The organism is Ulvibacter antarcticus (genome assembly GCF_003688405.1).
Lineage (GTDB): Bacteria > Bacteroidota > Bacteroidia > Flavobacteriales > Flavobacteriaceae > Ulvibacter > Ulvibacter antarcticus.
The window spans coordinates 230,687-288,357 of the sequence record NZ_REFC01000015.1 but is presented as its reverse complement, the minus strand read 5'-3'; the positions used below and the strand labels follow the sequence as shown (position 1 = coordinate 288,357).

Sequence of the window (57,671 nt, the reverse complement as noted above, 5' to 3'; positions counted from 1 at the left end):
GAATAAAATATTGAAGGGGATAAAAGTTACAGAATATTTCAAACAATTAAAACTTTTGAGTTATTTGAGTTTGCTATTAATCGTAAAAGACATTGTTTAATCATTGAACAATATAAAGACAAAAAACCCTACTATTTTTTCTGTTATTCTAAAACTTTTTTCTGTCAATTTTCCTAGTAATATTCTTTATCGTGGCCTCTCTCTTTCCGGAGCGTTTATTTTATCTATAAAACCCTTATAAAAGCATAATTTGAAAATCCGTTCTTGAACTGAAGCGGGATTCATTACTAAAATCGAAGAAAGACAGTAAATTTTTAGTTCAGAATTTACCAACTTAACTACATTCCATATCTTCGCAAAAAAAACAAATGCTCAAAGCAGTTTTATTCGATATGGACGGGGTAATTGTCGATACTGAGCCTCTACACAAAAAAGCTTATTTTAATATGTTCGACGAGGCTCGTATTGATGTTTCTGAAAGTATGTATGATGCATTCACCGGCCAATCTACGCTGAACATCTGTAAGATACTGTGCGATCGTTTTGAAGTTGCACATACTCCTGAAACATTGGTAGCTATAAAGCGAAAGTATTTTAAACATCTGTTCGAACATGATGACGAACTGGATCTCCTGCAAGGGGTACGGGAGTTGATTCATGAGTATCACGATAACGGACTTACACTCGTACTAGCTTCTTCAGCGTCTATGCCGAATATAGACCGCATCTTCGACAGATTCGATCTAAATAAATACTTTGTTGCCAAGTTAAGTGGTGCCGATTTAAAAGCTTCCAAACCACATCCTGAAATTTTTATAAAAGCTGCAGCCGCCTCAGGGCATTCACGAAAATCTTGTGTCGTGATAGAGGACTCTACCAATGGCATTGCTGCTGCTAAAGCCGCGAATATCTATTGTGTGGGCTATAACAGTGTTCACTCTAAGAATCAGGATTATTCAAAAGCCGATAAAGTGATCAATCATTTTAATGAGATCACTTATCGGGAACTAAAACGTCTGATTTAGATTATTTTCTTTATTAGTCAACGCTGCTGTAAGCCTCATCTTCCGAAGTCATAGAATTGAACGCTTTATTATACCTATTTACCTTATATACAATCTCAAAGGATTGTCCAATAACATCTCCTTCTTTCAACTCATTGCGATTAATAGGTAATTTATCGTCTTCCGTTAAAGAGATTGCTTTCTGTGTTTTTTCATCTGTGAAATAATAGAATCCGCCTTCATAGCCATCAAAGGTAGCTACAGTATATACATTATCTTTGGTGCCGGTATAAATGTTCGTGTCATCTGCCAAAGTTCCAAAGATGAGTATAAGTCCGAAAGTAATTAACATGAAGAAAGTTTTCATAATGGTTGTTTTAATAGTATTGTTCTAATTCAGTGCTTTTTTTATTAAATATAATAAGGATTAGAAGTTGATGAAACATCTTTAGCGAATGTTTGTGAGGGTTTCATAATTAAATGTAAAAGAAACTTGCTCTTTTTGTTATATCCTTAATAATTTAACTTTTGTGGAATTTATTGTAATTGATGACATAAGCAACGGAATTCGAGCCTCAAATTCGGAAGTGATATTTTATGTGGGTTATAATGGCACGAATTCGAAAAATCAGGATTAATCGACTGCCAATTTAGTGTTTAATAATTTTAATGAAATATTCTTCTAGAAAGTTCACAATTTGGTTTAATTGAGAATTTGTTTCCTTTTCTTCGGAAAGAATGCCTACTCGGTCACAACCTCAAAGCTTCGAATGGCAGCATTAGGCTCCATAATAGTATAATCTTGCCAGAAAGTTGGATCGTATCTTGAGAGATAGGTCGCTTTTACAGCTTCATTTTCAGCTGCGTTATTAAAATCACCATTTAAAATGACTTCAGAAGAAAAGACAACCAGTTCATATTTTTTCGTAGAACGGCCCTTTATATCTAGCGCTAGAGAAAGTTCGTTTTGCTTTCGTCTTCCTTTTACATGTTTGTTCTTTTCAATAATCTTCAAAGGTCTTTTGAGTCCAAAATTATTTCCATCTTCCAACTCTAAATAACGCGGACTATATTTTCCATTCAAATCCTTTCCGAAGAGCATTTTACCCTTAAAAACCGATCGGCTATAACTTATGCCAAACATCCCAAATGATTGAAGTGGACGCACATTTTCAAATTCCAGTCGGACGATAGCATAGCTTTGAGTATCTACATACATTAAACCTTTGAAATCTTTCCTGCCCTTTGGTAAAAATGAAATTTTGTAGACGGAAGCATCATCTATAAAAGTGTAATCCTCCAGTTCAAAATTATATCGATTCGATTTTTCAAGAAAATCCAATTCAGAATCTTCATGAAAAAAGAGCTGCTCATAAAGTTCCGAAATGCGATCTTTAGTTTGTTGGTGAATGCTTTGTTGAATAGTATCAATCGTAATATTTTTCGTCGTTTTTTCGTCGTTTTCACCATCTAAATCATCCAAATCTACCTTCGTGCCAATAATTCCAGATTTAATTTTTAGATAAGAATCGGGTTTTACATTCTCTTTGAATATCTTTTCCAATCTATCGGTGAGACCTTTGCTAGAAAGATCTTTCGACTTGTCGTATAAATTTGCGGCTTTATCTATATAAAGTTTCGAACTTTTGTAGTTACCATATAAGTCTCCGGCAAGTTCCAAGTAGCTGTCGGATTTCTTCGGAATTAAATTAGCAATACTATCAATCAATTCTTTATTAAGTTCTTCAATGGTCGATTTTATAAACCCTAGATCAACTTTTCGCATCTCGTTTATATCAGATTGACGGAAAAATATTTTTTTATGGCTTAGTTCGTTAGCATAATTTGCTTCCAGATTTTCCTTCACCTCATCAATAATTTCTTTCGGTGTTAGTAGCCTATTACTAAGAAAAACCTCTTTTATTTCAAATGGCTTAGGATTTAATTCGATGACCTCTTCCAAGGAATCGGATATTGAAACACCTTTATTCTCATAACCCATGGATGAGATGTAGATGGAATCCTGAATCTCCTGAATCAAATTCTCCAGTAAGGTGAAATTACCTTCTTCATTTGTAATAAGTCCTCGGTTTTCACCAGTTTGAATGGTTGCAAAAGGAATCGCCTCCCCAGTGATTTTATCGACAACTTTGGCAGAATACGATTGTGCAGAAGTCGTAGTGGAAAAAATAACGAGAATAATTATAAAGGGATGAATGATAAATTTCATATGAGTCTTAATTAGATTGATGTATTTACAAAGACGCGATATTTCCTTATAAGGTTGCCTGTTACTCTAAAGAAGATTCAAAACAAAAATTGTTACTAAAACATTTGTAATATTTTCACGAAATACTAAAATTCAAACTCAGCCCAAAGCGGATAATGATCGGAAAGCATAAAGGACAATTTCCGTTTGCTAAGATTTCTGCTTTTTAGTGCAATGGGTACAAAGTCGTAGTTTCCGCCTGTAATAAATTCCATGGAGAGCTTCGGAATATTCTTCGAGGAATTGAACCAGGCAATCTGATCGTAATATTTACTTGTATTAAAAATCGATCTTGTAATTTCAGGCTTCTGAAGCTGCTCAGGAACGTACAATCCTTCAGAAAGAAAGGTCTTATCCAATAAATCACCTCTTTCATTAATATTGAAATCTCCCAATAATATCAAATTTTGATGGTAGGCATTGATGTCGGAAGCCCAATTTGTCATCCATCGTGCTATTGCTTTTAATTCACCAATCCGATCGATAGATTTTTTGCCGTATTTAATATGGACCGTAACTAATATAAAGGTCGTCTCATTACTTTTAAAACTCACCGCATAAGGAGTTCTTACAAACTGATCTTCCATAGCATCGTCGTCAATTCCATACTTCCATTCTTTCGGGATGACCAGTTCACATGCGAGTCCCGATAATTGAACTCTTCGCGTATCGAATATATAAGCCATTCGTTCCCCGTTTCCGGCACTACCTTTTGTGACATCTGTTAGGATTAAGGACCAGTTCGACCCCAATAGCTTCATGGTGTCTCTCAATGCGCGAATATTGGCTTTTACTTCCTGGACCGCAATCACATCGAAGCGTTTAATAATTTCGGAAATACATAAAATGGAATGCAGATCGCGTTTCGGACTATCGGTGTTGTCACTTTCCCACTTTCGAGTGAGGTTCCCAAAAGCGCGGATATTCCAACTGGCGATCATTACGTTCTTATCAATTTTTTTAAATGGGAGATGATTGTCCAGATCATTAGACAATTCAGCTAAATTTTCAATTACGTAAGTCGGAGGACCATCCAGTATACCCACCATAGTAGTAGCTTGTTTTGTGGGAGTTGGATGTAGAATAATAAAGATAAGGATTAATATTTAAATCGATGTGTCTGTGTTTTAAAATCTAAAAGCGACTTTTTGTAGTTCCTCCCCTTTTTTTAAGGGGAGGTGCCAAAGGCGGAGGGGTTTAATATTTATAATATCATCCCTACCATTAATCTGAGGTCTTTAAGCTCGAATAATATTCTATACTTCTTCCGAAGCGAAATCAGAAAACAGTACCTTAGCACTACCAACCCTCACCCTATGGATTATTTTCTCATTACCACCGTTCTTGTCGCACTTGCTGCAGGTTTTGGATACATCAATGTACGGTTTTTGCACCTCCCCAATACTATTGGACTAATGCTTATCACCATCGTTTTTACCCTTGCGGTATTGGCTTTAAGCTATTTTGACGATACCCTTTTAAATGCTGAAATAGAAATCATTACACAAATAGATTTTAAAACTGTTTTGCTCGATATAATGCTTAGTTTTCTGCTCTTTGCTGGGGCATTGCATACCAATTTTGAACAGTTAAAAGTCCAACGATGGCCGGTATTAGCGTTTGCTACTTTAGGTGTTCTCATTTCTACATTTCTGGTGGGTACGGCTATGTTTTTTATTTTACAGTTACTAGGTTTAGAGATTGCATATATTTATTGCTTACTATTTGGAGCTCTTATTTCCCCTACAGATCCAATTGCAGTATTGGGAATTCTAAAACAAGCGGGTGTTCCAAAAAGGCTTGAAACAAAAATTGTTGGGGAATCACTTTTTAATGACGGGGTAGGTGTAGTTGTGTTTTTAACCATCTATCAAATCGCGAGTATTGGCGCCGAAAATGTAGCGGTGATGGATGTAGTTGGACTTTTTGCAAAGGAAGTTTTAGGAGGTATCGCTTTTGGAGTTTTCTTAGGTTGGATAACCTATCGTTTATTGAAATCTATTGACGATTACGACATCGAAGTTATAATCACCTTGGCCACCGTAATGGTTGGAACAGCCGTGGCGCAGAAATTTCACTTGTCGGCTCCTTTAGCAATGGTAACTGCCGGACTTATGGTCGGGATGGATACGGTGAGACATTCTGCCATGTCTAAAACCACCGAAACCTATGTCGATAAATTCTGGGAACTAATAGATATCTTGCTTAATACCATTCTTTTTGTCCTTATCGGTATGGAAATGCTTATCCTTACCTTAGAAGGGAATTATATAATAGCAGGTTTATTAGCCATCCCAATTATACTCGCCTGCCGCTATGCTTCGCTTATTGGCCCCATAAAATTCTTTGAAAAGAAACTTAATTTTGTTCCCAATACTAACCTTATTATGACTTGGGGAGGATTGAGAGGTGGTATTTCGATCGCTTTAGCTTTAGGACTAACACAGGAAATGCATCGGGACTTGTTTTTAGTAATCACTTATATCGTAGTGGTGTTTTCAATCCTCGTACAAGGACTTACTGTCTCCAAATTGGTTGAGCGCCTTAGAGTACGGAATTTATTAAAAGATTGAATATTAATACCAATAGCGATGAAAACTAATATTGCAAATAAAACCTGAAGCAACTTTAATTTGTTGATAGATTAGAAGTATTTTGGTTCCGTGACTTGAGGAGAGATTACGTCATATGGAAATCAACAAATGAAGACATAGAATTCACTGCCAAATCTATGTTCGTTTCTTACGCATTACCACAATAAAAAGTACCAATAAGGTTAAACCAACGAATACTATTAGGGTGTTGTAACTTGTTTTAGCTTCGGAAAGCCCTCCGTAATAAACAAAACTGCTCCAGTAATAAGGAGATTTTTTTATGGTGCTAATATCACCATTCTGAAGATATTTTAATTTAGACAGGTGATTGGAAACGAAGGCAGATTCATTTTTTCTGAAGCTTTTATAAAATGAATCCATCAATTGCGCCGTCGATAAATCATTTACTTTCCACAAAGAGAACAATAAATTTTTGGCTCCGGCATATTGAAACCCTCTGGCAACACTCATTGCACCTTCGCCCTTTTGTAATTTTCCAATTCCGGTTTCACATGCGCTTAAAACCACTAATTCAGGATGTAGATCTAAAGAATATAGCTCGTGAAGCAGCATCACATCGTCGATAAACTGAATATTCGCAGGTATCACAAAATCTCCACCACTAGCATGGGTAGACAAATGCAAAATATTATAACGCGGAGCCTCATTTAAAAAATTAGCCTTGGTCGCTTGCTCTCTCATTAATAATGTTGAATTCATATCTCGATCCAAACTTTCAGATTCATTTACGGAAAATTTGAGTTCACTTTTAGTATTATAGAAAACCGGAAAAACACCTAAAACTTTATTCTTTTCTTCACTTCTTGAGCTATTGGCATACATGCCCGCAGTAGTGTTGTAAGCAAGGCTTTGTGCCTTTACCAAAAAAGGCATTTTTGAGTAATTAATTGTATTGGTTTCTTCAGTAAGTAAGGCTTCAAATGAAACAAAATTGAGAAGTCCGTCCGGAATGATAACGAGGTTTTTTACTTTGGAATGATTTTTAAGATCGAGCTCTTGGTACAATGAAAAAGCGGTCTTGGTGTACTTCGGAATATCATCGTTAATCTTAGATGAGGTATCGAACGAATGAATATAATCTAATAATATATTGCTAAATTTTGCTGTAATGGGTTTCTTCTGAAGCTCCATCGTAGCATTCGAAATTCTAAAAGTATACAAGACTTCTCTTCCGAAGAAAAAGTAATACATTCTGGCAGAATCTTCTAATAATTTCTGCTGAATAGTTTCGATTGCCACCGTTGTATTTTCTTCTTCCGGATACTTAAGCGCAATTTCCTTAGCCACTGTTTTAAGTTCCAGATGAAGACTATTTAGCGAAAAGGTGATGTTATTTATGTCTTCTTTTGAACCTTCCGACAATTGTGCTCTTACCAGATTGTTGATAAGTGCTTCTTGTTTTCTTATCAGTTGTTGTTCCTTCTGAAGTAATGTATCGTTAAGGTGCTGGCTAAGCAGGGATCGTTTTAATTGCATTTCCGATAAAACGACGGCTTTTGATCTCTCTGCATAGTTAAAGGCACGCTCCATAAGTGTATCATCCCCGCTATTCTGATAGTTGTCAAAAAGCAGTGCAATGCATTTTTCACTACGTACTCTGTCGTCCAGCTGATGCAAAATTTTAGCCTCTTGAGAATTTAGTTCTCTGGAGAGTAGTTGTGAAACATAAAAACTGAGATCGAAATATTGTAAGGCAATTTCGAGATCCGTTTCTTGATGCGCCAACCCGTCGAGGACATCTAGAAAGGTGTTTTCTGCATACAACATTGATGCTTCAGGAAGTTGGTCCTTTTCAAGATTTGGCAGCAATGTGTGCAACGATTTTTGTAAACTCTTGTTGGCTTCTGCATCTTTTTGCTGCATCATATACAACTGTGCTTGTTCCTGATATAATTTTGCCAATTCTCTTGCCGAAAAATCAGGATTTTGCGAAAGGGCTCGCTCTGCCTGAAACAAATAGTTCTCAGCTTTCTGAAAATCATTTTCGCGAACAGCAATCTGAGCGGCATTTTTATATGCCTTTGCCGAAATAAGACTTCCATTTTTTATAGCGCGATCTATGATTTCTTGGGCTTCATCTGTTTTTCCAATTGCAAAGAGATTCGTGGCAAGGTTGTTTTCGAGGGCCGCTTTCTGCGACTTAGTAATCGTCTTGTTTTGAAGTTCCTTTTCAAGTATTAGTATGGCTGTTTGATAGTTTCCGGTATTGTGATAAACCACAGAAAGGTTGATAACTCCACTTGTTCGCTGTATAGGATTTTTCGCTTCCTCTGCCAGATGGATATATTGTTTAATGGTGCTTTCGGCATTGGTAAAGGCGCCGGTAATGGTATATAAATTGCCTAGCGGCTTGAGGCAGAATTCACTTATGTCGTAGGTTGTAAATTTATTTTCTTCGTAAAGTTTCCAGGCTTTTTCATACCAATCGATTGCAAATTGGGTTCTTCCAAAACGATTGTTATAATAACCTAAATTACAATCGAGGATGAGCAATGCAAGTTTTTCTTCTTCGGAAGTGACGTTGGTTTCAAAAGTTGCTTCTTTGATCTGAAGCATTTCCAAATTTTCTTCGGAAGGGTTTTCTATGAATTGATCAAGGGAATTATAAATGTTTTCTTCCAATTGTTGGGCAAGAAGAAATTGACTTGCAAAAAGAATAATAATTAGTGGCAGGAATCTGCGTAAGGGATTGAGGGATTGTTGAAGCTCACGGCCTTGACTGCCATTCGCAGGCAAGGAGGTAGCGACTCCTGAAAGCCCGACTACTCCCTCCGAAGCCAAAGGCGAAAGGGGGGAGTGGGACGCCCAAAAACCACTAAAACTTCCAGATACCATACAATTGAATTTGTTGGTTGTCTTCGTTTAAATAATAGATGTAACGCGCTCCAACGCTCGGTCCAATACGTGCAAAACCGATGTTGAATCCGGCAAAAATTCCGGTTCTGAAATTCACGCAATCGCAGTTGGTTTCGGTACGTGTGAATGTATCCTGAGTGTCATCGCGTATCACCTGACCCTCGGAAGGGATAATAAGCGAGTATTCGCCATTGGTTTCGGTGATGGTTTTATTGGTGATATCCAATTTCATCTGCACACCTGTACCTATTGCCATAAAATTGTTGAGGTTGTAGCGATAGGAAATCGGGACGAGATAGCCGGTGAAATTTCGGGTGGTAGCAGTCTGAAAATACTCATAAGAGTTTATGAAAACATCTACAGGTGTCTGTTCTGTAAATTGATTGAATTCCTGAAATTCGGCATAAGAGCCAAACAATTCAAATTGCAGATATCCACGGTACGATTTAAAGGGAGAAATGGTTACTCCAGCGAAATATTCCTTAGCATTGTCACGACCCGGAGTGATAGCGTACCCCACTTTAGCGCCCAACGAAATCCCGGGTATGAATCGGGTAGTCGCGTAATTGGTGATGATAGGTTCGTTCTTATCGAAGATAATAGCGGTGCGGCTTTTGGTCTTCTTTTTGTGAAAATCCTTTTTCAGCTTAATTCGGTATTTTACAAAACCTTTGGTCGAATCGTATTCCTTGACGTTTTTTTGCTGACTTCCCGGAAGATAGATGTTTTTATAAGTGAAAATTGCCTGTTCTTTGGTGAAAGTAGTGTCGAGACAACTATATGCGACCTCTCTATTTTTAGGACAAATAGGGCATTCAGGATATTGATCGGTAACTTCGATGGTCTGTTTGTCGAACATTTCGGGGATGTCTGTCTCCAGCCTTATGGTGCGTGCGGGACCTTCGCCATTATTCTGAAATTTTATTTTGAATTTAAAAGTTTTAAAGCGCACGAAGCGGTAATTCATCAATGAAGCATTGGACGACATTTTATTGGGGTCATGAGAGGTTACGATCTCCATTTCCAGGTCTTTTACTTTGTGTTTCGAGCTGTTATTGTCGGGTACATAGATACTTCTCACAGTGATAATAGCACTGGTGTCTTTGATCATTTCCGGAGTTGTTTTCATTGTGAAAAAGACATTGCGTTCTTCATTAGGTTGCATGTCATCGAATTCGAAGGCTTCGGATTTTTTATAGTAAGCCTCAGATTCTTCCATGGTAAGCGGGAGGTTGTTTCGCTCGGTGGTATCTATTGCCTTTGTGTGTATTTGAAGTAGTTCGTTTTTAGCAGCAGCATAATAAGTGTCATCTAAAGCGTCTATTTTTTCGTTAAGCGCAAATCCGGAGTTAGAAACTTTGCGTTCGCCGTGATAGGTTCGGGAGTCTGTGAGCTCGAAATTATCGGCTTTAAACTGGCGTTCGTTATAATAAAGATAAAGTTTACCGCTACTTACAAATGAGTTTGCGTTTTTATAACTCATTACAACGACCATCTCTTCTTGAGGAATAGGATCTCGGTTGATCATTAGATCTAAATTTTCGTCCATACTTGCAATATCTCCAGCTTCGGAAGTGATGTCGTTTACCGCTACTTTTTTAGGTCTGGTAGATGGCGGTTTACCAGTATCATATTGATTGGTTGCCCATAATTTTACATCGTATTCCCCTTTGTTTTTGTAGGCGTGTTTAGGCTCTTTTTCTGTGCTGTATGTACCATCGTCGAACTCCCAATAGAAAGTATAGAATGCCTTGGGCGCTCCTGCAATTTGTTGAAGTGGTGGGGTTTCGGGTTTGAAGGATACCAGATTGCCATTGCGATCGAAACCAATATTGGCCGAACGTCGTAAGGTATCATTCTGAACCTGCGAAAATGCTAATCCTGAAACTAGTAGTGATGCAAAAAGTAAAATGTATGTTTTCATCTTTGGAGGGTTAGTGCCTTTGTTCATCATTTTGGTTTAGGGTAATGCATTAATTCGGTCCTTGAGCACGGCTGCAGTAACTACTTCGGTTTGCTGTCTTGTAAATATGACCAATTGATCCTGTTCGAGAGTAAGAGTTTCAACGGCATACCTAAAATCACCATTAGATTCAGATAGAAATATGATATGTACTTCGAGTCCTATAGGCAGTTCACCATAAAGATAAGCGAGGGAATTAGGTTCTCCTTGCAAGGCAAGATATACTCGGGTGTTTTCGCTGTTGAATTCCTGCGGCACTGCAACTTGTACAGCTGTGGTAGGTCTGGGATCGTTCAAAAAACGATCAATATTAAACCATCCAAATTCGGGGAATTGAGTATAGTAAGTGTCGATGTCGATATTGACTTCCCCGTTGATCTGAGTCCATTCAAGATTTCCAGCTGCATTAACGCTTCCTGAAAAAGGCAGCATGTCAGGGTCATTTCCACCGGTAATACCAGTTGGAACGCTTATAAATCCGGAACAAGCTAGTGAAGCAAACACTCCATTTTGCGAAACACGGATAAAGAAAGCCCCTCCGGAAATTAGAAGGTCTCGTCCAGCACCAGGGATATTACCAACAGTAGTAGTATTTGAAATTAGCATTTCACCCTTATCATAGAACTCAGCAATTTCCAAATCCACAATGCCTGTCACGGGTAGGCCGTTGATTTGAAGACAGTTGGGCGATATAGAAATAGTTACTCCACTAGCGGCAACATAGTTGAATCCGTTCGTGACATCCACTTGTACTAATTGTATCATGCCATCGAACACATCGGTTTGGATTTGTTCGAATTCCTGAGGCGTAGGTACATCAAATGGCGTTATTGCGCGCGTATCAGTTTCATCTGTACAGTCGCTACAGGAATTGAAGCATAGTGAGGCAACAACTACTATAAATAAGAGTTTAAGTTTTTTCATGATTTTCAGAGTTTCGGAAGATCGATATATCAAAATCTTACTTCCGTATTAAATTTAACACTTTTTAAACTAAGGAGCAGTATTTGAGCAGAAAACCCCTCAGAATTGCTTCCGGGGGTTTTCGAACACTCCTCAACAAACAGGCCCGCTCCTCAACAGACCTATTATTTTTTATGGTAATGCAAGGATTGCTGCCTCTAATTGAGATTGAGATCCTGTGGTAAGAGCTACTCCAGTAAAATCGTAAAGATCATCTGCGGCAACTGTTACTCCCATAATAGCCCAGCTCCAGTCACCCTCGTTTTCAGTAGCAAAGATCACGTGCATTTCTAGTCCGACAGGGATTTGACCGTAGTGCTCTGAGAAAATACTCGTTGCATGATCGAAGGTATCTAATGCTGCTATTGCGTTATCTTCTCCGTCGTAAGAAAGGAATACTGCAGAGTTTGCATCATCATATCCTACAGGTACTTTTACTCCTAAGGTTGTTTTAGGTCTAGGATCGCTATAGAAACGGTCTACGTTTGTCCATCCAAAATTTGGGAAGTTCGCATAATATTCGCTTCCATCACCTTGCACACCACCTGCTCCTGTACCATCTTGTTCTCTCCACACGATATTACCATTTTCATCGACATCACCATCCCACAAGGTCATCGCAGGGTCAGCACCACCAGTTAAGCTGGCATCGATGATTACGCTCATTGGACAAGTAAGGTCCAACTGATTTCCATTTTGCTTTACGTTTATGTAGAATTCGCCACCAGAGATGATCATTCCTCGGTCACCACCTGGTAACACACCCATTGTAGCTTTATTTGCAGTAAGCATACTAGCTTTATCGAATACTTCTACGAAAGTAAGTTCGGCTGCACCTGTTGCTGGACTACCTCCTTGCATTAAACATCCTGCAGTAATAAAAACTTGAGTTCCTTTAATTGAAGTAAAGCTAAGTCCGTCCTCGGCATTGAAAGTTGCGTTTTGAACTAAATCTGCTAAGGCTTGATTTTTAATGTTGTTAAAATCTTGTGTAGATGGATACACTAAAGGAATAATTACATCCGGTTCGATTTTGTCTTTTGAACAACTTGTTAAAGTCGTTGCTGCTAATAAGGCGATTCCAAAAATTTGTTTAACTGTTCTCATGATTTCTAAGTTTTATTGTTTAAAATTATTTTTTTGTTTTTAGCAGCTATTTTTTTGCTGCTACACCCTTATATAAAGACATCTTAAATTTTGTTACCCTCCCGTCTTATTTTTTTTTACTTTAGTAGTGAAATTAGGCTTCCATGAGCGAAAAAAAAGTACACGAAGACCAGAAGTATATTGATGGTCTTGCAAAAAACAACTCCTTTATAATACAAGCGATCTATGATAAGTTTGTACCCAAGGTGGTTAACTATATTAGACAGAACAGCGGGGATCATGACCGGGCACAGGATGTCGTTCAGGATGTGATCGTTACCATTTATCATCAGGCGACCGAAAAAGATCTACAGTTAACGTGTCCGTTTGACGCCTACTTTTTTCTGTTGTGTAAGCGGCGTTGGTTAAATGAATTAAAAAAATCTTCTAATAAAGAGGTAACAATTAATGAAGAGATTGTATCTACAGATGAACCCGTACAAGAAATGGTTCTTGATACCGAGGTCTTCGACGAAAAACAGACATTGTTTGATGAGTTGTTTAAAAAATTAGGAAAGGCTTGCCAGGAATTACTGGCCAAGACTTTTGAAATTAAGTCGATGGAGGAGGTAGCAGCTGCGTTGGGAATTTCCTACGCTTATGCTCGCAAGAAAAAATCATTATGTATTGGGCAATTGACCAAAATGGCGCAGGAATCGCCGCAGTATTTACACATTAAATCCCTGTAGTAATGGAAGAGCAAAATTACATAGCATTTGAAGAGTACCTTTCGGAAGAAATGAGCACTGAAGAACGTCTCACTTTTGAAGCACAATTGTCTACGGACGAATCGCTTCGGAAGTCGTTTGAGACTTATAAAGAATTTTCGTCTTATTTGGAACATAAATTCGAACATGAAGAAGCTACATTAGCATTCAAGGAAAATCTGAAGCAAATTTCAGAAAAACATTTCAGTAAAGAATCGGTTACTGAAACCGAAACGACTTCCGAAGAAAAAACAATTGTGAGAAGCTTTAAGCCTTGGCAATATGCAATTGCAGCCAGTGTGATGCTACTTATAGGAATGACTTTGTTCAATCAGTTTTCGACTCCAACTTTTGGAGACTACAATCAATATGATGCTGTAAGTTTGACGATGAGAGGAGAGGGCGATGAACTTATAAATAATGCTGAGAATGCCTTTAATGAGCGTAATTTTAAGGATGCTAGCGTGTATTTTGAAAGCCTTACGCTAAAAGATTCTACAAATACCGAATATCAATTATACTATGCAATCTCACTGTTAGAAACCAATTTCTTTGAAAAGGCTGATGCGATTTTTGAAACGCTTTCCGAAGAGAATTCAGCATTCAAATATCAGGCGGTTTGGCACCATGCTCTAAGCAAATTGAAACAGGAGAAAAATATGGAGAGTATGGAACTATTAAAGCAAATTCCTGAAGATGCCGAAATGTATAAGAAAGCACAAAAATTACTGAAGAAGCTAAAATAGCCGTACTTTTGCTGCTTCAATAAAACATAAGAATGCAGGAACACAAGGCCGGATTTGTAAATATTATAGGTAATCCCAATGTAGGAAAGAGTACCCTTATGAATGCTTTTGTAGGGGAGCGATTATCAATAATTACTTCTAAAGCGCAAACAACACGTCACAGAATTTTAGGAATCGTAAACGGAGATGATTTTCAGGTGGTATTAAGTGATACCCCGGGAATTATAAAACCTTCATATCAGCTTCAGGAGAGCATGATGGACTTTGTAAAATCGGCTTTCGACGATGCAGATGTGCTATTGTATCTGGTCGAGTTGGGAGAAAAGGAGTTGAAAGATGAAGCCTTTTTTAACCGAATTACCAATGCAAAGATTCCTGTGCTTTTATTGATCAACAAGATTGATCTAGGCAATGAAGCATTGCTTGCTGAAGGGTTACAACTCTGGCAGGAAAAAGTTCCGAATGCTGAGGTATTTGCGATCTCTGCGCTTCAGAACTTTGGTGTAACTGAAGTATTTAAACGAATTATTGAATTGCTTCCGGTCTCTCCGCCTTTCTACCCAAAAGACCAGCTTACCGATAAACCTGAACGCTTTTTTGTAAACGAAGCAATTCGCGAGAAAATATTAATGCAATACAAAAAGGAGATTCCATATTCGGTAGAGATTGAAACTGAAGAGTTTTTTGAAGATGATGATATCATCCGAATCCGTTCTGTTATTATGGTAGAGCGTGAGACGCAAAAAGGGATTATTATTGGGCATAAAGGACAGGCCATTAAATGGGTTGGCATTGAAGCTCGTAAGGATTTGGAAAAGTTCTTCGGAAAGCAAATTCACATCGAATTATATGTGAAGGTTAATAAAAACTGGCGAAATGATTCTCGACAGTTGAAGCGTTTTGGGTATAATCAGTAGGTAATAAAAAAGAGAAAATATTGGGATTTCAGAATTTTATACCCTCGAATGGTCTAAAATAACGCTTCTTTCTGAAGCAAATTTAACTGTCGAATAAAATATTTGTCGTGGCAGACTGAATTCTCAGGATATGGAATATTATTATGTTCATAGGTAGTGAGTCAGCTTCAAATTAATTCCTGCTAAAAGCTATTTTCAATCTACTATAAATTTGCATCTTCTTAACTCAGATATTCATCTGCATTAATTACTTTAGCCTGTATTTTAAATTTAAATTCTTATGAACTACGGTCCGTTTAAAGTGATCTTAGGCCTTGTGTTTTTTGTTACTACTTTTAGTTATTCGCAAGCCGTTATTGAAGATAATCAGCAATTATTTAATGATTTTACCTATCGACAGGGATCTGTTTATAGAACAGCTTCAGGTAAGCCTGGGCCTGAATATTGGCAAAACAGTGCCGACTATAAAATTGAAGCCACTCTAGATGATCAAAAACAAACTATTACGGGAAAGCTAAGCCTTATGTATACAAATAACAGTCCGGAAGATCTTGACTTTGTGTGGCTTTACCTTGAACAGAATAGATTCACCTTGAACTCTCGAGGGACTTTAACTACGCCTGTGGAAGGTAACCGTTATAATGGTGATGTCGATGGAGGATATACAATTTCAAATCTTTCAGCCAAGGTAAATAAGGGTGTTTCGACAAAATCATTGATAAATGACACTCGTATGCAAGTATTTTTCGATGAACCATTACAAGGAAAAGGCGGAAAGGCGACGATCAGTATGGATTTCGTATATAAAATTCCAGTAAAAGGAATGGACCGTATGGGTAGATTGGATACTCAAAACGGAACAATCTACTCCATTGCGCAATGGTATCCGAGAGTTGCTGTTTTTGACGATGTAGTAGGATGGAATGTGGAGCCTTACTTAGGAGCAGGTGAGTTCTATTGCGACTATGGAAATTATGAATATGCTATAACTGTTCCTTTCGATCATATTGTAGTTGGTTCTGGAGAATTAGTAAACCCTGAAGAGGTGCTCACTAAAACACAACGGGACCGATTGAACGATGCGTCAAAAAGCGATAAAACGGTATTTATTATTAGTCCGGAGGAAGTTGGTCAAAAAACTACAAGGCTAAAAAACTCAGGGAGCTCAACCTGGCGTTTTAAGATGGAAAATACTCGTGATGTTGCTTTTGCTTCATCTAAAGGCTTTATATGGGACGCCGCGAAAATTAATCTGGCGAATGGAAAAAAATCGCTGGCACAGTCGGTATATCCTATAGAAAGTAATGGTTCTAACGCCTGGTCACGTTCTACTGAATATACCAAAGCATCGATAGAATATTACTCACAGACGTATTTTCAATATCCATATCCAACTGCTATTAATGTCGCTTCCGAGGTAGGAGGGATGGAATACCCGGGAGTTAGCTTTTGTAGTTGGAAAAGCACTAGAGATGATTTGTGGGGTGTAACCGATCACGAGTTTGGGCACAATTGGTTTCCAATGATTGTTGGTTCTAACGAAAGAAGATATGCTTGGATGGATGAAGGGTTTAACACCTTTATAAATTATTACAGCACAAATGCATTCAATAAAGGGGAATATTCATCCTCGAATAGGCCAATCCGATCAATTATACGCTATTTAAATTGGGAACACAGAGAAGGTATTGACGTGTATCCCGACGTGAGTGGTTCTATGAACTTGGCTTATGTTGGATATTATAAACCGGCAGTAGGGCTTATAGTTTTACGTGAATATATTTTAGGACCTGAGCGTTTCGATAATGCTTTCCAATCTTATATTAAAACCTGGGCGTATAAACATCCACAACCCAATGATTTTTTTAACCATATGGAAAATGTAGCGGGCGAGAATCTGTCATGGTATTGGAAAGGGTGGTTTTATGGAAATAAAAACATTGATATTGCGGTAACTGATGTGAAAAAGGAAACCGGCGGTTACAGCATTATTTTAACTAATGAAACAGATTTCCCAATGCCCGTTCTACTCAATGTTACGTATGCTGATGGTTCTTCTGAAATGATTGATCTGCCGGTTGAAATTTGGCAAAAAGGAGATCAATGGGCTCACTTTTTGCCTACTTCAAAAATTATACAGCGCGTTGAATTTGATCCAAAAAAGCAAGTGCCCGATGTAAATGTCTTAAATGATGTTTGGGTAAATACTGAAAATTAAGAAGACGATTTGATATTTTGATGAATCTTCAATCGAGAAGAAGTGATTTCAAAATGGCTAAAAGGGATTTTGACCCTCGAAACTTTAGGAGAATCGAGAACTATATCACTTCGAATGATTTTCAATGACCAATAGCGAGTTAAAAATTTTATCGAGTAGAATAGAAATTTTGAATATATCTCTGCACACTAATTAACAAACCTTTCCTATGATCTATGGTATTTTATTTATTGGGTTAGTGCTTTTTGCGATTTACGCCTTTCGATTATTGAGGAAAAAATCGGTGAAAGCATTTCCTGAAAATTGGCATGCAATATTAATTGAAAAGGTCCATTTCTACCGCGATCTTTCCAAAGTGAATCAAAAGATTTTTCAAAAACGCATGATGCTTTTTCTAAGTGAAGTACACATTGAAGGCGTAAAATTGACTGTAGAAGATACAGATAGAGTACTTATAGCGGCAAGTGCAGTTATTCCTGTGTTCGGATTTAAGGAATGGCATTATAATAATCTTAGTGGTATTATTTTGTATCCCGATAATTTTGATGGCGATCTTGAATTTGAGGTCAGTGGAGAATCTAAGATCATTGCAGGTTTAGTGGGCTCCGGTCGATTTGAGAACCAGATGATACTTTCCCGAAAGGCCGTTTATTTGGGATTTGAAAATGACACCGATAAGAACAATACGCCCTTGCATGAGTTTGTCCATCTTATCGATAAGATGGATGGGGAAACTGATGGAGTGCCAGAGCGCTTACTAAAGCGACAGTACATTACGCCATGGCTTGAATTAATGCATTCTGAAATGGAGGCTATTAATAATAATGAATCTGATATTCGAAAATATGGGAGCACGAATCAGGCAGAATTTTTTGCGGTAGCTTCGGAATATTTTTTCGAGCGTCCGGATCTCTTCCGAAGAAAACATCCTGAATTATATGATATGCTCGTTGCATGTTTTCAGCAAAAACCCTAACACTTAAAGTTTCTGAGTTTCAAAGTCTCTAACTACCATTTAAAAGCAGTACTTTTGCACCTTTAAAGAGAAAATAAAATGAGTATTGTTGCAATTGTAGGAAGGCCAAATGTTGGGAAATCAACGCTTTTTAACCGTTTAATAGAACGTAGAGAAGCGATTGTTGATGCGGTGAGTGGTGTTACCAGAGATCGTCATTACGGTAAAAGTGACTGGAATGGAAAAGAGTTCTCTGTAATTGATACCGGTGGATATGTTTTGGGGAGTGACGATGTGTTCGAATCGGAGATTGATAAGCAGGTAGAACTTGCGATAGGCGAGGCCGATGCGATCATCTTTATGGTTGAGGTTGAAAGCGGTATTACGGGAATGGATCAGGATGTTGCGAAGTTGCTTCGGAAGTCTAGGAAACCTGTATTACTTGCGGTAAATAAAGTGGACAGCGCATCCCGTACTAATGATGCCCTGGAGTTTTATAATCTTGGATTCGATAAATATTTTACGCTGTCTAGTATTAATGGTAGTGGTACAGGTGATTTACTGGATGAATTAGTAAAAATCCTTCCGGAACAAATAGAGAGGGAAGAGGAGACCTTGCCTCGATTTGCCGTAGTAGGTCGTCCTAATGCAGGAAAATCTTCCTTTATCAATGCACTTATTGGTGAAGATCGATATATAGTTACCGATATAGCTGGTACTACCAGAGATAGTATTGATACCAAATACAATCGCTTCGGATTTGAATTCAATTTGGTCGATACGGCAGGGATTCGAAAGAAAAGTAAAGTTAAAGAGGATTTAGAGTTTTACTCGGTGATGAGATCTATTCGTGCAATTGAGCATTGCGATGTAATGATTTTGGTATTCGATGCGACCCGTGGTTTTGATGGTCAAGTGCAAAGTATTTTTTGGTTGGCACACCGAAACAATAAAGGTGTTGTGATTTTGGCCAATAAATGGGATTTGGTTGAGAAAGACAATCAGACAGTAAAAGATTTTGAAAAGTATATTCGTCAGCAATGCGAACCTTTCACAGATGTTCCAATCGTTTTTATTTCTGTACTTGAAAAGCAACGTATTTATAAAGCTATCGAAACTGCAGTTGAGGTATACCATAACCGAAGTAAGAAGATAAAGACCAGTGTGTTAAATGAGACCATGCTTCCAATTATTGAAGCATTTCCACCACCGGCCAATAAGGGGAAGTACGTAAAAGTGAAGTTTTGTACCCAATTACCTACACCACACCCTTGTTTTGCGTTTTTCTGTAATCTTCCGCAGTATGTGAAGGAGCCCTATAAACGATTTATTGAGAATAAATTAAGAGGGCAGTTTGATTTTACAGGTGTTCCTGTCACAATTTATTTCAGAAAGAAATAAGATCTAGTTAATAGTTTCTAATCCATGAAGTTTAAATTTTTACTATTTTTCGTTTGGCAACTTACATTTTTCAATGTTTGTGCACAACGGGATGTAACTATTGTACAAAAGCATCTGGATTCGTCTGCTGCGCATGTGGAAAACAATATTGATCTTTCAAGAATCTACTTAGATTCTATTTCTAATCCTTCCGAAGCGACTTTAGGAAAAAAAATTGCACAATACTTTTTTCTGAAGGCAAAATTACACAATGAAGATTATGACAATACGGGTACTATTCAGAATTATATGAAGTCTCTGAAATATGCAGAGAAATATAAAAACTACCAATTAGCCGCTAAGTCATCTGGAGAAATATCATCAAAATTTTATCTTTTAAAAAAAGACTCATTAGCGGATTTGTATTATGAAAAGGCAAAATCATATTACATAAAGATTGATGACGAATTCGGTCTTTTGGATTTAATGCAATTTCCGGCATATGCGAAGTATGTGAATTTTGAGATGGAAGAAAGTATTGCTTTGATTTCTAATGATTTACAGGCATATAAGGCGGTCGAGGACGATAAAACGTATTATTGCTTTGCTATTTACCTATTGGCGTCTAATCATTTACACCTTGGAAATATTGATAAAGCACATGAATTTTATACGATTTATCAATCATTAAAAGGCAATAAATACTTAGAAGATTCATATCATTTGCATTATGATAATGCCATAAAATCATGCTTTGCCGAGTATTATATAGAGAACGAAAATCTAGATTCAATTAAATATTATTTGGATGGCATATATCTTAAAAGTGGAAGTAAGGATATCAATGTCCAAAAGAGTTTATACAATCACTATATTAAATACTACCAACTAAAAGGAAATGCCGATAGAGAGAAAATGTATCAGGATTCTCTTGATTTATTTAATAAAAATGTATTGGACAATTCTTTCAGTTCTTCCCTTGAAGGTATTGAAGAATTATCACATACTAACTTGGAATTGAATAAAGAGTTAACCATAAAAGCAAACAACAAAAAGTATTTTTTTCTATTAATTACTGGAGTTGTTGTACTTGGAATTTTGCTTCTAATCTATTTTAAGAAGATAAAAAAGAAAGAAATTATACTAACTGATTTGGAAGAAAATTATTCAAATATTAAAGCTAAGCAGGAAAAATTAGTTGTTAAAAATATTGAATTAGAAGAGTTTTTAACTGCACTACGAAAAGAAATAAAGCGGATTTCGAGTATAGAGTCAGTTTCAGAACAAAGAAAAAGCATCGACAAGTTATATAGAGAGATACATATCGATCATACAAATTTTGTAAATAGTGACGACCATTTCAAGTTAATAAGCACTATCAATGAAGACTTTTTCCTGAAAATAGAAAAGGATTATTCTCAATTAGATAACTTGGAAGTCTTAATATGTTATTATTTATACACTGGTTTTAAGAGTAAGGAAATTGCCGTTTTCGCGGATAGATCTATACGAGCAATCGAGAATAAAAGATACAGGATTTCAAAGAAATTAGGTGTAGATTCAAATAAAGAAAGCTTAAAAGAATTTTTGGATACTACATTCAAAATGTAAAATTGCCCTCAATATTATAGAATATAAATAGCCGGTAGCGTGAGTAGTAAGTGAGTAGTTATTTTTACAATAAAATTCGTTATCTTATAAGATATTTGATGTGCTCAAAACGAGCGTTATTAATAACAATCTAATTATTTACGAAAATGAGGTTAAAAAGTTACATGTTGTGTGTTGCCTTGGGATGCACGTTTATTGCCTTCACGCAAACACAAAAAGATTCGAATGTTACAGAAATCAGCGGACCTGCTGATTTTTATATAACAGCACCAATGACCAGTTACCCAAAAGTTGATCCTAAATCTGTTAAAAAAAGAGAGATAAAACGAGGAGGGTTAAGCGCAAAGAACATTCAAAAAGGGGAATTTATAGATAAACTCTCCAAAAGCAGCTCTTCACAAGATCCATTAGCGCAGGAAGAACCAGGCAATAGAAATGGTAAAACTCCAATTGCTAATTTTGATGGAATTAATATAGATTTAAGTCCGCCAGATCCAACTGCCGCAGTTGGGCCTAACCATGTAGTTCAAATGACGAATGGGCTTTGGAGTGTTTGGGATAAAAACGGTAACCAAGCAGCTGGTTTTCCTAAGGATATTAATGACCCACTTGGTGGTATAGTTTCTGGTGATCCAGTTGTTTTATATGATAGAGAAGCAGATAGATGGTTTATTTCCCAATTTCAATTACCTGCATCGAATCAATTTAAAATAGCGGTTTCTACCACAGCTGATCCTACGGGAACTTATGCTGTTTATAGTTATAACGTAGTTGAAAATGATTATCCACATTATGGAATATGGGGTAATAGTTATATTGTTACCGGAAACTTTGACCCGACTGATTCGGGAACATTTTTTGCTTTTAACAGACAAAAAATGTTAGATGGTGATCCTACGGCTGAGATTGCATCATTAACTTTACCTAATTACGTAGGAACAGGAGGATTTCAAGCTCCTCAACCAGTACATTCAGAAGGTGCTGGAATCGCAGCAGGACCGGCTCCAATTGTTTGGTATCAAGACAATGCTTGGCCTGGCGTAGCTCAAGACCACGTAAAGGTTTGGCATCTTACTATTGATTGGGCAAATCCGGGAGCTGCTACAGTTTCTACACCACTTGAAATTACAATGGCAGCTTTTGATTCTTTTCTGGAAGGTACAGGAGGAGATAGTTTTGCGGTATTACAACAACCTGGAACTTCACAACGAATAGATCCTATTGTTTTTGCAATGTACTTTCAAGCACATAGATACAATTTTGGAACACATGAATCCTTGTTATTCAATTTTCCGGTTGAAATTACTGATGGTAGTCAGATATCCGGTATACGTTGGGTAGAATTAAGACGCCCAACCATGACAGATCCTTGGACCTTATACCAAGAAGGTACCTATCAGGATGCCGGAGGAGAGAGTGTTTTTATGTCGGCCATAGCAATGGATCAGGAAGGGAATATCGGACTAGGATATACAAAAGTAGGTGCAACCACGTTTCCGTCACTTTACTACACAGGAAGATTAGTGAGTGACCCTCTTGGGCAAATGACGGTTGCTGAAACCTTAATAGTGAATGGAACAACTTCGGTAACGTCTAATGCTCGTTATGGAGATTATTCACAATTGACAAGAGATCCACAAGATGATTTAACTTTTTGGTTTACTGGTGAATATTCAGGAGAGCCAAGAAAAACTAGAATTGCATCATTTAAAATTTCTACAACTCTTTCTGTGGATGAACTTGATTTGAATACCTCTGAATTAGTTGTATATTCGGGAGATAATCAAATTTTCAATTTACAATTAGATACTGCTACTACTAGTGATATTCTTAGACTTTCTGTTGTTGATTTATTGGGTAGAACTGTTTATCAAGATCAAATTTCTAAAGAAATAGGAGGGATGTATCAAACAACTATAGATTTATCTTCAGTTAGCGCCGGAACCTATATAGTAGAGATTGGAAATGCTAAGACAAAACTCAATAAGAAGATAATCGTTAAATAATATATATGAGGATAGTAAGCTTTATTTTGTTTGTTGGATTACTTCATTCATGTTGTACAACAAAAGAGAAAATGACAAACGATTTTACTTCTGGTACCATCGTGCATTCTACTGATGAAAACGATTGTGCTTATACCATTAAAGTTTCTAATACCGAGAATGTACTTTATTTAGACCCAATCAATCTGGAAAATATGTATATGAAGGATGGATTGAAAGTTCAATTTCAGTATAAGTCACTTAAAATGAAAAATAGATGTAATAAGGCAAATCCAATAAGCCTTACTAAAATGACTAAGGAATAGAATTGTTTTATTTCTAGATAAATTAAAGGCTGCAGCAATGCAGCCTTTTTAATTGTATCAAAATAATTGAACATTGAACATTGAACATTGAACTGGGTCTACCATCCTTATTAATCTAAGCGCAAATTTTCCTAAATTTTGTTACCAAAGAATACAAAATTTATAAAACAGGCACCACCCAAATCGGAGGTGATAAAATCATTGATTAAAACTAACGTAAATATAGTCCGAAGCTTTAGTGCAAGACTACCAACCTTTAAGTATTTAAACGGAAATATTTCATTGTTTTATTAGAAAAACTACAAAACATTGAAAAAATTCCACCACCGTTTCTATAGAATATTAGCTACTACTATCCTTTAAGTATCTAAACGGCAATATTTCACTGTTTTGTTAGAAAAATTACAAAACATTGAAAAAAGCCCACCATCATTTTTTATAATATATTAGCTACTACCATCCTTTAAGTATCTAAACGGAAATATTTCACTGTTTTGTTAGAAAAATTACAAAACACTAAAAAAATTCCACCACCATTTTTATAGAATAATGACTACTACCAACCTCCGCTTGCGCCTCCACCGCCGAAGCCGCCACCGCCGAAGCCACCGCCGAATCCTCCGCCCCCGCCGAAACTTCCTCCGCCTGAAGAACCACCAAAGCCACCGGTGCGTCCCATGCTGCTTAAGATGATAATATCGAGAAGGCTACTTCCAGTTCTACGGCCACCGTTTTTACCACCACGTCCATTTTTCTTGGAACTCAAGGCGATAATAATGACAATAAATATGATAATCACAAAAATAGATTGGAATGAACCTCCATTCGATTTCTTTTTGAAATCTCGATCTTCTTTAAATTCACCATTTAGGGCCGCGAAAACGGCATCGGCTCCTTGATCAAGTCCGGCGTAGTAATTGCCTGTTTTAAACTGCGGAATCATAATCCGATTAATAATTCGTTCGGCCATGAGATCTGTAATGCGATATTCGATTCCGTAACCTGTATTAATGTCAATCTTCCGATCGTCTCTGGCTAAAAGTATTATAATTCCATTGTCTTCATCTGCCTGTCCGATGCCCCATTTTTGTCCCCATTTGGCACCTAACAAGGAGATGTCTTCTCCTTTGGTAGTCCCGATAATGGCTACAACAATCTGCGTGGAAGTTGAATCTGCATAACGGATTAACTTGTTTTCAAGAGATGTTTTTTGCGATGGCGTTAGCAAACTCACATAATCGTAAACGGAAGTCTGTATTTGAGGTTTCTCCGGAATGGTAAATTGAGCCAAAAGTCTTTCCGAAGAGAAGAACATCAGAAAAAAGATTGTAAAAAAACTATATTTTAGAACTGTTTTGTACATTTTTTTAATTTTGCTCACTGCTCACTGCTCACTGCTCACTGCTCACTGCTCACTGCTCACTGCTCACTGCTCACTGCTCACTGCCCACTATCCCACAGAAATCTCATCTGAAAGCTCATTGGTATCGCCTTTTTTAAATGGAAAATGCTTTTTTAATTGTTCACCGGCTTTTAATACTCCTTCTACAAGGCCTTGCTTGGTGTTACCATTTTTAAAGTGGGTAACCATAATGTCTTTTGTGCTTTCCCAGAAATTAGGTGCTACACGATCATTTATACCTTTATCACCCATTATAACAAGGGTTCGGTCGTCGACTGCCACATAAATCAATACTCCATTACTTTGTTTTGTATTGTTCATATGCAAGAAATCGAATACTTCTGCAGCTCGATCGAAGGCATCCATTTTTATTTTTGGTTCCTTTTCTGAAACTGACGTCGCTTCAAGATGCACTCGAATCTCACCTGAAGTATTCTTTTCGGCAATTCTAATGGCTTCTATGATTTCTTTCTCTTCGGAAGCGGTTAAAAAATCTTCTACTTTCGACATTATTCTTTATCTTTTCCGAAGTCAAAATCAACTTTAGGAGCATCCTGCGTTCCTTCATCAGCCTTGAAATAAGCCATTTCTTCAAATTTTCCAATAAATTTGTTTATAAGCACATTCGGGAAGGTTTTTAGATGTTTGTTAAAAGGTAATACGGCTTCATTGAAGCGATTACGTTCTACGTTAATACGATTTTCGGTGCGCTCTAATTCGTTGATCAATTCTTTGAAATTTTCATTGGCCTTTAGATCAGGGTAACGTTCAAAAACAGCTAATAACCGAGATAGTGCAGAAGTTAATCCTTGCTGCGCCTGTTGAAATTGCTCAAGTTGCGCTGGTGTGATGTTAGAAGGGTCGATAGTGATAGATGTTGCTTTACTACGTGCCTCTGTCACTTTTATTAATGTTTCCTGTTCAAATTCGGCATAACCCTTTGCAGTGCTCACAATATTCGGAATTAAATCGGCACGGCGTTGGTAGGAGCTTTCCACATTTCCCCATTGGGCAGTTGCAGTTTCTTTTAATTCGATACCTGTATTATAAAATTTTGGCCCCATTACGAAGCCTAAAAGAGCGATGGCGGCTACAACTACTATTATAGCGATAAGTGATTTTTTCATGGTGAGGTTATTAAAGTTGGTCTTTTATTTTTAGGAGTTCGGCCTTGACCGATTCTAATTTACGAATAATTTCGAAGTGATTCAGTGTTTTTTGTTTGTTCTCTTTTAAATGAATCTTAGCACCTTCAAGAGTAAAACCGCGCTCCTTAACCAAATGAAAGATCAACTCGAGATTTTTAATATCTTGAGGAGTGAATTTTCGGTTTCCCTTAGCGTTTTTCTTGGGTTTTAGAACATCGAATTCTTTTTCCCAAAAACGAATTAGAGAGGTATTCACATCAAATGCTTTGGCGACTTCGCCGATACCGTAATATCGTTTTTCAGGTAGTTCTATATGCATTAGTCAAGTGATTGGTTTTCTTGTTGAGAAGCACGCAACATATTAGTAAACTCCTCCGGTGAAAGGTTTCCATAGTAAAAGTTAATTGGATTGATACGTTCTCCATCCTTGAATATCTCGTAATGTAGGTGAGGTGCTTCAGAACGACCTGTACTTCCCACAAACCCAATTAGGTCACCTCTTTTTACGCGATTCCCGGATCGGACGTTGTATTTATACAGATGGGCATATAAGCTTTCGTAGCCGTACCCATGATCAATTCGGATATGGTTTCCGTAGCCAGAAGCAGTATTATCGGCTCTGGTAACTTTACCATCGCCAGAAGCGTAAACCGGTGTGCCTCTAGGTGCAGTGAAATCCATTCCGAAGTGAAACTTTCTAGCCTTCGTAAACGGGTCGTTACGATATCCAAAACCCGAGGCCATACGTGTAAGATCTTCATTGTTTACAGGCTGAATGGCAGGAATTGCTTCCAGAAGTTTCTCTTTTTCCTCTGCTAATAATGCAACTTCATCTAAGGACTTGGACTGAACTACAATGCGTTTTGTAAGGATGTCAAGACGTTTACTGGTAGAGATAATTAATTTAGAATTATCGAATCCTTCTAATTCTTTATAACGGTTAATACCTCCAAAACCGGCTTTTCGTTGCTCTTCAGGGATAGGGTTAGCTTCAAAATAAACCCTATAAATATTGTTGTCACGGTTTTCTATTTCTTCTAGAACCTCGGTAGCATGATCCATCTTTTTATTGATCAGATTCATCTGTAGTTGGGCATTGGTGAGCTCTCTAGTCAGTGCTTTTTCTTTTGGGGTCTCAATATAAGGGAGGTTTATATAGATAAGTAACAGGACAAATCCGCTTAATACCATTCCCAAAAGACTGAGTAAAAAAATGCCTAGACGTCTGCCTTTTTTCTTCTCTATTTTTCTGTAGGACAGCGTTTCGCTATCGTAGTAATATTTAACCTTAGACATATGCTAAAAAATCATATTTTTGCTGGTTGATAGGTGGTGCTTAAATTGAAACGTTTCACAAATATAGAAATTGTTTCCAAAGTACACCAACAACACAATTTTAGTATAAATTACAGATTATGACATCCCGCGAAATCCGCTCAAAGTTTCTAGATTTTTTTGAATCGAAATCACATATCATCGTTCCTTCAGCACCTATGGTCGTTAAGGACGATCCTACGCTTATGTTTACTAATGCAGGTATGAATCAATTTAAGGAATATTTTCTAGGGAACAAGCCTGTAAAACATCATAGAATTACTGATACCCAGAAATGTTTAAGAGTAAGTGGAAAGCATAATGATTTGGAAGAGGTAGGAATGGACACCTATCACCACACCATGTTTGAAATGTTAGGAAATTGGAGTTTTGGAGAATATTTCAAAAAAGAGGCAATCGAATGGGCATGGGAGCTACTGACTGATGTTTTTCAGGTAGATAAAGATATTTTATATGTTTCTGTTTTTGAAGGAGATGCTTCAGAAGACCTTGACAGAGATACAGAAGCTTACGATATTTGGAAACAATTCGTTTCCGAAGACCGTATCATTAATGGGAATAAAAAAGACAATTTCTGGGAAATGGGAGATCAGGGACCTTGCGGACCTTGTAGTGAAATTCATGTAGATTTACGTTCGTCTGAAGAGAAAGCAAAAGTATCTGGTGCTTCTTTGGTGAATCAGGATCATCCTTTAGTGGTTGAAATCTGGAACCTTGTATTTATGCAATTTAATCGGAAGGCGGATAAAAGTCTCGAGAAATTACCTGCACAACATGTTGATACGGGAATGGGCTTCGAGCGACTTTGCATGGTGCTGCAAAACAAACAAAGTAATTACGATACTGATGTTTTTACTCCTTTGATTCGAGAAGTTGAAGCTGTTACAAAAACTACCTATGGAAACCCTGGCTCATCAGGAGAAAAAGTAGATATCGCAATTCGAGTAATTAGTGATCACCTTCGTGCGGTTGCTTTTTCGATTGCCGATGGACAGCTGCCAAGCAATACAGGCGCCGGTTATGTAATACGTCGAATTTTAAGACGAGCCATTCGTTATGGATTTACTTTCCTGGATACTAAAGAGCCTTTTATCTATAAGTTAGTTGCTACTCTAAGCAAACAGATGGGTGATGCCTTCCCTGAATTGATTTCTGAAAAGAATTTGATAACAAATGTTATTCGCGAAGAAGAACAATCCTTTTTACGCACACTCGACCAAGGTTTGGTTTTATTGGAAAATGTAATTGAGACTGCTGATTCTAAGACAATTTCAGGTAAGAAAGCTTTCGAATTATACGACACTTTTGGATTCCCTATCGATTTAACAGCCTTGATATTGAGAGAAAGAGGCTACGAATTGGATACAAAAGGTTTTGAGAAGGAACTTCAGAAACAAAAGGACAGATCGAGAGCAGCGACTAAGGTTGAAACTGGCGACTGGGAGATACTTAGCGACGATGCTGTAGAGGAGTTTGTTGGTTATGATACGCTTGTCACAACTGTGAAGATCACACGTTATAGAAAAGTAGAAAGTAAAAAAGATGGTGAAATGTACCAGTTGGTCTTCAATTTAACACCTTTTTATCCCGAAGGCGGCGGTCAAGTGGGAGATAAGGGGTATTTGGAAGCGCAGGATGGAGGTGTCACGTATGTTGTAGACACTAAAAAGGAAAATAACCTTATCATTCACTTTGTTAAAGATCTTCCAAGAAATCCTCGAGGCACTTTCAAAGCAATCGTAGATGAGAAACAGCGGTTTAGAACGGCTTCGAATCATACGGCAACACATTTATTGCATCAAGCCTTACGTAATATTTTAGGAGTCCATGTTGGGCAGAAGGGATCCATGGTGCATAGCCGAAATCTGCGTTTTGATTTTTCACATTTCAGTAAAGTAAGCTTTGAAGAACTCAAGGGAGTAGAAGACTTTGTCAATGCTCGAATTCGGGAAGGCATCGCTTTGGAAGAGAGAAGAAATATCCCTTATGATCAGGCGATAGATGAAGGTGCTATTGCGTTGTTTGGTGAGAAATACGGAGATGCTGTGCGTGCTATAAAATTTGGAAAATCTATGGAATTGTGTGGGGGAACCCACGTGCCGAATACTTCAGATATTTGGCATTTTATAATTACTTCGGAAGGTGCTGTGGCAAGTGGAATTCGTCGAATTGAAGCAATTACAGGTGATGCGGCCAAGCAATATTTTATCGATAGAAGTGAAAGCTACGCGAACCTTCAGAAAACGTTGAATAACGCAAACGATCCAGTGAAAGCGGTTGAAGCACTTCAAGAAGAGAATACTTCACTTCAGAAGCAAATCCAACAATTATTGAAGGACAAGGCGAAAAATATAAAAGGCGATTTAAAAGGTGAAATTTCTAATGTAAACGGAGTGAATTTCTTAGCTAAAGAATTGGATCTGGATGCCTCCGGAATGAAAGACCTGGCTTTTGAATTAGGCAACGAAACAGATAATTTATTTATATTATTTGGATCTAGAGCTGAAGGAAAGGCTTTACTAACTTGTTATATTTCTAAAGATCTTGCCACCGAGAAGGGACTGGACGCGGGTAAAATTGTTCGTGAATTAGGAAAACACATCCAAGGTGGAGGAGGCGGACAACCTTTCTTCGCAACAGCAGGTGGTAAAAATCCTGACGGGATTGGAGAGGCTTTGGAGAAGGCAAAGGGTTATATAAAATAATAGTAGGCAGTCGCAGTATCCAGTATTTTTGTCAAATGACATTGTAACCGCGTACTGACATTTTAAACTGAACACTGAACGCTGAGCACTGATTACTGAATATTGACCACTGAAATGAAACTACAAACCCAAATACCCCTATCACCGGAACGCAATCAGATTGATTATAGTTCTAAGGTGTTACTAATGGGTTCTTGTTTTGTAGAGCATATAGGAGATAAAATGGAGTTTTTTAAATTCCAAAATCTTCAAAATCCCTTCGGAATAATTTTTCACCCGTTTGCGATTGAAAAGTTAGTAACTCGAGCGATTAATGAAGAGTTATTTTTAGAGGAGGATATTTTTTTTTACAATGAACGCTGGCATTGTTTTGAAGTTCATTCAATGTTAAGTGCTTCGGAAAAGGACGAATTTTTAAACCGGTTGAATGTACAACTAAAGCAATTAGGTGAGTATCTTATCTCTGCTTCACATATTATTCTAACTTATGGTACCTCCTGGGTATATCGACATATAGAATCTGATACCATTGTAGCCAATTGCCATAAAATTCCGCAGAAAAAATTCTTAAAAGAATTATTGTCCGTAGAAGAAGTTGCCGCTAGTATTGACAATACATCTGCATTAATTAAGGCGCTTAATCCGAATATAACTTTTATTCATACAGTGTCCCCTGTCCGGCATTTAAAGGATGGGTTTGTAGAAAACACAAGGAGTAAGGCACATTTAATCGCAGGATTGCATGAGCAGATAGATAGACGTAAACAGTTGCATTACTTTCCTTCCTATGAGATCGTTTTGGACGAACTACGAGACTATCGTTTTTATAAAGAGGATATGTTACATCCATCAAAAACTGCCATTTCCATAGTTTGGGAAAAGTTTAATTCCGTTTGGGTGGCTTCAGAAACACAATCGCTTCAGAAAAAAATACAAGGAATACAAGCCGGTTTACAACATCGACCCTTTAATGAAGATAGCGATGCACATAAAGAGTTTAAAAGTGATCTTCAGAAGGACATAGCAGAAATTAAAACATTATTTCCACATATAGAATTTGACTAAACTTTTATAGTTTGGTAAAACTTTCAGTAAGTATATCGGCATCTTGATTATAAGCGTACGTAAAAGTAGTCTCATTTAATGTGCGAATTGTTGAACTTTTTGACTCTCCATTGAAAGTAATTGTGAAGGTCTCATCAACTATGGTATAATTCATATTGAAAGTAAATACTGGGTCGCAATTATCGTCGAATATAGTTCGTGACATTTCACCACTAGCTAGAAATGAAAGCTGTACCCGTTCGTCACAATCGGCATCGAATTCATCTGGAATACCGTTGGTAGTACTTCCGGAAAACTGCCAGTTACCTACTATATTTATGTGGTAAATGTTTATTGCGGAGCCCGGTTCGTCATTACTTCCACAAGAAAATAGAACTACGGAAAGAATTAAAGTGAGTATTAATTTCTGTATTCTCATTGTCGCTACTTTTTTTCAATAATACGAAATTTCGCTAAAAAGAATGCAGTGTAAAATTACTTTCCTTTAGGTTATTAATAAACAGTTACAAGAGCATCTAACAATGGAAATACGACAATTGCCCTATTGATTACACTTGGGTTATAAGGCATCTTTGCTTCAGTAAATAACTTAAAAACCCAAGGATTATGAAATTTTTAAACAACACAATTTTAGTCTTACTACTAAGTACCACTGTGCTTTTCACCTCTTGTAAAAAAGATGATGACGGAGGCGGGGGTGGCGATGCCGGTTCTGGAACCGTGATTGCTAAAGTGAATGGCAACAGTTTTGCATCAATGGAAATAGCTTCGACCGCTTCTCAATCAAGTGGCGGAAGCACAACTACCATCACATTACAAGGATCGGACGCTTCAGGAAAAGGAATTTTTGTCATCATCAATGGTTTCGATGGAACCGGATCCTATGAATTTAGCGATTCTAATGTTTTTGTTACAGCAACTTATGTTGAGGCAAACGTTAGCAATCCTACAAATTCTCAAACATGGAGTGCACCTTATGAAAACAGTGGTGTGGTTGGAGAGGTTAATATTTCAGAAAAAACAGCCACTAACATTAAAGGGACCTTTAATTTTAATGCGAAAAATGTAAATGGTGATGGATCTGTGGTAAATATTACCGAAGGATCTTTTAATCTGGATTTCTAAGAAGTTGAAAGCGTAAAGAAAGTCTCCTTGTGAGGTTTTTACGTGGAGCCGGGAATAGCTATTAATGCTGTTTCCGGTTTTTTTATTGCTTAGTGCCAAGTAATAATACGACAACTGCCGTATTGATAACATTTTATTTTTCAATCAACTTTGACCGTAAATATTTAAATCCACGATTATGAAAACCAAAATTTTATTATTGATGTTCAGTGCGCTGTTTACGTTGAGTTTACAAGCACAAAGCTTAGGTGAGTTTAATGCGAAAACCTCCGAGATGGGGAAAGGGAAACTCGCCAAAGCACCTAAAAAAGTATATATCGCTAGTTTCAATGTGAATTTTGAAATTTATATGGAAGCAATGGATTTTGAGCGAGGAGGCAGCACTTTTGGTGGAGGACAAAGAAGCGACGCTACTGCTAAGGCAGCCATTGGACTGGGCGGAATTGATGCAGCAGACATCCAAGCGAAAACGGATCAACTTTACAGCGAGTTTGTTGCTCAATTGAAAGCAGGAGGTCTTGAGATTATAACTGCAGATGAAGCCGGAAAAACTGAAGTGTATGAAGATTGGGAACGAGCTACAGGACCATTTGTAGCCGAATCCGGTATTCCCGGAGTACTAATGTGCCTTCCTGAAGGCCAATCACAATATTATCGAGGCACCAAAAAGAATGGAAGGATTAAAAAAGGAATAATCGATGATAATCTAATTCCTGCAAAGCTTTCAGATCAATTAGGTGATGCAATTATCGCCAATGTGAATCTCTATTTTATGTTTTCTGAAGAAGGTATTAATGTTTTTAAGGGCAATGCCGCCAAAGTGAAAATCTTTACTAACCTTAGAATGGTTGGAGACTACACTATTTCCGCTCCAAATGAGAATGGTTTTTTAAAAGGTCAGGAAACTTTAGATAGAATTGCCAGTTTGGTAACATTTCATCAAGGTAAGCAAGGTCTGGGAAGTCCTGTTTTCTTCGGAACAAACCTTAAAAAGCCTTTAGAAGTGGAAGGAGTAGTTAAAAAACAAAAAGTGGTTGCCTACCAAAAGCAAGGTTCGTCTACGCCTACTTCCTTTTCAGGAGTCAGTTATATGGACACCGCAGATCGCTTTTCAAAAAACGCTACCTGGATAGAAGTGGACAGTAAAAAGTATGCAGAAGGTCTTTATATGGCGGCCAAAATGATGCTAGATAATGGCACACAATCGTTAGTAAGCAACTTGCAATAGTAAACTGAAAAATCTAACTAACCAGATTTTTTTCAATAATTGCGGTTGTTGGGGAGTGACCGCAATTTTTAAACCCTGTTGTAGTAAACAGGGTTTTATTTTTGAGTATCTTAGTTAATAAATTTGAATTTTCATGAGGTATATTCTATTAGCAATCTGCGGATTGTTCTCTTCAATAATTTTCGCTCAGAATAAAACAGATTTAACAATTTTACTTGAAAAAGCCTTTAAAATTCAGGACTCCTCAGAGTATTATTTTTCAGCAGCCAGAAAATTAGTCACTACTAAATCAGATTCGGCCAATTACCTTTATTATAAGTTCTACAGTGTAAATCGAAAGAACATGGTCGATAGTAGTTTATTTTATTCTAATCGAGTAACATCTTTGTTACAAGATTTGGATAGCTTAAATCGACTTCGGAAGGTGTATTACGATACACATCGCATTTATCTCAATAAAGGTAATTATGAAGAAGCCCTTAATGGCATTCAGCTAGCATTGTCAGCAGCCGAACGATTGAAAGATACCGCAATGATTTCACTTCACAACTCGGATAAAGCCATTATTTATCACGATTTTGAAGATTATAAAAAAGGTGTGGAATATGGTAAGAAGGCATATTCCATTATGGATCGGGCTACAAATAAAAATTATAAGTATCTCATTATCGCTAATAATACCATTGGTATAAATTATGACGATTGGAAAAAGCCGGATAGTGCATTATTCTATCATTATAAAAACCTTGAACTTTTAAAAAAAGTTGATGATTCTGCTTATTATGGATTTGTATTCAACAATATTGGTAATACGCTGTTGAAAGCAAAGAAATATTCAGAAGCTAAAAAGATTATTAATCGCTCTCTAGTACTTAATAAAATACGAAACGGAGATTATAATTTAGCGACCAATTATACCAACTTGGCCACTATTGCATATGAAGAAGGCGACTATAAACTGGCCAAATCTCATTTTTTGGAAGCCAATAATTTTGCTCAGAAAAGTAAGAGCATAGAAAAGATTAGAGATGTACTTCAACAAGAGGCATGGTTTTACAAAAAAACGGGTGACTTTAAACGATCTCTCGAGAAACAGGAAGAATTTTATGTGTTAAGAGATTCTATTTTTAATGATGAAAGAGCTCAAAAAGTGGTGGAGCTAGAAACGAAATACGAAACTGAAAAAAAAGAACGGGACCTTGCGCAAAGTAGAGCCAATTTAGCTGAGAGAGAACTAGAAGTTGAACAGAAAAATACCATGCTATTCGGAAGTCTTGGAATTATTGTAGTCTTTGGTCTTGTAGGATATTTGTTTTACAATCAGCAAAAATTAAAACATAGGCAGTTGGTAAAAGAAAGTGCCTTAAAAACTGCCCTGGCACAAATAGAAACTCAGAATAGGTTGCAAGAGCAGCGACTTCGAATTTCCCGGGATTTGCACGATAATATTGGATCGCAGCTTACATTTATCATTTCTTCCATAGATTCTCTCAAATATGGTTTGAAGGATGCTAATGATAAAGTGAGCTCGAAACTGACCTCTATCAGTGAGTTTACCACTCAAACCATTTACGAGTTGCGTGATACGATCTGGGCTATGAATAAAAACGAAATCAGTTGGCAGGATTTGCAAGTTCGCATTTCAAATTTTGTGGAGAATGCCAGAAAGGCTGATGATAAGGTGGCTTTCACATTTTGGGTAGATAAGAATATTTCTGAAGATGTTCGTTTCACTTCAATGCAGGGAATGAACGTGTATCGTATAATTCAGGAAGCAATGAACAACGCGCTCAAATATGCGAATGCTTCTAAGATTTCAGTATCCATTTCCGAAGAGAATGAGGTTTTTAACATTGAAATCATCGATGACGGCGCCGGATTCGATACTAGTTTAAAAAATGGCAACGGACTTAATAATATTAAAAAAAGAACGGCCGATCTCAAAGGGAATCTGTCAATCGAGTCCAATAATGGTGTTGGAACTCACATAAAAGTGAGCTTTTCGATTTGAATAAATACGCCAGCTGACGTATTTTATTGATATCACGAAACCATTAACTTTATGGTCTAATTGAAATTATGCCTGCTTATTTCTACATCCTTTCGGGGACAGAGTTTTTAATCGCCATTTTGTTGTTTTATTTTCTTCGGAAGAGAAGCAAAATGAAACAATTACATTGGCACGAAACACAGCAGTTAACACGCGCTATTGAATTGAATTCGGCGCAAATTCAGAAAAGAAAAACAGCGCTGGATACTTACCAATTGATGAATTATAATTTATCTGAAGCCTTATTAGTGCAGCCCGAAATACTTTCGCCCAATTAAGTATTGGTATTAAAAAATGATAAACTAGTAATGGTCCTATGGCATTAAATATCCAATCTCATGTAAAATATCTTTAGTTTTTAGCACTTTCTAAAAAATAAATACGACATCTGCCCTATTTAAAATGTCCCAAAAAAACACTATTTTTAAATAGCTAAAAATCAAGATTCTACCATATGGAGATCAAAGTTGCAATTGTTGATGATAATTCATTTTTAATTCATGCTATTAAGGAAAAACTTTCTTTTTTTGATGATATCACTATAAAATTTACTGCGCTAAATGGAAGTGAACTTCTATCTTGTTTAAGTGATAATCACAATCTGGACCTTATTTTAATGGACATTGAGATGCCGGTGCTCAATGGAATTGAAACCACGCAATTGGTAAAACAAAAGTATCCACAGATAAAAATCATTATGTTGACCGCCTTCGATAATGATGAGCATATATTTAAGGCAATTAAGGCAGGAGCCGATGGGTATTTATTAAAAGAAATTAACCCCGAAGATCTCTATAAAGGAATTAAAGAAACACTCAATGGTGGGGCAGCTATGAATCCTTCCATTGCCTTAAAGACATTAAAGCTGTTGCGAAATCCTATTGATATTGCTAATCCTAAGGATAAGGACGAGCTTTCCCTCACGAAAAGAGAAGTAGAGGTACTCGAACAACTAAGTAAAGGCCTAAGTTATACCTTGATCGCGGATAATTTATTTCTATCTCCAAGCACTGTAAGAAAGCATATCGAAAATATTTATAAAAAGCTACAAGTACATTCCAAGATTGAAGCCGTTCAAAAGGCCAGGAACTATAATATTATATAGAGAAAAACCTTTCAGATATAATAAATGAAAGGTTTTTAAAAATTTAGTTTTCAATAGGTTCAGACCGCCATTAAGTTATTCTAAACCGAAGGCTTCTTTCACCTTATCTACATAATCTAGTTTTTCCCATGTAAATAGTTCAACTTCTTTTTCGTAACGACCGTTGTATGGGCTTTCAAATACCTTAGTAACTGTTTCTGGGTTTCTACCCATATGTCCATAGGCAGCAGTTTCAGAATAAATAGGATTACGTAATTTCAGGCGTGTTTCAATAGCCGATGGACGCATATCGAAGATCTGTGCAGCAATTTTTGCAATCTCTCCGTCGGTAATCTTAACATGTGAGCTGCCATAAGTATTTACTAATATGGAAGTCGGCTCAACAACGCCAATGGCATATGAAACTTGTACCAATACTTCATCGGCAAGACCTGCAGCAACTAAGTTTTTCGCCATATGTCTTGAGGCATATGCAGCACTTCGGTCAACTTTACTAGGATCTTTCCCGCTAAATGCTCCGCCACCATGTGCTCCTTTTCCACCATAGGTGTCTACAATAATTTTTCTTCCTGTAAGTCCGGTATCGCCGTGTGGCCCACCTATTACGAATTTTCCGGTAGGATTTATATGGTAGGTTATTTCATCATTAAACAATTCCTGTACGTACTTCGGAAGTTGTGCTTTTACTCGTGGCATTAAAATATTTATAATGTCCTTCTTTATCTTCTGAAGCATGGCAACATCTTCATCAAACTCATCGTGTTGAGTGGAAACAACTATCGCGACAATCCTCTGTGGAACGTTGTCGTCACTGTATTCAATCGTTACCTGACTTTTAGAATCGGGGCGTAAATAAGGAATCTCTTTCTCTTCCCGTCTCAAAGCGGCAAGTTCGATAAGAATCTTGTGAGAAATATCTAAGGCTAATGGCATGTAATTCGCCGTTTCTTTTGAAGCATAGCCAAACATCATCCCTTGATCCCCGGCACCTTGTTCTTCTTTGGTAGAACGATCTACACCTTGATTAATATCCTGCGATTGCTCATGAATTAATGAAATTACACCACAAGAATCTCCGCTAAACTGATAAGCTCCTTTGGTATATCCAATTTTGTTCACTACATCTCTTGCAATAGTTTGAACATCTAGATAAGTGTTGCTTTTTACCTCACCGGCTAATATCACCTGTCCTGTAGTAACTAAAGTTTCACATGCTACTTTAGACTCCGGGTCGAAGGCCAAGAAGTTGTCTAATAATGCATCGCTAATTTGATCTGCCACCTTATCAGGGTGTCCTTCGGAAACACTTTCCGAAGTAAATAAATACGCCATAAAACGAATTTTTAAATATTATTTAGAGTCGATTTGACGAAAGAGACGAAGGAAGTTTACACTGCCTTTAGCATTTTTAACCCCGAATTAATTTTGGAGTCTCATCCTCGATAAACACGATTCAGAAGAGGTTGCAATCAGTCAAATCTGTCCTCTTTTTACGGATGCAAAAATACATATTAAATTATAACTATAAAATACTAATGAGATTTATTGTTGATTTGAAATTAATACTTTTATATAATGGGATTTCTGCATTATCTGCATCGTTTTAGTGAATTATCTGTAAAAGTGTTAGGGCTGTGGGGAAAATTGATAAAGCCTTAGTACTTTTATCAATAATAATTAAGAAAATGTCAACACAACCTAAGCTTACCAGATTTAATCAAAGTGTTTTATCGAAGTATCAAATCTACAATAGCATCTTTATGACGCTACCATTTGATAGTATTGCCAAAACCGGTGTTTTATTGCCTCTCTTTCATGAAACCTGTAAGAATGGATTTGCAAATGGTGACAATCCTACTACAATTGTAAATTCATTCTTTAAAAAATATCAGTCGAGGAGATCCAGTGAGAGTCAGATAAATTTATTATTTCGATTTATTCAGTATATAGAACGTCAGGTGGTGTTGTTTGATGCTATTGAAGATGCTGCGTTTCCGGTTGTGAACAATATGGATGGAATAGGAACCTTACGCAGTTTAAAAGAATCTGCCAATTTAGGGAATAAGCTGGAAGATTTAAAAGGCTATTTGGAAGAGTTTAAGGTCCGCATTGTGTTAACGGCGCATCCTACCCAATTCTATCCTGGTGGGGTATTAGGTATCATAACAGATTTAACCGACGCTATTAACAAGGATGACTTGCCAACCATAATTAATCTTCTGGCGCAACTTGGAAAAACGCCGTTTTTTAAACATGAAAAGCCAACTCCTTATGATGAAGCCGTGAGTCTAATATGGTATTTGGAAAATGTTTTTTATAAGTCCTTCGGAAGTATTTACGATTACATTCAGCAAAACATTTTTAACGATGAACCTATTTCGAACGATATATTGAACATAGGTTTCTGGCCTGGTGGTGATAGAGATGGTAATCCATTTGTGACGCCTGAAATTACTCTGAAGGTTGCCAATAGATTGAAGGAGACTATTATAAAAAATTATTACAGGGATATTCGGTTATTGAAGCGAAAATTATCTTTTGCGGGAGTAGTAGATCGTTTGGATGCTTTGGAGAAGAAATTATATGCGAGTGTTTTAAATCACAACATTTTTGATGCGATTAGTTACAATACCTTGCTTTCAGAATTAAAAGAAATAAAAAAGATCATTAAAACAGAGCATCAGTCCCTCTATCTATCTGACGTTTGTAGCATGATTAATAAGGTGCATCTCTTCGGATTTCATTTTGCTATACTTGATATACGGCAGGATAGTCGGGTGCACAATGATGTATTTACAAATATGGTAAATGGTGTTATCAGTGCCGGATTAGATATTTTTCCGGCGAATTTTAATGAACTTTCAGCAAAAAAGCAAGTCGCATTATTGGCTAAGGTAAAAGGCGAAGTTGATGTTGCCATATTTAAAGACGAAGATGTTATTAGCACCTTAAATACGATGAAGGCTATAAAGACCATTCAGGAAAATAATGGTGAACGGGCGGCTAACAGATACATTATTAGTAACAACCAAACTGCGCTCAACGTGATGCAGCTTTATGCTATGCTTAAGTTAGTGGCCTTTAAGGATGAGTTAACAGTTGATATTGGACCTTTATTTGAAACAATTGACGATCTTGAAAACGCGCCTCAGGTAATGGAAGAGTTGTATTCGAATAAAGAGTACAGAGATCATTTAAGAAAAAGAGGCGATAGGCAGACGATAATGTTAGGCTTTAGTGATGGTACTAAGGATGGAGGTTACTTAATGGCGAATTGGGCAATTTTTCAGGCTAAGGAACGCCTTACGAAAATGTCCAGAAAATTTAATATTACGGCTATATTCTTTGATGGACGAGGGGGTCCACCGGCAAGAGGAGGTGGGAAGACACATCAATTTTATGCTTCGCTTGGGCCAACCATTGAAGCAAAGGAAGTGCAATTGACCATACAGGGACAGACCATTAGTTCCAATTTTGGAACCTTGGATTCTTCACAGTACAATATGGAACAGTTATTAAGCTCAGGAATATACAATCACCTGAGTGATAAAAATCTAAGCATGTCTTCTGAAAATGTAGAGGTCATGGATCATTTGGCTACTATTAGTTTTAAAACGTATTCTAAGTTTAAAAGTCACCCCATGTTTTTGCCTTATCTGGAACGGATGAGCACCTTAAAATACTACGCTAAGACTAATATTGGAAGTCGGCCTTCAAAACGAGGAAAATCGACCGAATTAGTGTTTAGTGATTTAAGAGCCATACCATTTGTGGGTTCATGGAGTCAGTTAAAACAAAATGTGCCTGGTTTTTTTGGGGTGGGTTCTGCACTGAAGTATTATGACGACAAAGGGGAATTTGAAAAAGTGAAAGCCTTGTATCAAAGTTCAAGTTTTTTCAAGACTTTGATAGAAAATAGTATGATGTCCCTCTCGAAATCATTTTTCGATTTAACCAAGTATATGGCAGATGATAGCGAGTTTGGTGATTTTTGGAAGATTATTTTCGCCGAGTATGAAACTACTAAGCGTTTAATTTTAAAGCTTACCGGTTACAAAGAATTAATGGAAAACGAGCAGTCGGGAAAAGCTTCAATCGAAGTAAGAGAGTCAATAGTGTTGCCATTATTAACAATTCAACAATATGCTTTGAAGAAGATTCAGGAATTGGAGAAAGAAGAAGTTAGGGATGAAGAGCAAATTAAAATCTTCGAAAAAATCGTGACTCGTTCTTTGTTTGGGAATATTAATGCGAGTAGGAATTCTGCCTAAGGGTATATTCAAAAAAACCTCAAAGCATAACACTTTGAGGTTTTAAGGACAAAGAGTCCTGATCAACAATTTACTGTATAATTTTTAATGCTCGTTCAATCTGAAATCCGGATAAGCATCCATTCCATGTTCATGTGCGTCAAGACCTTCTATTTCTTCTATTTCAGAAACTCGAATACCAACTGTTTTTTTCAGAATAAATAATATAACAAAAGAGGAAAAAATGCAAATCAATGCATAAGACGTTACTCCTATTAATTGACTTAGAAACTGCGGACCTCCGGCTAAATTTCCAAAAACACCGACTGCTAAGGTTCCCCAGATTCCACAAACCAAGTGAACAGCAATAGCACCCACGGGATCGTCTAGTTTCAGTCTATCAATAAAGGAGACTGCAAATACTATGATCGCACCGGCAACTGCACCTATTATAATAGCGTCTGTTGGGCTCATTTGATCGGCTCCTGCCGTGATTCCGACCAAACCACCTAAAATTCCATTTAAAAACATAGTAAGGTCAAGGTTTTTAAATTTAATAGCTGCTACTAATGAAGCAATAACACCACCTGATGCAGCGGCTAAAGAAGTTGTTACTAAGGTTAGTGAAGTCAGTCCAGGATCTGCAGACAATACCGATCCTCCGTTAAACCCAAACCAACCCAGCCATAGAATTAATACTCCTGCGGTAGCCAATGGAATATTATGACCGGGAATCGCTTGAATTTTACCATCTTTAAATTTGCCAATACGGGCTCCAAGAAGACAAACTGCAACTAATGCCGCCCAGCCACCTACAGAGTGTACCAATGTAGAACCGGCGAAGTCGTAAAACGGAGTTTCTAATTGTTGTAGAAAACCGCCTCCCCATTTCCAGGATCCCGCAATAGGGTATATAATACCTACATAAAGGATTACAAAAATCATAAACGGTCCTATCTTAACACGCTCTGCAACTGCTCCCGAAACAATGGTTGCAGCGGTAGCAGCGAACATTCCTTGAAACAGAAAGTCTGTCCAATAGGTGTAACCTTCATTATATGCGAGGTTTAGAGTACCGTCGGTGGTGAGTGGTGAATCCAATCCAAACCCGGCAAAACCGAGAAATCCATTAAAATCGCCTGGATACATCAGATTAAATCCTACTACTGCATATAATAGTAAGCCGATGGTAATTATGAAAATGTTTTTAAAAAGTATATTAATGGTATTTTTTTGTCTTGTAAGTCCGATTTCCAATAAGGAGAATCCTAAATGCATAAAGAACACCAATGCGGTACAGATCATCATCCATACATTATTTATAGTTAATAATTCCATAGTTAAATGTTTTTAGATGATTATTTTAAAGTTTTTCCGCCTCGTTCTCCTGTGCGTATTCTATAGCATTCTTGTACGTCGGAAACGAATATTTTTCCGTCTCCAACCTCGCCTGTCGCAGCGGAATCTAAAATTGCTTTTATGGTAGCGGCTTCAAATTCGTCATTGATAACTATGGAAAGATATCGTCGTTGAATGTCACTAGTGCTATAAGAAACACCTCGATAAACATGTCCTTCTTTTTCGTTTCCCAACCCTGTGACGTCCCAATAGGAGAAGAAATTGATGCCTATATCGTGCAATGCGTTACGAACTGCACTGAATTTTGATTTTCTGATGATTGCTTCAATTTTTTTCATATTGAATTTTTAAAAATTAATACGCAAAACTATGTTATAATCCTGTCGCACCCCATTAAAAATTTAAAAAATGTATAAAATTTGCATTTTTGCAATAGTTACCCCTATAAATTTAGGGGGTATGCAAAATATTCTTAAAATATTAAATTTATGACAATTGATTTTTTAAGATTATTTTCATTTTTCTAATATTATTTAAATTTTATACAATAAAAATGAGTTTTTGTTGCGTTTAATTTATCTAAAACTCAAAATTTATGTTTTTTGTATTGAGAATATGATAATTAACTAGGGTCTAAAATTTTGAATTCTTGTTTTCAAGTAGGCTAAATTTTGATATCCGCAAATGTGTAATCCAGATTATGATTTGTGATATATATGTCTTTATATTGTTTAACAGCGAGGCGAGAATTACAGCCAAAATTTGATGATTATGTTGAAGAAACAAGGAATGTATTTACCCGAATTTGAACACGACAATTGTGGTGCCGGATTTATTTGCAGTTTGAAAGGAACAAAGTCAAATGATATTATTCATAAGGCACTTCAAATTTTAGAAAAATTAGAACACAGAGGAGCGGTTAGTGCGGATGGAAAAACCGGAGACGGTGCCGGTATTTTAATTGATATCCCCCATGAATTTTTTATAAGGAATTGTGATTTCAAATTACCTAAAGAAAGTGAGTATGCTGTTAGTAACGTATTTCTACCCAAGAGAGGTAATCAAAGAGACTTTTGTATCGAGGTTTTTGAAAAACATGTTATAGAACAAGGCCTTAAATTGATAGGTTGGAGAGATGTTCCGGTAGATGAATCGGTTTTAGGTGAAATTGCTTCAGTTACACAACCTTATATAAAACAAATATTCATAGGTAAAGGCTCGAAGACTCAAGAAGACTTTCAGTTTAACTTAAAGCTTTTTATAGCCAGAAAAAAGACTGAACATGAAATTTCCAAATCTAAAATTTCAGAAAGTACATTTTTCTACGTGCCCAGTCTTTCAACAAAAATCATCATTTATAAGGGTTTACTAATTCCGGAGGACATCAAATTATTTTATAAAGATCTTAGTGATCCTTTGTTCGTCACGAGATTGGCATTGGTACATCAACGTTTTTCCACAAATACTTTTCCAACTTGGGATTTAGCGCAGCCGTTCAGATATATGTGTCATAATGGGGAGATAAATACCTTGAGAGGAAATATTTCAAGGATGCTATCACGAGAAGAATTAATGGATAGTGAACTTTTTGATGATGAAATTAAGAAAATACTTCCAATTGTACTTCCGGGAAAATCCGATTCCGCTTCTATGGATAACGTCGTCGAATTTTTATTAATGACTGGAAGATCTTTACCTGAGGTAATGATGATGCTGGTACCTGAAGCTTGGGAAAAGAACCCTGAGATGTCTGATTCTAAAAAAGCTTTTTATGAGTATAACTCATGCTTAATGGAACCATGGGATGGTCCGGCATCTATTCCTTTTACCGATGGAAATTACATTGGAGCAGTACTGGATAGAAATGGGCTGCGTCCGTCACGATATTCAATTACCAAAGATGGATACGTAATTATGTCTTCGGAAATTGGTGTCATTGAGATTGAGCCGAAAAATGTAGCCTATCATGGCAGACTGGAGCCAGGTAAAATGTTTTTAGTCGATATGGGTGAAGGCAGAATTATTAACGATGATGAAGTAAAAGAAATTGTTGTAAGCAAACATCCTTACCGAGAATGGTTAGATAAAAATTTAGTGCTGTTAAAAGAGATACCATATAATGACTGCCCATTGTTTTTAGGCGAAGAGTCATTAGATAAAAGGAAGGTAGTTTTTGGATATACCCTCGAGGATATTAATACCATTATATTACCGATGGCTCAAAATAGCAAGGAACCTATTGGGTCAATGGGGACAGACACTCCTATTGCAGTGCTTTCACAAAGACCACAATTGTTGTATAATTATTTTAAACAACTTTTTGCTCAAGTAACCAACCCGCCATTAGACGGAATTCGAGAAGAACTTATTACCGACATAAGTTTAACTTTAGGAAGTGATTCTAATATTTTCAATATAAATGAAAAGCCTGCCCAAAAACTAAAAATTCAAAATCCGGTTATCTCAAAACAAGATCTGGATAAGATAAAGAGTTTTAAAAGCCCGAATTTTAAAATTGAGTCTATTCAAATTTTATATGATATCGAAAAAGGCCATAATGGATTAGAAGATGCTTTGGACGGCATATTGAAAGAGACTTCAAAAAGTATTGACCAAGGAACTAACATTATAATTTTATCCGATCGAAACTCAAACGAAGAAAAAGCTCCGATACCGGCTTTATTAGCTTGTGCTTTCGTGAATAGTGGTTTACAAAGGTTAGGGAAGCGTTCCAATTTAAGTATCATCATCGAATCTGCTGAGCCTCGTGAAGTGCATCATTTTGCTCTATTGTTTGGTTATGGTGCAAGTGCCATTAATCCCTATATGGTGAATGAAATAATTGAAGACCAGCTAGACGATCTTAATTCAACTTCTATAAATGCAGTTGAGGCTATCGAAAATTATAATAAGGCAATAGGAAAGGGTATTCTTAAAGTGATGAATAAAATTGGAATCTCTACATTGAACTCGTATCGGGGATCTCAATTATTTGAATGCATCGGTATAAATACAGACGTAGTAGATAAATATTTTCCTAAAACCGCTACTCGAATTCAAGGTGTCGGATTGCATCAGCTTGAAAAGGAGATTAATAAACGTTATAGCCGAGCATACAAAAATCAGGATATCGCCGCCGATTTGGATTTGGAAATCGGAGGGCAATATAGATGGCGTCGTAATGGAGAACATCACATGTTTAGTCCGTTATCAGTCGCTAAATTGCAGGAAGCAGTTCGCAGTAATAAACCTTCAACCTATCGGGAATATTCAGAATTAATAAATAATCAATCGAAACAATTGATGACTATTCGTGGTATGTTCGAATTTGCAAATTTTGATCCCATTCCGCTAGATGAAGTAGAGCCCTGGACTAATATTGTAAAGCGTTTTAAAACCGGAGCGATGTCTTATGGCTCTATTAGTAAAGAAGCACATGAAAATTTGGCGATTGCCATGAACAGAGTGGGCGGAAAAAGTAACTCGGGAGAAGGTGGAGAAAATGAAGAACGCTTTTATAAAGATGCAAATGGAGATTGGAAGAATAGTGCCATAAAGCAGGTTGCTTCAGGTCGCTTCGGAGTTACCTCTAATTATCTAACGAATGCTTCTGAAATTCAAATTAAAATGGCGCAAGGTGCGAAACCGGGAGAAGGAGGTCAACTTCCCGGTGCTAAAGTGAATCGTGAAATTGCAAAAACTAGAAATTCTACACCCTATGTAGGATTGATTTCCCCACCACCGCATCACGATATTTATTCAATTGAGGATTTGTCACAACTTATTTACGATTTGAAATCTGCCAATCGAACCGCAAGAATTAATGTAAAACTGGTTTCTGAAGTCGGAGTAGGTACCGTGGCTGCAGGTGTTGCAAAAGCAAAGGCAGATGTAGTGCTTATTTCAGGTTTCGATGGAGGAACAGGAGCGGCCGCATTAACATCTTTGAAGCATGCCGGACTCCCTTGGGAACTAGGCCTTGCTGAAGCACAACAAACCTTGGTCATGAACAATCTAAGAAATCGAATTGTTGTTGAATGCGATGGCCAGTTAAAAACAGGTAGGGATGTTGCGATTGCTTGCCTCTTAGGCGCCGAAGAATTTGGATTCGCCACAGCACCATTGGTGGCTTCCGGATGTATAATGATGAGAGCATGTCATCTCAATACCTGCCCGGTAGGAATCGCAACTCAAAACCCTGAATTGAGAAAAAAGTTTAAAGGGAAGCCTGAACATGTGGTGAACTTTATGTATTTCATAGCGCAGGAGCTCAGAGAAATTATGGCAAAACTTGGATTTAGAACTATTAATGAAATGGTTGGAAGAGTTGAAAAACTTAATAGAAATGAGGCAATTGATTATTATAAAGCACACGGGATCGATCTATCACCAATTCTTCACAAAGTAGAAGTTGCTGCAGATGTGAAGTTACATAATACCTCTACTCAGAATCACAATCTTGAAAAATCACTGGATTTCAAAATTATTGATAAAGCGCATCCTGCTTTATTCAGAAAAGAAAAAACGACACTTGATTTTAAAATAACAAATGAAGATAGAGCGGTAGGTGCGATATTAAGTAACGAAATATCGAAAATTTACGGAGCTCATGGTTTACCAGAGAATACCTTGAAAATCAATTTTAGAGGTTCTGCCGGACAAAGTTTCGGAGCCTTTGGTACTCGAGGACTAAGTTTTGTAGTGACTGGAAATACAAATGACTATCTCGGAAAGGGGCTTTCAGGCGCCAAACTTATAGTAAAAGTGCCTGAGGAGGCAACAATTATTCCTGAGGATAATGTCATCATTGGGAATGTAGCTCTGTATGGTGCAACCGCTGGTGAGGCCTATATAAATGGAAAAGCAGGTGAACGTTTTTGCGTAAGAAACTCCGGTGCAATTGCCGTTGTTGAAGGTATTGGAGATCATGGCTGTGAATACATGACAGGTGGTGTTGCTGTGATCTTAGGAAATGTCGGCAGAAATTTTGGCGCAGGCATGAGTGGCGGAATTGCCTTTGTCTATGATCCTGATAATACGTTCAAGGCTCATTGTAACAGCGATGATCTCAATCTTGATTCACTTACTGAAACTGAAGATATTGAAAGTCTAAAAGGATTCATTGAAAATCATTACAATGCTACATTGAGCCCTTTAGCACAAAGAATATTAGAAAATTGGGAGAAGGAATTGTCAAAATTTGTAAAAGTGCTTCCGGAAGAATATAAACAAGCTCTAATTAGACTTTCGGAAGAAGACCTAATTAAATTATAATAACATGGGAAAGATTACAGGATTTATGGAGTTTGAACGTGTCGTAGAAAGCTATGACAAAGTCGAAAACAGGTTAAAAAATTACAATGAGTTTACAATTCCTCTTGAAAAGGAAGAATTGAAAAAACAGGGTGGAAGATGTATGGATTGCGGAATTCCTTTTTGTCATACCGGCTGCCCATTGGGCAATTTAATTCCCGATTTTAATGATTACGTCTATAAAGGAAAATGGAAAGAGGCTGCGAGAATTTTACATGCAACCAATAATTTCCCTGAGTTTACCGGCAGATTATGTCCCGCACCCTGTGAAGAGGCTTGTGTGCTAGGCATAAATGAAGATCCGGTAACAATCGAGAATATTGAGAAAAATATTGTGGAAACCGCCTTTAAAGAAGGTTGGATAAAGGCAGATCCTCCAAAACAACGCACAGATAAAAAAGTGGCAATCATTGGCTCCGGACCTTCCGGATTAGCTGCAGCACAACAATTAAACAGAGCAGGACATTACGTAACTGTATTTGAACGAGATCAAAAGCTAGGCGGATTATTACGCTACGGGATTCCCGACTTTAAACTTGAAAAATCTATAATAGACCGCAGGTTAGAGGTATTGGTAAAAGAAGGAATTAATTTTGAAACCAATGCCCATATTGGAGTAAATACCAGTGTTGAAACGCTTAAAGCCGATTTCGATGCAATTTTGTTATGTGTTGGTGCTACAGAACGAAGAAGCATTCCAATAAAAGGTGCACATCTAAAAGGGGTGCATCAGGCAATGGATTTCTTAAAACTAAACAATGAATTTGTGGATGGATTGGTTGAATTTGATAAGGTTCTTTCAGCGAAGAATAAAAATGTAATTGTAATTGGAGGAGGTGATACAGGTTCAGATTGTATTGGTACATCGAATCGTCATGGTGCGAAATCGGTTACGAACTTTGAGATACTAAACAAGCCAACTAAGGGAAGACCAGTAAACCAACCTTGGCCTTATTGGCCTATGCGACTTAAAACTAGCTCTTCGCATGAGGAAGGTGTAGAACGATTTTGGAGTATTTCTACCAAAGAATTTTTGGGAGATAAAAATGGAAACTTAAAGGGATTGGTAACTGCAGAAGTTGAATGGATTTTCAAGGAGGGTGAAAGACCACAATTGAAAGAAATCCCAAATACTGAAAAGACGCTGGATTGCGATATGGTACTATTAGCACTAGGGTTTACAGGTCCTGAAAAAACATTATCGGAACAATTAGGATTAGAAATCGATTTTAGAACGAATATAAAAGCGACAATCGCCGATTATAAAACAAACGTTGCAGGAATTTTTGCGGCAGGTGATGTTAGACGAGGACAGTCTTTGATTGTTTGGGCAATCTCCGAAGGTAGGCAAGCGGCACATCATCTCGATGCTTATTTAATGGGGACTTCAAACCTGCCATTAAAAGATGATAATGATCTACCCAGAGTTTAAATACATAATTAAACTTATCGTTCAGAAACAGGTTTAGTTAACTTGAAATTCTAAACTAATACTCTTGAAGGTTAAGCTAAGAGCAGTCATTGTAAAGATAATTATCTTTATGAACATCGGATAAGATTAGGTATTAAATAACTGATAATTAGAACATTAAACTTAAAAATTTATAATTGGATTTATTTTGAATTGTTCAAAGTCAATTTTGTTGTACTGCCGATTTCTTATTTTCGACTCTTGTACTTCAGGATAGTACAATTCCGAAGTATACATTGAAAAGAATTGAATGAAAGAATTGAATGAAAGAATTAAACAAGTATAGTAAAACAGTAACTCAGGACCCTACACAACCCGCAGCTCAGGCAATGCTCCACGCAATTGGCCTTACTACTGAAGATTTTTATAAGCCAATGATTGGAATTGCAAGTACAGGTTATGAAGGAAACCCCTGTAATATGCATCTCAATGATTTGGCAAAATTGGTGAAAAAAGGCACCAAAAATGAAGATGTAATTGGCCTTATTTTTAACACTATTGGCGTAAGTGACGGTATTTCTATGGGAACTCCAGGGATGCGTTATTCTTTGCCTTCACGCGATTTAATTGCCGATTCAATGGAAACGGTAGTACAGGCGATGAGTTATGACGGATTGATTACCGTTGTGGGTTGCGACAAAAATATGCCCGGAGCCTTGATGGCCATGATTAGATTAAATCGCCCATCAATTTTGGTGTATGGCGGAACGATTGATTCAGGTTGCCACAATGGACAAAAACTTGACGTTGTTTCTGCTTTTGAAGCTTGGGGAGCAAAGGTGGCAGGCACGATGACAGAAAATGAATATCAAAATATTGTTGAAAAAGCCTGTCCTGGCGCGGGTGCCTGTGGCGGAATGTACACTGCAAATACAATGGCTTCGGCAATCGAAGCCTTGGGTATGACGCTTCCATTTAATGCTTCGAACCCGGCCTTGAGTGATGCAAAACAGGAGGAGTCGGTGAAAGCTGGTGAAGCCATTAGAGTTTTGCTTGAAAAGGACATTAAACCTTCAGACATTATTACGCGTAAATCTTTAGAGAATGCCATTCGGTTGGTAACAATCCTTGGTGGATCTACAAATGCAGTACTTCATTTCTTGGCGATCGCCAGAGCAGCTAATATTGATTTCACTCTGAAGGACTTTCAGAATATAAGTGACAACACACCTTTTTTAGCCGATTTAAAACCCAGCGGAAAATACCTAATGGAAGACGTACATGCTGTTGGTGGAATCCCTGCAGTTTTAAAATATTTACTTCGGAAGGGATTGTTACATGGAGACTGTCTTACAGTTACCGGAAAAACAATAGCAGAAAATTTATTAGATGTCCCTGATCTTTCTGAAGGGCAAGATGTCATAAGACCAATCGAAAAGCCTATAAAAGCAACCGGACATTTGCGAATGCTTTATGGAAATTTAGCTTCAGAAGGAAGTGTTGCAAAAATAACTGGTAAAGAAGGGTTGAAATTTCAGGGAAAAGCAAAAGTATTTGAGGGAGAATATGCTGCAAACGACGGAATTCGAGATGGAGAAGTGGAAAAAGGAGATGTGGTTGTAATTAGATATGAAGGACCTAAAGGAGGTCCGGGAATGCCCGAAATGTTAAAACCAACAGCTGCCATTATAGGAGCCGGACTTGGAAATGACGTTGCTTTAATCACCGACGGTCGATTTTCTGGAGGAACTCACGGTTTTGTAGTGGGACATATTACTCCTGAAGCTCAAGAAGGTGGAACAATCGCCTTAGTTAAAGATGGAGACATCATTACAATTGACGCCGAAACTAATTCAATTTCGCTGGAGGTGACTGAAGAAGAATTAAAACAGAGAAAACAACGCTGGTCGGCGCCAAAGCTGAAAGTAAGTCGTGGTGTTTTATATAAATATGCAAGAACTGTTTCATCTGCATCCCAAGGGTGCGTAACAGACGAATTCTAATTCCTGCGCAGACAGGAATCTCAACATTTGAAGTTTAGTTTATGAAAGAAACACAAATTATTGAAAAGCAGGATGCTTCATCTCAAACGAAGGTGCGAATCTCGGGTGCTGAAGCCGTGGTAAAATGTTTATTGGCGGAAGGTGTGGATATACTTTATGGCTATCCCGGAGGCGCCATTATGCCGGTGTATGATGAGCTTTATAAATATAAAAGTCAGATTCATCACGTGCTCACGAGACATGAACAGGCAGCAGCACATTCGGCGCAAGGTTATGCCCGAATTTCAGGGAAAGTTGGAGTTGCAATGGCTACATCCGGTCCTGGAGCTACCAATCTAATTACTGGAATTGCAGATGCTCAAATAGATTCTACACCCTTGGTTTGCATTACCGGTCAAGTTGCTTCACATTTGTTGGGAAGTGATGCTTTTCAGGAAACAGATATCGTCGGAATTTCAACACCAGTAACCAAATGGAATCATCAAATAACCAAGGCTTCAGAAATTCCTGCAGTATTGGCAAAAGCCTTTTATATCGCAAAAAGTGGTCGTCCGGGACCTGTATTGATTGATATCACTAAAGATGCGCAGTTGGAGGAATTTGATTTTCAGTATAAAAAATGTACAGGAATCAGAAGTTATAATCCGATTCCCGTAATTGACAATAGCGCAATAACTGAAGCTGCAGCAATGATTAATGCCGCAAAAAAGCCATTGATTGTTTGGGGACAAGGAATTTTACTTGGAGAAGCAGAAGCGGAGTTTAAGGCGGTCATTGAAAAAGCTGGGATACCATCGGCATGGACCATTTTGGGTGCATCTGCGATACCGACAAGCCATCCACTAAATGTTGGAATGGTTGGTATGCATGGTAATTATGCCCCTAATGTTTTAACCAACGAATGTGATGTATTGATTGCTATTGGAATGCGCTTTGATGACCGGGTTACAGGTAATTTAAAGACCTATGCTAAACAAGCGAAGATCATCCACTTCGATATTGACCCTTCAGAAATTGACAAGAATGTAAAAACCGATTTAGCTGTATTAGGAGATGCCAAAGAAAGTCTTTCCTTACTGCTACCTCATTTAAATTTGAATAAACATACGGATTGGCTTCAGAAATTCAAAGACTTATATACTATAGAATTTGAAAAGGTCATTAAAAATGATTTACATCCTACCATGGAGGGACTTACAATGGGAGAAGTTCTAAATGAGATTAACCAGGTGACCGAAGGGAATGCCGCAATTATATCGGATGTGGGGCAGCATCAAATGATTGCGTGTCGTTATGCCGAATTCAACAAATCAAAAAGTAATATAACTTCTGGCGGATTAGGAACTATGGGCTTTGCACTTCCGGCTGCTATTGGAGCTAAAATGGCAGCTCCAGATCGAGATGTGATTGCTATCATTGGTGATGGAGGTTATCAGATGACGATTCAAGAATTAGGCACGATTTTTCAAACGAAGGTACCCGTGAAAATTGTGGTTTTAAACAATGAATTTTTAGGAATGGTTCGTCAATGGCAAGAGCTGTTTTTTGATAAGCGATATGCATCTACTGAAATGGTAAATCCAGATTTTGTGGCTATTGCGAAAGGCTATTTTATTGAGGCTAAGAAAGTGACAAAGCGAGAAGAATTAAAAGATGCAGTTGCAGAAATGATGGCATGTGAAGGCGCCTATTTCCTTGAAGTTCGGGTAGAAAAAGAAGGAAATGTGTTTCCAATGATTCCTACGGGAGCGTCTGTATCGGATATAAGGTTGAGTTAGACCGCTTCGCTGAAAGAAGTAAGAAAAAAGAATATAGAAAATAGACGAAAGAAAAGAGAAAATTAAATAATACAAACGAGAACAGTCTTTCCTCTTTGTTCTTTCTTCTAAAAAAATAAAATATGAGCGAATCAATAAATACATATACGGTTTCAGTTTATACTGAAAATAATATAGGATTACTGAATCGGATTTCGGCGATTTTTCAAAGAAGACACATGAATATTGAAAGTTTAAATACTTCAGTATCCGAAATAGAGGGTGTATCACGATTTACGATTGTTGTGGAAATGACGGAGGAACAAATCAAGAAAATTATCGGTCAGATTGAAAAGCAGGTGGAAGTGATAAAGGCTTATTACCATACCGATGAAGAGACTGTTTATCAAGAGTCTTGTATGTTTAAAATCAAGTCGGATTTATTATTCGAGGAAAGAGAAATTCAGAATATAATAAAAGAAAGCAACGCCAGAATTGTAACTGTGAATAAAGAATTCTTCGTATTGGAGAAATCGGGAAGACGCAACGAAATTGAGTTGTTACATAGAGAACTCAGTGTTTTTGGAATTATGCAGTTTACGCGTTCGGGAAGAATAGCAGTGACAAAAGAACCTATGGAAGTTACACAAATGCTGGAAGCATTTAATCATTAAAAAGAATAGAAAAATGACAAATTATTTCAACACCTTATCCTTACGAGAGCAATTGGCGCAATTGGCAAAGTGCAGATTTATGAATGCTTCGGAATTTGAGGACGGGGTTAACGCATTAATTGGAAAGAAAGTGGTAATTATTGGTTGTGGCGCTCAAGGTCTTAATCAAGGCTTAAACATGAGGGATTCCGGTCTCGATGTTTCTTATGCTTTAAGAGAAGTCGCAATTAAAGAAAACCGTGACTCTTTTAAAAATGCTAGTCAAAATAACTTTAATATAGGTACTTATAATGAATTAATTCCAATGGCAGATTTGGTGTTAAATTTAACGCCAGACAAACAGCATACACAGGTTGTAAATGCAGTAATGCCGTTAATGAAAAAAGGAGCGACTTTATCGTACTCTCATGGTTTTAATATCGTGGAAGAAGGGATGAAAGTCCGAAAGGATATAACGGTTATAATGGTTGCCCCTAAATGTCCTGGGACTGAAGTGAGAGAAGAATATAAAAGAGGATTTGGAGTACCAACGTTAATAGCAGTTCATCCTGAAAATGATCCTGAAAATAAGGGCTGGTCACAAGCAAAAGCATATGCAGTGGCCACTGGAGGGCATCGCGCCGGGGTTTTAGAATCGTCATTTATTGCAGAAGTTAAAAGTGATCTTATGGGAGAACAGACCATTTTATGTGGTGTGTTGCAAACAGGGTCTATACTTTCTTTCAATAAAATGGTTGCTGAAGGTATTGTTGCTAATTATGCAGCGAAGTTAATTCAGTTTGGTTGGGAAACAATTACTGAGGCCTTGAAGCAAGGTGGAATTACCAATATGATGGACCGATTATCGAATCCGGCAAAAATTAAAGCCTTCGAATTATCTGAAAAATTAAAAACAATAATGAAGCCATTGTTTGAAAAGCATATGGACGATATTATTTCGGGGCATTTCTCGCAAACTATGATGACCGATTGGGTCAATAACGATAAAGATTTGTTGCGATGGAGAGCTGAAACCGGAGAAACAACCTTCGAAAAAACAGCCCTTACTTCTAATCATATAAGCGAACAAGAATATTTTGACCATGGTGTTTTGTTAGTGGCTTTTGTGAAATCTGGAGTAGAATTAGCTTTCGAAACAATGGTAAGTGCCGGTATTGTTGAAGACTCGGCCTATTATGAGTCATTGCATGAACTTCCGTTAATTGCCAATACCATTGCAAGAAAGAAGCTTTTTGAAATGAACCGGGTTATTTCCGATACTGCGGAATACGGTTGTTATCTGTTCGACCATGCTTGCAAACCACTATTGGTTGATTTTATGAAGTCTGTAAAGACAGATGTAATTGGAACGTCTTTTTCTAAATCTAATGCTGTCGACAATGTAGATTTAATTGCGGTAAATGATGCAATTCGGAATCTTAAAATTGAAGCAGTTGGGAAACGATTGCGTCATGCAATGACCGCCATGAAAACAATAAAATCAGCTGTAAAAGAGGAAGCTGTTTTATCTTAATAAAATATGCATACAACCTTAACATACTTTCCTACTGTACAAGCTATTGAAGCGGCCGCCTTGAAATTAAAGGGGGTTGCCTCCGTGACACCTTTAACTCAAAATACCCGGTATTCTCAGCAATTTGAATCTAACGTATTGTTCAAACGGGAAGATCTGCAAGAAGTACGTTCTTATAAAATAAGAGGCGCATACAACAAAATGGCTTCTTTAACAGCTTCCGAAGTTGAAAATGGTATTGTCTGCGCTAGTGCCGGTAATCACGCCCAGGGAGTTGCACTATCATGTAAATTATTAAAAATAAAGGGAACAATTTTTATGCCTTCTCCTACTTCAAATCAGAAGGTCGAACAGGTTAAAATGTTTGGTGAAGAGTTTATAGAAATTGTGCTAGGAGGTGATACCTTCGACGATGCTTATGTTTCAGCTATGTTGGAATGTGAACGACTCAGCGGAAATTTCATTCATCCATTTAATGATGAGAAAGTTATTGAAGGCCAAGCGACCATAGGCTTGGAAATTTTGAAACAAACTGAAAAACCAGTTGATTACATTTTTCTTCCGGTAGGTGGTGGAGGTCTGGCTTCAGGCCTTTCAACCTTGTTTAAACTCGTATCGCCAAATACAAAAATTATTGGAGTTGAACCAGAAGGCGCACCCTCAATGTCCACTTCAATACGCAATAACAGAAATACTGAAATTAAACACATAGAAAGTTTCGTTGACGGGGCCGCAGTTCGAAAAGTAGGTAATATGACCTTTGCCATTTGCAAGGAAAATTTGGACGCTATGATAACTGTTCCTGAGGGCAAAATATGTCAGACCATATTAGAACTTTATAATAAAGATGCCATTATTGTTGAGCCAGCGGGGGCGTTGAGTATAGCGGCATTGGACTACTATAAAGAAGAGATAAAGGGGAAAAATGTAGTTTGTATTGTAAGTGGAAGCAATAACGATATTACGCGCACTCCTGAAATTAAAGAAAGGGCACTACTTTATGCGAACTTAAAACATTATTTTATTATTAAGTTTCCACAAAGGGCCGGAGCTCTGCGAGAATTTGTTGTAGATATTTTGGGACCTAACGATGATATTACACATTTTGAATACACTAAAAAAGCCAATAGAGATAACGATGTCGCTGTGGTTGGTGTAGAACTTAAATCACCAAATGATTTAGAACCATTAATTACAAAATTGAAGCTTCATAATTTTTATGGAGACTATTTGAATAACAAGCCAGATTTATTTCAATTTTTGGTTTAACAAGACAATAATAATAAACTCAACATTCATGGATATTCCAGAAGCTTATAAAATAACGTCCTTAATTAATCAAAATAGCTATCTCGTTTCAGGGGAATTAAAGCCTTGGAAAGGTAAAACAACCGAAGTTTATTCAACGATCTCTTCAACTGAAGATTATAAGCCCACCTTATTGGGGAGTATACCACAGTTAGGTAAAGATGAAGCTTTAGAGGCATTAGATGCTGCTTGTGATGCCTATGATAAAGGTAAAGGGTCGTGGCCTACAATGAAGGTAATCGATAGAATTGCCTGCATGGAGAATTTTGTAAAACAAATGAAAACCAAGCGGGCAGAAGTTGTAAAATTATTGATGTGGGAGATTGGCAAAAACCTTCCGGATTCTGAAAAGGAATTTGACAGAACTGTAGACTATATTAATGACACAATCGAAGACTACAAGCAACTTGACAGGCGCAATGCGAAATTCGAAAAGCAAGACGGAGTATATGCACATATAAGACGTGGACCCCTTGGGGTTGTTCTTTGTTTGGGACCTTATAATTACCCACTAAATGAGACTTTTGCACTTTTGATTCCTGCATTAATTGTTGGGAATACAGTAATTTTTAAACCGGCGAAACACGGGGTCTTGTTAATTTCACCTTTATTGGAAGCCTTCCGAAGCAGTTTTCCAAAAGGTGCGGTTAATATTATTTATGGTCGAGGCAGAACTGTTGCAACGCCCATTATGGAGACTGGAAAAGTGAATGTCCTGGCATTGATTGGAAACAGTACTTCTGCTAATGCACTTCAAAATGTACATCCCAGACAAAACAGATTGCGATTGGTATTAGGATTGGAAGCTAAAAATCCGGCCATTGTTTTACCCGATGCCGATTTAGATTTAGCAATAGACGAGTGCATTGCGGGAACTCTATCCTTTAACGGACAGCGATGCACCGCTTTAAAAATTTTATATGTGCATGAGTCCATTATAGAAGAGTTTAATAAGCGATTTTCAGCGCGAGTTGATGCCCTTAAATTTGGAAATCCTTGGGAGGATGGTGTAAAATTGACGCCACTTCCGGAACCTGGCAAACCGGCGTATATTCAGGAATTGATTGATGATGCTTTAGAAAAAGGAGCCAAAATTCTGAATAAAAAAGGGGGAGAAACCTCAAATAATTATGTTTTTCCTGCTGTTCTATATCCTGTGAATAAGGAGATGAGAGTATTTCAGGAAGAGCAATTTGGACCAGTAGTTCCAATTGTTTCATTTAATGATATTGAAGAACCACTAGATGATATGGCAGAAT

Annotated in this window: 43 protein-coding genes (1 of these 43 cut by a window edge); 27 read left to right on the top strand and 16 right to left on the bottom strand. The window is 37.3% G+C overall.

From position 1 onward, the window contains the following. Nucleotides 1-368 precede the first annotated feature (368 nt). Nucleotides 369-1,025, top strand: a complete 657-nt coding sequence (locus BXY75_RS15535) for an HAD family hydrolase (RefSeq protein ID WP_121908690.1) — start codon at nucleotides 369-371, stop codon at nucleotides 1,023-1,025. Between the two features lie 13 nt (nucleotides 1,026-1,038). Here the strand turns inward: BXY75_RS15535 and BXY75_RS15530 are convergent, their stop codons facing one another. The 3 genes from BXY75_RS15530 to BXY75_RS15520 form a co-directional block, all read right to left on the bottom strand. Then, complete coding sequence (locus tag BXY75_RS15530; RefSeq protein ID WP_121908689.1) at nucleotides 1,039-1,371, bottom strand: hypothetical protein; 333 nt, start codon at nucleotides 1,369-1,371, stop codon at nucleotides 1,039-1,041. Nucleotides 1,372-1,746: 375 nt separating this feature from the next. Beyond that, the gene (locus tag BXY75_RS15525; protein WP_121908688.1) at nucleotides 1,747-3,234 is read right to left on the bottom strand and encodes a carboxypeptidase-like regulatory domain-containing protein; all 1,488 of its coding nucleotides are present in this window, start codon (nucleotides 3,232-3,234) and stop codon (nucleotides 1,747-1,749) included. A gap of 125 nt (nucleotides 3,235-3,359) precedes the next feature. Continuing rightward, nucleotides 3,360-4,322: an endonuclease/exonuclease/phosphatase family protein gene (locus BXY75_RS15520; RefSeq protein WP_121908687.1), complete on the bottom strand. Its 963-nt coding sequence runs from the start codon at nucleotides 4,320-4,322 to the stop codon at nucleotides 3,360-3,362. A gap of 267 nt (nucleotides 4,323-4,589) precedes the next feature. Between BXY75_RS15520 and BXY75_RS15515 the strand changes: the two genes are divergently transcribed. Further along, nucleotides 4,590-5,846, top strand: coding sequence for a cation:proton antiporter (locus tag BXY75_RS15515; RefSeq protein ID WP_121908686.1), 1,257 nt, complete (start codon nucleotides 4,590-4,592; stop codon nucleotides 5,844-5,846). Between the two features lie 156 nt (nucleotides 5,847-6,002). On the opposite strand, the gene BXY75_RS15510 is transcribed toward BXY75_RS15515, so the two are convergent. The 4 genes from BXY75_RS15510 to BXY75_RS15495 all read right to left on the bottom strand — a co-directional run bounded on the left by BXY75_RS15510 (nucleotide 6,003) and on the right by BXY75_RS15495 (nucleotide 12,777). Beyond that, nucleotides 6,003-8,723, bottom strand: coding sequence for a CHAT domain-containing protein (locus BXY75_RS15510; RefSeq protein WP_121908685.1), 2,721 nt, complete (start codon nucleotides 8,721-8,723; stop codon nucleotides 6,003-6,005). After that, the gene (locus BXY75_RS15505) at nucleotides 8,704-10,668 is read right to left on the bottom strand and encodes a DUF7849 domain-containing protein (protein ID WP_121908726.1); all 1,965 of its coding nucleotides are present in this window, start codon (nucleotides 10,666-10,668) and stop codon (nucleotides 8,704-8,706) included. Before BXY75_RS15505 ends, BXY75_RS15510 begins: the two co-directional genes overlap by 20 nt. Nucleotides 10,669-10,704: 36 nt before the next feature. Continuing rightward, nucleotides 10,705-11,631, bottom strand: coding sequence for a hypothetical protein (locus BXY75_RS15500; RefSeq protein WP_121908684.1), 927 nt, complete (start codon nucleotides 11,629-11,631; stop codon nucleotides 10,705-10,707). A 171-nt stretch (nucleotides 11,632-11,802) separates the two neighbouring features. After that, nucleotides 11,803-12,777, bottom strand: a complete 975-nt coding sequence (locus tag BXY75_RS15495) for a hypothetical protein (protein WP_121908683.1) — start codon at nucleotides 12,775-12,777, stop codon at nucleotides 11,803-11,805. A gap of 143 nt (nucleotides 12,778-12,920) precedes the next feature. Between BXY75_RS15495 and BXY75_RS15490 the strand changes: the two genes are divergently transcribed. From BXY75_RS15490 to BXY75_RS15450, 9 genes are all read left to right on the top strand, one after another. Beyond that, complete coding sequence (locus BXY75_RS15490; protein WP_121908682.1) at nucleotides 12,921-13,505, top strand: RNA polymerase sigma factor; 585 nt, start codon at nucleotides 12,921-12,923, stop codon at nucleotides 13,503-13,505. Between the two features lie 2 nt (nucleotides 13,506-13,507). Further along, on the top strand, nucleotides 13,508-14,269 hold the full coding sequence (locus BXY75_RS15485; protein WP_121908681.1) for a hypothetical protein: 762 nt from the start codon (nucleotides 13,508-13,510) through the stop codon (nucleotides 14,267-14,269). 32 nt (nucleotides 14,270-14,301) lie between these two features. Further along, nucleotides 14,302-15,186 carry a GTPase Era gene (era, locus tag BXY75_RS15480; RefSeq protein ID WP_121908680.1) on the top strand — a complete coding sequence of 295 codons (885 nt, stop codon included), beginning with the start codon at nucleotides 14,302-14,304 and terminating at the stop codon, nucleotides 15,184-15,186. A 280-nt stretch (nucleotides 15,187-15,466) separates the two neighbouring features. Beyond that, nucleotides 15,467-17,404 carry a M1 family metallopeptidase gene (locus BXY75_RS15475; protein WP_121908679.1) on the top strand — a complete coding sequence of 646 codons (1,938 nt, stop codon included), beginning with the start codon at nucleotides 15,467-15,469 and terminating at the stop codon, nucleotides 17,402-17,404. A 208-nt stretch (nucleotides 17,405-17,612) separates the two neighbouring features. Then, nucleotides 17,613-18,380 carry a M90 family metallopeptidase gene (locus BXY75_RS15470; protein WP_121908678.1) on the top strand — a complete coding sequence of 256 codons (768 nt, stop codon included), beginning with the start codon at nucleotides 17,613-17,615 and terminating at the stop codon, nucleotides 18,378-18,380. Between the two features lie 78 nt (nucleotides 18,381-18,458). Continuing rightward, the gene (gene der, locus BXY75_RS15465) at nucleotides 18,459-19,760 is read left to right on the top strand and encodes a ribosome biogenesis GTPase Der (RefSeq protein WP_121908677.1); all 1,302 of its coding nucleotides are present in this window, start codon (nucleotides 18,459-18,461) and stop codon (nucleotides 19,758-19,760) included. Nucleotides 19,761-19,784: 24 nt separating this feature from the next. Continuing rightward, nucleotides 19,785-21,350, top strand: a complete 1,566-nt coding sequence (locus tag BXY75_RS15460; protein WP_121908676.1) for a helix-turn-helix transcriptional regulator — start codon at nucleotides 19,785-19,787, stop codon at nucleotides 21,348-21,350. A gap of 146 nt (nucleotides 21,351-21,496) precedes the next feature. Then, nucleotides 21,497-23,356, top strand: coding sequence for a T9SS type A sorting domain-containing protein (locus BXY75_RS15455; protein ID WP_121908675.1), 1,860 nt, complete (start codon nucleotides 21,497-21,499; stop codon nucleotides 23,354-23,356). Between the two features lie 5 nt (nucleotides 23,357-23,361). Continuing rightward, the gene (locus BXY75_RS15450) at nucleotides 23,362-23,661 is read left to right on the top strand and encodes a hypothetical protein (protein WP_147437294.1); all 300 of its coding nucleotides are present in this window, start codon (nucleotides 23,362-23,364) and stop codon (nucleotides 23,659-23,661) included. Between the two features lie 556 nt (nucleotides 23,662-24,217). Here BXY75_RS15450 and BXY75_RS15445 read toward each other — a convergent pair. The 5 genes from BXY75_RS15445 to BXY75_RS15425 form a co-directional block, all read right to left on the bottom strand. After that, on the bottom strand, nucleotides 24,218-25,024 hold the full coding sequence (locus BXY75_RS15445; protein ID WP_394347380.1) for a TPM domain-containing protein: 807 nt from the start codon (nucleotides 25,022-25,024) through the stop codon (nucleotides 24,218-24,220). An 87-nt stretch (nucleotides 25,025-25,111) separates the two neighbouring features. Next, a complete protein-coding gene (locus BXY75_RS15440) occupies nucleotides 25,112-25,573 on the bottom strand; it encodes a TPM domain-containing protein (protein ID WP_121908672.1) in 462 nt (153 codons plus the stop codon). Beyond that, nucleotides 25,573-26,190, bottom strand: coding sequence for a LemA family protein (locus BXY75_RS15435; protein WP_121908671.1), 618 nt, complete (start codon nucleotides 26,188-26,190; stop codon nucleotides 25,573-25,575). The genes BXY75_RS15440 and BXY75_RS15435 overlap by 1 nt, the downstream gene beginning before the upstream one ends. A 10-nt stretch (nucleotides 26,191-26,200) precedes the next feature. Then, entirely contained in the window at nucleotides 26,201-26,530 is a 330-nt protein-coding gene (locus BXY75_RS15430) for a MerR family transcriptional regulator (RefSeq protein WP_121908670.1), read from the bottom strand. Continuing rightward, entirely contained in the window at nucleotides 26,530-27,507 is a 978-nt protein-coding gene (locus BXY75_RS15425) for a M23 family metallopeptidase (RefSeq protein ID WP_121908669.1), read from the bottom strand. The genes BXY75_RS15430 and BXY75_RS15425 overlap by 1 nt, the downstream gene beginning before the upstream one ends. Before the next feature lie 119 nt (nucleotides 27,508-27,626). Here BXY75_RS15425 and alaS point away from each other — a divergent pair, with 119 nt between their 5' ends. Together alaS and BXY75_RS15415 are read left to right on the top strand one after the other, a co-directional pair. After that, nucleotides 27,627-30,251 (top strand): alanine--tRNA ligase, encoded by a 2,625-nt coding sequence (gene alaS / locus BXY75_RS15420; protein WP_121908668.1) that lies wholly within the window; start codon nucleotides 27,627-27,629, stop codon nucleotides 30,249-30,251. A 114-nt stretch (nucleotides 30,252-30,365) separates the two neighbouring features. Next, the gene (locus BXY75_RS15415) at nucleotides 30,366-31,316 is read left to right on the top strand and encodes a GSCFA domain-containing protein (RefSeq protein WP_121908667.1); all 951 of its coding nucleotides are present in this window, start codon (nucleotides 30,366-30,368) and stop codon (nucleotides 31,314-31,316) included. 4 nt (nucleotides 31,317-31,320) lie between these two features. Here BXY75_RS15415 and BXY75_RS15410 read toward each other — a convergent pair whose 3' ends face one another. Beyond that, complete coding sequence (locus BXY75_RS15410; RefSeq protein WP_121908666.1) at nucleotides 31,321-31,734, bottom strand: lipocalin-like domain-containing protein; 414 nt, start codon at nucleotides 31,732-31,734, stop codon at nucleotides 31,321-31,323. Nucleotides 31,735-31,922: 188 nt separating this feature from the next. Between BXY75_RS15410 and BXY75_RS15405 the strand changes: the two genes are divergently transcribed. The 5 genes from BXY75_RS15405 (at nucleotide 31,923) to BXY75_RS15385 (ending at nucleotide 36,824) form a co-directional block, all read left to right on the top strand. Then, nucleotides 31,923-32,441 (top strand): DUF6252 family protein, encoded by a 519-nt coding sequence (locus tag BXY75_RS15405; protein WP_121908665.1) that lies wholly within the window; start codon nucleotides 31,923-31,925, stop codon nucleotides 32,439-32,441. A gap of 178 nt (nucleotides 32,442-32,619) precedes the next feature. Then, nucleotides 32,620-33,669: a hypothetical protein gene (locus BXY75_RS15400; protein WP_121908664.1), complete on the top strand. Its 1,050-nt coding sequence runs from the start codon at nucleotides 32,620-32,622 to the stop codon at nucleotides 33,667-33,669. A gap of 133 nt (nucleotides 33,670-33,802) precedes the next feature. After that, nucleotides 33,803-35,680, top strand: coding sequence for a tetratricopeptide repeat-containing sensor histidine kinase (locus BXY75_RS15395; RefSeq protein WP_121908663.1), 1,878 nt, complete (start codon nucleotides 33,803-33,805; stop codon nucleotides 35,678-35,680). Between the two features lie 152 nt (nucleotides 35,681-35,832). Further along, entirely contained in the window at nucleotides 35,833-35,997 is a 165-nt protein-coding gene (locus BXY75_RS15390; RefSeq protein WP_170152909.1) for a hypothetical protein, read from the top strand. A gap of 176 nt (nucleotides 35,998-36,173) precedes the next feature. Beyond that, entirely contained in the window at nucleotides 36,174-36,824 is a 651-nt protein-coding gene (locus BXY75_RS15385) for a response regulator (RefSeq protein ID WP_121908661.1), read from the top strand. A 75-nt stretch (nucleotides 36,825-36,899) separates the two neighbouring features. Here the strand turns inward: BXY75_RS15385 and metK are convergent, their stop codons facing one another. After that, nucleotides 36,900-38,156, bottom strand: a complete 1,257-nt coding sequence (metK, locus tag BXY75_RS15380; protein WP_121908660.1) for a methionine adenosyltransferase — start codon at nucleotides 38,154-38,156, stop codon at nucleotides 36,900-36,902. 353 nt (nucleotides 38,157-38,509) lie between these two features. Between metK and BXY75_RS15375 the strand changes: the two genes are divergently transcribed. Continuing rightward, nucleotides 38,510-41,095: a phosphoenolpyruvate carboxylase gene (locus BXY75_RS15375; RefSeq protein ID WP_121908725.1), complete on the top strand. Its 2,586-nt coding sequence runs from the start codon at nucleotides 38,510-38,512 to the stop codon at nucleotides 41,093-41,095. A gap of 84 nt (nucleotides 41,096-41,179) precedes the next feature. On the opposite strand, the gene BXY75_RS15370 is transcribed toward BXY75_RS15375, so the two are convergent. Both BXY75_RS15370 and BXY75_RS15365 read right to left on the bottom strand, forming a co-directional pair. Then, nucleotides 41,180-42,412 carry an ammonium transporter gene (locus BXY75_RS15370; protein WP_121908659.1) on the bottom strand — a complete coding sequence of 411 codons (1,233 nt, stop codon included), beginning with the start codon at nucleotides 42,410-42,412 and terminating at the stop codon, nucleotides 41,180-41,182. 20 nt (nucleotides 42,413-42,432) lie between these two features. Next, nucleotides 42,433-42,771 carry a P-II family nitrogen regulator gene (locus BXY75_RS15365; protein WP_121908658.1) on the bottom strand — a complete coding sequence of 113 codons (339 nt, stop codon included), beginning with the start codon at nucleotides 42,769-42,771 and terminating at the stop codon, nucleotides 42,433-42,435. 433 nt (nucleotides 42,772-43,204) lie between these two features. On the opposite strand from BXY75_RS15365, the gene gltB reads away from it, so the two are divergent. The 8 genes from gltB to BXY75_RS15325 all read left to right on the top strand — a co-directional run. Beyond that, on the top strand, nucleotides 43,205-47,707 hold the full coding sequence (gene gltB / locus BXY75_RS15360) for a glutamate synthase large subunit (protein WP_211331833.1): 4,503 nt from the start codon (nucleotides 43,205-43,207) through the stop codon (nucleotides 47,705-47,707). Between the two features lie 4 nt (nucleotides 47,708-47,711). Next, nucleotides 47,712-49,178: a glutamate synthase subunit beta gene (locus BXY75_RS15355; protein WP_121908657.1), complete on the top strand. Its 1,467-nt coding sequence runs from the start codon at nucleotides 47,712-47,714 to the stop codon at nucleotides 49,176-49,178. A 302-nt stretch (nucleotides 49,179-49,480) separates the two neighbouring features. Then, complete coding sequence (ilvD, locus tag BXY75_RS15350; protein WP_121908656.1) at nucleotides 49,481-51,160, top strand: dihydroxy-acid dehydratase; 1,680 nt, start codon at nucleotides 49,481-49,483, stop codon at nucleotides 51,158-51,160. 41 nt (nucleotides 51,161-51,201) lie between these two features. Further along, nucleotides 51,202-52,938, top strand: a complete 1,737-nt coding sequence (ilvB, locus tag BXY75_RS15345; RefSeq protein ID WP_121908655.1) for a biosynthetic-type acetolactate synthase large subunit — start codon at nucleotides 51,202-51,204, stop codon at nucleotides 52,936-52,938. 122 nt (nucleotides 52,939-53,060) lie between these two features. Beyond that, on the top strand, nucleotides 53,061-53,591 hold the full coding sequence (gene ilvN, locus BXY75_RS15340) for an acetolactate synthase small subunit (protein ID WP_121908654.1): 531 nt from the start codon (nucleotides 53,061-53,063) through the stop codon (nucleotides 53,589-53,591). Nucleotides 53,592-53,604: 13 nt separating this feature from the next. Further along, the gene (gene ilvC / locus BXY75_RS15335) at nucleotides 53,605-55,104 is read left to right on the top strand and encodes a ketol-acid reductoisomerase (protein WP_121908653.1); all 1,500 of its coding nucleotides are present in this window, start codon (nucleotides 53,605-53,607) and stop codon (nucleotides 55,102-55,104) included. Between the two features lie 6 nt (nucleotides 55,105-55,110). Next, entirely contained in the window at nucleotides 55,111-56,373 is a 1,263-nt protein-coding gene (gene ilvA / locus BXY75_RS15330) for a threonine ammonia-lyase IlvA (RefSeq protein WP_121908652.1), read from the top strand. 28 nt (nucleotides 56,374-56,401) lie between these two features. Further along, nucleotides 56,402-57,671: the 5' portion of an NADP-dependent glyceraldehyde-3-phosphate dehydrogenase gene (locus BXY75_RS15325; RefSeq protein ID WP_211331832.1), read on the top strand. It continues 308 nt past the right edge of the window; 1,270 of the gene's 1,578 nt are visible here — the first part of the coding sequence; the start codon lies at nucleotides 56,402-56,404; the stop codon falls past the right edge of the window.

Bases quoted from the DNA above. Each gene is read 5' to 3' on its own strand.
- ilvB (WP_121908655.1), top strand. From the start codon at position 51,202: ATGAAAGAAACACAAATTATTGAAAAGCAGGATGCTTCATCTCAAACG.
- BXY75_RS15355 (WP_121908657.1), top strand. From the start codon at position 47,712: ATGGGAAAGATTACAGGATTTATGGAGTTTGAACGTGTCGTAGAAAGC.
- BXY75_RS15500 (WP_121908684.1), bottom strand. From the start codon at position 11,631: ATGAAAAAACTTAAACTCTTATTTATAGTAGTTGTTGCCTCACTATGC.
- BXY75_RS15525 (WP_121908688.1), bottom strand. From the start codon at position 3,234: ATGAAATTTATCATTCATCCCTTTATAATTATTCTCGTTATTTTTTCC.
- BXY75_RS15395 (WP_121908663.1), top strand. From the start codon at position 33,803: ATGAGGTATATTCTATTAGCAATCTGCGGATTGTTCTCTTCAATAATT.
- BXY75_RS15365 (WP_121908658.1), bottom strand. From the start codon at position 42,771: ATGAAAAAAATTGAAGCAATCATCAGAAAATCAAAATTCAGTGCAGTT.
- BXY75_RS15415 (WP_121908667.1), top strand. From the start codon at position 30,366: ATGAAACTACAAACCCAAATACCCCTATCACCGGAACGCAATCAGATT.
- BXY75_RS15475 (WP_121908679.1), top strand. From the start codon at position 15,467: ATGAACTACGGTCCGTTTAAAGTGATCTTAGGCCTTGTGTTTTTTGTT.
- BXY75_RS15485 (WP_121908681.1), top strand. From the start codon at position 13,508: ATGGAAGAGCAAAATTACATAGCATTTGAAGAGTACCTTTCGGAAGAA.
- BXY75_RS15425 (WP_121908669.1), bottom strand. From the start codon at position 27,507: ATGTCTAAGGTTAAATATTACTACGATAGCGAAACGCTGTCCTACAGA.
- BXY75_RS15505 (WP_121908726.1), bottom strand. From the start codon at position 10,668: ATGAAAACATACATTTTACTTTTTGCATCACTACTAGTTTCAGGATTA.
- BXY75_RS15390 (WP_170152909.1), top strand. From the start codon at position 35,833: ATGAAACAATTACATTGGCACGAAACACAGCAGTTAACACGCGCTATT.
- der (WP_121908677.1), top strand. From the start codon at position 18,459: ATGAGTATTGTTGCAATTGTAGGAAGGCCAAATGTTGGGAAATCAACG.
- BXY75_RS15430 (WP_121908670.1), bottom strand. From the start codon at position 26,530: ATGCATATAGAACTACCTGAAAAACGATATTACGGTATCGGCGAAGTC.
- BXY75_RS15470 (WP_121908678.1), top strand. From the start codon at position 17,613: ATGATCTATGGTATTTTATTTATTGGGTTAGTGCTTTTTGCGATTTAC.
- BXY75_RS15445 (WP_394347380.1), bottom strand. From the start codon at position 25,024: ATGTACAAAACAGTTCTAAAATATAGTTTTTTTACAATCTTTTTTCTG.
- BXY75_RS15405 (WP_121908665.1), top strand. From the start codon at position 31,923: ATGAAATTTTTAAACAACACAATTTTAGTCTTACTACTAAGTACCACT.
- BXY75_RS15510 (WP_121908685.1), bottom strand. From the start codon at position 8,723: ATGGTATCTGGAAGTTTTAGTGGTTTTTGGGCGTCCCACTCCCCCCTT.
- BXY75_RS15435 (WP_121908671.1), bottom strand. From the start codon at position 26,190: ATGAAAAAATCACTTATCGCTATAATAGTAGTTGTAGCCGCCATCGCT.
- BXY75_RS15440 (WP_121908672.1), bottom strand. From the start codon at position 25,573: ATGTCGAAAGTAGAAGATTTTTTAACCGCTTCCGAAGAGAAAGAAATC.
- BXY75_RS15410 (WP_121908666.1), bottom strand. From the start codon at position 31,734: ATGAGAATACAGAAATTAATACTCACTTTAATTCTTTCCGTAGTTCTA.
- ilvD (WP_121908656.1), top strand. From the start codon at position 49,481: ATGAAAGAATTAAACAAGTATAGTAAAACAGTAACTCAGGACCCTACA.
- BXY75_RS15530 (WP_121908689.1), bottom strand. From the start codon at position 1,371: ATGAAAACTTTCTTCATGTTAATTACTTTCGGACTTATACTCATCTTT.
- BXY75_RS15370 (WP_121908659.1), bottom strand. From the start codon at position 42,412: ATGGAATTATTAACTATAAATAATGTATGGATGATGATCTGTACCGCA.
- alaS (WP_121908668.1), top strand. From the start codon at position 27,627: ATGACATCCCGCGAAATCCGCTCAAAGTTTCTAGATTTTTTTGAATCG.
- ilvA (WP_121908652.1), top strand. From the start codon at position 55,111: ATGCATACAACCTTAACATACTTTCCTACTGTACAAGCTATTGAAGCG.
- BXY75_RS15515 (WP_121908686.1), top strand. From the start codon at position 4,590: ATGGATTATTTTCTCATTACCACCGTTCTTGTCGCACTTGCTGCAGGT.
- metK (WP_121908660.1), bottom strand. From the start codon at position 38,156: ATGGCGTATTTATTTACTTCGGAAAGTGTTTCCGAAGGACACCCTGAT.
- BXY75_RS15450 (WP_147437294.1), top strand. From the start codon at position 23,362: ATGAGGATAGTAAGCTTTATTTTGTTTGTTGGATTACTTCATTCATGT.
- BXY75_RS15400 (WP_121908664.1), top strand. From the start codon at position 32,620: ATGAAAACCAAAATTTTATTATTGATGTTCAGTGCGCTGTTTACGTTG.
- BXY75_RS15490 (WP_121908682.1), top strand. From the start codon at position 12,921: ATGAGCGAAAAAAAAGTACACGAAGACCAGAAGTATATTGATGGTCTT.
- BXY75_RS15385 (WP_121908661.1), top strand. From the start codon at position 36,174: ATGGAGATCAAAGTTGCAATTGTTGATGATAATTCATTTTTAATTCAT.
- BXY75_RS15520 (WP_121908687.1), bottom strand. From the start codon at position 4,322: ATGGTGGGTATACTGGATGGTCCTCCGACTTACGTAATTGAAAATTTA.
- gltB (WP_211331833.1), top strand. From the start codon at position 43,205: ATGTTGAAGAAACAAGGAATGTATTTACCCGAATTTGAACACGACAAT.
- BXY75_RS15375 (WP_121908725.1), top strand. From the start codon at position 38,510: ATGTCAACACAACCTAAGCTTACCAGATTTAATCAAAGTGTTTTATCG.
- BXY75_RS15455 (WP_121908675.1), top strand. From the start codon at position 21,497: ATGAGGTTAAAAAGTTACATGTTGTGTGTTGCCTTGGGATGCACGTTT.
- BXY75_RS15460 (WP_121908676.1), top strand. From the start codon at position 19,785: ATGAAGTTTAAATTTTTACTATTTTTCGTTTGGCAACTTACATTTTTC.
- era (WP_121908680.1), top strand. From the start codon at position 14,302: ATGCAGGAACACAAGGCCGGATTTGTAAATATTATAGGTAATCCCAAT.
- ilvC (WP_121908653.1), top strand. From the start codon at position 53,605: ATGACAAATTATTTCAACACCTTATCCTTACGAGAGCAATTGGCGCAA.
- BXY75_RS15495 (WP_121908683.1), bottom strand. From the start codon at position 12,777: ATGAGAACAGTTAAACAAATTTTTGGAATCGCCTTATTAGCAGCAACG.
- ilvN (WP_121908654.1), top strand. From the start codon at position 53,061: ATGAGCGAATCAATAAATACATATACGGTTTCAGTTTATACTGAAAAT.
- BXY75_RS15535 (WP_121908690.1), top strand. From the start codon at position 369: ATGCTCAAAGCAGTTTTATTCGATATGGACGGGGTAATTGTCGATACT.